44 protein-coding genes and 1 pseudogene (1 of these 45 running past the window's edge) are annotated in these 49,056 nt (G+C 45.0%); 29 read left to right on the forward strand and 16 right to left on the reverse strand.

Annotated features, from left to right (window positions below; genetic code table 11):
- The 9 genes and pseudogenes from ACP2WE_RS18485 to ACP2WE_RS18525 all read left to right on the forward strand — a co-directional run.
- A pseudogene (locus ACP2WE_RS18485) lies at window positions 1-444 on the forward strand (ISAzo13 family transposase) (it extends 452 nt beyond the left edge of the window).
- Window positions 389-703 (forward strand): hypothetical protein, encoded by a 315-nt coding sequence (locus tag ACP2WE_RS18490; RefSeq protein WP_425217020.1) that lies wholly within the window; start codon window positions 389-391, stop codon window positions 701-703. The pseudogene ACP2WE_RS18485 and the gene ACP2WE_RS18490 overlap by 56 nt, the downstream one beginning before the upstream one ends.
- A 215-nt stretch (window positions 704-918) precedes the next feature.
- The gene (locus ACP2WE_RS18495; RefSeq protein WP_425217021.1) at window positions 919-1,893 is read left to right on the forward strand and encodes a pentapeptide repeat-containing protein; all 975 of its coding nucleotides are present in this window, start codon (window positions 919-921) and stop codon (window positions 1,891-1,893) included.
- A gap of 232 nt (window positions 1,894-2,125) precedes the next feature.
- The gene (locus ACP2WE_RS18500; protein ID WP_425217022.1) at window positions 2,126-2,713 is read left to right on the forward strand and encodes a hypothetical protein; all 588 of its coding nucleotides are present in this window, start codon (window positions 2,126-2,128) and stop codon (window positions 2,711-2,713) included.
- The gene (locus ACP2WE_RS18505) at window positions 2,710-2,802 is read left to right on the forward strand and encodes a hypothetical protein (RefSeq protein WP_425217023.1); all 93 of its coding nucleotides are present in this window, start codon (window positions 2,710-2,712) and stop codon (window positions 2,800-2,802) included. Before ACP2WE_RS18500 ends, ACP2WE_RS18505 begins: the two co-directional genes overlap by 4 nt.
- Before the next feature lie 51 nt (window positions 2,803-2,853).
- The gene (locus ACP2WE_RS18510) at window positions 2,854-3,180 is read left to right on the forward strand and encodes a low molecular weight protein tyrosine phosphatase family protein (RefSeq protein WP_425217024.1); all 327 of its coding nucleotides are present in this window, start codon (window positions 2,854-2,856) and stop codon (window positions 3,178-3,180) included.
- Window positions 3,181-3,591: 411 nt separating this feature from the next.
- Entirely contained in the window at window positions 3,592-4,407 is an 816-nt protein-coding gene (locus tag ACP2WE_RS18515) for a class I SAM-dependent methyltransferase (RefSeq protein ID WP_425217025.1), read from the forward strand.
- 43 nt (window positions 4,408-4,450) lie between these two features.
- Window positions 4,451-5,161, forward strand: a complete 711-nt coding sequence (locus tag ACP2WE_RS18520; RefSeq protein WP_425217026.1) for a serine/threonine protein kinase — start codon at window positions 4,451-4,453, stop codon at window positions 5,159-5,161.
- Window positions 5,100-9,566, forward strand: coding sequence for a diguanylate cyclase domain-containing protein (locus ACP2WE_RS18525; protein WP_425217027.1), 4,467 nt, complete (start codon window positions 5,100-5,102; stop codon window positions 9,564-9,566). The genes ACP2WE_RS18520 and ACP2WE_RS18525 overlap by 62 nt, the downstream gene beginning before the upstream one ends.
- 18 nt (window positions 9,567-9,584) lie before the next feature.
- Here ACP2WE_RS18525 and ACP2WE_RS18530 read toward each other — a convergent pair whose 3' ends face one another.
- On the reverse strand, window positions 9,585-9,962 hold the full coding sequence (locus tag ACP2WE_RS18530) for an STAS domain-containing protein (protein WP_425217028.1): 378 nt from the start codon (window positions 9,960-9,962) through the stop codon (window positions 9,585-9,587).
- 103 nt (window positions 9,963-10,065) lie between these two features.
- Complete coding sequence (locus ACP2WE_RS18535; protein ID WP_425217029.1) at window positions 10,066-12,474, reverse strand: ATP-binding SpoIIE family protein phosphatase; 2,409 nt, start codon at window positions 12,472-12,474, stop codon at window positions 10,066-10,068.
- A gap of 175 nt (window positions 12,475-12,649) precedes the next feature.
- Between ACP2WE_RS18535 and ACP2WE_RS18540 the strand changes: the two genes are divergently transcribed.
- Window positions 12,650-13,318, forward strand: a complete 669-nt coding sequence (locus ACP2WE_RS18540; RefSeq protein ID WP_425217030.1) for a hypothetical protein — start codon at window positions 12,650-12,652, stop codon at window positions 13,316-13,318.
- Between the two features lie 133 nt (window positions 13,319-13,451).
- On the opposite strand, the gene patR is transcribed toward ACP2WE_RS18540, so the two are convergent.
- Complete coding sequence (gene patR / locus ACP2WE_RS18545) at window positions 13,452-14,594, reverse strand: heterocyst master regulator PatR (protein ID WP_425217031.1); 1,143 nt, start codon at window positions 14,592-14,594, stop codon at window positions 13,452-13,454.
- Between the two features lie 457 nt (window positions 14,595-15,051).
- On the opposite strand from patR, the gene gnd reads away from it, so the two are divergent.
- The 3 genes from gnd to ACP2WE_RS18560 all read left to right on the forward strand — a co-directional run bounded on the left by gnd (window position 15,052) and on the right by ACP2WE_RS18560 (window position 18,882).
- Window positions 15,052-16,467 (forward strand): NADP-dependent phosphogluconate dehydrogenase, encoded by a 1,416-nt coding sequence (gene gnd, locus ACP2WE_RS18550; RefSeq protein ID WP_425217032.1) that lies wholly within the window; start codon window positions 15,052-15,054, stop codon window positions 16,465-16,467.
- A gap of 212 nt (window positions 16,468-16,679) precedes the next feature.
- Window positions 16,680-17,666, forward strand: coding sequence for an energy-coupling factor transporter transmembrane component T family protein (locus tag ACP2WE_RS18555; protein WP_425217033.1), 987 nt, complete (start codon window positions 16,680-16,682; stop codon window positions 17,664-17,666).
- A 46-nt stretch (window positions 17,667-17,712) separates the two neighbouring features.
- Window positions 17,713-18,882, forward strand: coding sequence for a CO2 hydration protein (locus ACP2WE_RS18560; RefSeq protein ID WP_425217034.1), 1,170 nt, complete (start codon window positions 17,713-17,715; stop codon window positions 18,880-18,882).
- 96 nt (window positions 18,883-18,978) lie between these two features.
- Here ACP2WE_RS18560 and ACP2WE_RS18565 read toward each other — a convergent pair whose 3' ends face one another.
- Window positions 18,979-20,253, reverse strand: coding sequence for a peptidoglycan-binding domain-containing protein (locus ACP2WE_RS18565; protein WP_425217035.1), 1,275 nt, complete (start codon window positions 20,251-20,253; stop codon window positions 18,979-18,981).
- 243 nt (window positions 20,254-20,496) lie between these two features.
- Here ACP2WE_RS18565 and ACP2WE_RS18570 point away from each other — a divergent pair, with 243 nt between their 5' ends.
- Complete coding sequence (locus tag ACP2WE_RS18570; protein WP_425217036.1) at window positions 20,497-20,814, forward strand: hypothetical protein; 318 nt, start codon at window positions 20,497-20,499, stop codon at window positions 20,812-20,814.
- A 16-nt stretch (window positions 20,815-20,830) separates the two neighbouring features.
- Here ACP2WE_RS18570 and ACP2WE_RS18575 read toward each other — a convergent pair whose 3' ends face one another.
- From ACP2WE_RS18575 to ACP2WE_RS18595, 5 genes are all read right to left on the reverse strand, one after another.
- Window positions 20,831-21,106 carry a MoaD/ThiS family protein gene (locus ACP2WE_RS18575; RefSeq protein WP_330481898.1) on the reverse strand — a complete coding sequence of 92 codons (276 nt, stop codon included), beginning with the start codon at window positions 21,104-21,106 and terminating at the stop codon, window positions 20,831-20,833.
- 201 nt (window positions 21,107-21,307) lie between these two features.
- Complete coding sequence (locus ACP2WE_RS18580) at window positions 21,308-21,739, reverse strand: type II toxin-antitoxin system VapC family toxin (protein ID WP_425217037.1); 432 nt, start codon at window positions 21,737-21,739, stop codon at window positions 21,308-21,310.
- A complete protein-coding gene (locus ACP2WE_RS18585) occupies window positions 21,739-22,002 on the reverse strand; it encodes a hypothetical protein (protein WP_425217038.1) in 264 nt (87 codons plus the stop codon). The genes ACP2WE_RS18580 and ACP2WE_RS18585 overlap by 1 nt, the downstream gene beginning before the upstream one ends.
- 157 nt (window positions 22,003-22,159) lie before the next feature.
- Complete coding sequence (locus ACP2WE_RS18590; protein ID WP_425217039.1) at window positions 22,160-22,414, reverse strand: Txe/YoeB family addiction module toxin; 255 nt, start codon at window positions 22,412-22,414, stop codon at window positions 22,160-22,162.
- On the reverse strand, window positions 22,411-22,662 hold the full coding sequence (locus ACP2WE_RS18595) for a type II toxin-antitoxin system Phd/YefM family antitoxin (protein ID WP_425217040.1): 252 nt from the start codon (window positions 22,660-22,662) through the stop codon (window positions 22,411-22,413). Before ACP2WE_RS18595 ends, ACP2WE_RS18590 begins: the two co-directional genes overlap by 4 nt.
- A gap of 173 nt (window positions 22,663-22,835) precedes the next feature.
- Between ACP2WE_RS18595 and dcd the strand changes: the two genes are divergently transcribed.
- From dcd to ACP2WE_RS18615, 4 genes are all read left to right on the forward strand, one after another.
- Entirely contained in the window at window positions 22,836-23,429 is a 594-nt protein-coding gene (gene dcd, locus ACP2WE_RS18600; RefSeq protein ID WP_425217041.1) for a dCTP deaminase, read from the forward strand.
- A gap of 176 nt (window positions 23,430-23,605) precedes the next feature.
- Entirely contained in the window at window positions 23,606-25,084 is a 1,479-nt protein-coding gene (gene crtD / locus ACP2WE_RS18605; protein WP_425217042.1) for a C-3',4' desaturase CrtD, read from the forward strand.
- A 2-nt stretch (window positions 25,085-25,086) separates the two neighbouring features.
- Window positions 25,087-25,572: a crossover junction endodeoxyribonuclease RuvC gene (gene ruvC, locus ACP2WE_RS18610; protein ID WP_425217043.1), complete on the forward strand. Its 486-nt coding sequence runs from the start codon at window positions 25,087-25,089 to the stop codon at window positions 25,570-25,572.
- A gap of 26 nt (window positions 25,573-25,598) precedes the next feature.
- Window positions 25,599-26,630, forward strand: a complete 1,032-nt coding sequence (locus ACP2WE_RS18615) for a glycosyltransferase (protein WP_425217044.1) — start codon at window positions 25,599-25,601, stop codon at window positions 26,628-26,630.
- A gap of 398 nt (window positions 26,631-27,028) precedes the next feature.
- Here ACP2WE_RS18615 and ACP2WE_RS18620 read toward each other — a convergent pair whose 3' ends face one another.
- Both ACP2WE_RS18620 and gyrA read right to left on the reverse strand, forming a co-directional pair.
- The gene (locus ACP2WE_RS18620) at window positions 27,029-27,604 is read right to left on the reverse strand and encodes an NUDIX hydrolase (RefSeq protein ID WP_425217045.1); all 576 of its coding nucleotides are present in this window, start codon (window positions 27,602-27,604) and stop codon (window positions 27,029-27,031) included.
- Window positions 27,597-30,356, reverse strand: coding sequence for a DNA gyrase subunit A (gene gyrA, locus ACP2WE_RS18625; protein WP_425217046.1), 2,760 nt, complete (start codon window positions 30,354-30,356; stop codon window positions 27,597-27,599). Before gyrA ends, ACP2WE_RS18620 begins: the two co-directional genes overlap by 8 nt.
- A gap of 167 nt (window positions 30,357-30,523) precedes the next feature.
- Here gyrA and ACP2WE_RS18630 point away from each other — a divergent pair, with 167 nt between their 5' ends.
- From ACP2WE_RS18630 to ACP2WE_RS18655, 6 genes are all read left to right on the forward strand, one after another.
- On the forward strand, window positions 30,524-31,669 hold the full coding sequence (locus ACP2WE_RS18630) for a response regulator (RefSeq protein WP_425217047.1): 1,146 nt from the start codon (window positions 30,524-30,526) through the stop codon (window positions 31,667-31,669).
- Between the two features lie 34 nt (window positions 31,670-31,703).
- Entirely contained in the window at window positions 31,704-32,072 is a 369-nt protein-coding gene (locus tag ACP2WE_RS18635) for a response regulator transcription factor (protein ID WP_425217048.1), read from the forward strand.
- A gap of 150 nt (window positions 32,073-32,222) precedes the next feature.
- Window positions 32,223-32,591 (forward strand): response regulator transcription factor, encoded by a 369-nt coding sequence (locus ACP2WE_RS18640; protein WP_330481932.1) that lies wholly within the window; start codon window positions 32,223-32,225, stop codon window positions 32,589-32,591.
- Between the two features lie 117 nt (window positions 32,592-32,708).
- Window positions 32,709-33,236, forward strand: a complete 528-nt coding sequence (locus ACP2WE_RS18645) for a chemotaxis protein CheW (protein WP_425217049.1) — start codon at window positions 32,709-32,711, stop codon at window positions 33,234-33,236.
- 43 nt (window positions 33,237-33,279) lie between these two features.
- Complete coding sequence (locus tag ACP2WE_RS18650) at window positions 33,280-35,694, forward strand: methyl-accepting chemotaxis protein (protein WP_425217050.1); 2,415 nt, start codon at window positions 33,280-33,282, stop codon at window positions 35,692-35,694.
- Between the two features lie 99 nt (window positions 35,695-35,793).
- Window positions 35,794-42,387, forward strand: a complete 6,594-nt coding sequence (locus ACP2WE_RS18655; RefSeq protein WP_425217051.1) for a hybrid sensor histidine kinase/response regulator — start codon at window positions 35,794-35,796, stop codon at window positions 42,385-42,387.
- 10 nt (window positions 42,388-42,397) lie between these two features.
- On the opposite strand, the gene ACP2WE_RS18660 is transcribed toward ACP2WE_RS18655, so the two are convergent.
- On the reverse strand, window positions 42,398-42,733 hold the full coding sequence (locus ACP2WE_RS18660) for a hypothetical protein (protein ID WP_425217052.1): 336 nt from the start codon (window positions 42,731-42,733) through the stop codon (window positions 42,398-42,400).
- Between the two features lie 132 nt (window positions 42,734-42,865).
- Between ACP2WE_RS18660 and hbs the strand changes: the two genes are divergently transcribed.
- Together hbs and ACP2WE_RS18670 are read left to right on the forward strand one after the other, a co-directional pair.
- Complete coding sequence (hbs, locus tag ACP2WE_RS18665; protein ID WP_330481937.1) at window positions 42,866-43,204, forward strand: non-specific DNA-binding protein Hbs; 339 nt, start codon at window positions 42,866-42,868, stop codon at window positions 43,202-43,204.
- 431 nt (window positions 43,205-43,635) lie between these two features.
- Window positions 43,636-43,857 carry a DUF167 domain-containing protein gene (locus ACP2WE_RS18670; RefSeq protein WP_425217053.1) on the forward strand — a complete coding sequence of 74 codons (222 nt, stop codon included), beginning with the start codon at window positions 43,636-43,638 and terminating at the stop codon, window positions 43,855-43,857.
- Between the two features lie 26 nt (window positions 43,858-43,883).
- On the opposite strand, the gene rlmD is transcribed toward ACP2WE_RS18670, so the two are convergent.
- On the reverse strand, window positions 43,884-45,302 hold the full coding sequence (gene rlmD / locus ACP2WE_RS18675) for a 23S rRNA (uracil(1939)-C(5))-methyltransferase RlmD (protein WP_425217054.1): 1,419 nt from the start codon (window positions 45,300-45,302) through the stop codon (window positions 43,884-43,886).
- Between the two features lie 477 nt (window positions 45,303-45,779).
- Here rlmD and rbp point away from each other — a divergent pair, with 477 nt between their 5' ends.
- Together rbp and rpsU are read left to right on the forward strand one after the other, a co-directional pair.
- Window positions 45,780-46,109, forward strand: coding sequence for an RNA-binding regulator (gene rbp, locus ACP2WE_RS18680; protein ID WP_425217055.1), 330 nt, complete (start codon window positions 45,780-45,782; stop codon window positions 46,107-46,109).
- Window positions 46,110-46,250: 141 nt separating this feature from the next.
- A complete protein-coding gene (rpsU, locus tag ACP2WE_RS18685; protein ID WP_330481941.1) occupies window positions 46,251-46,439 on the forward strand; it encodes a 30S ribosomal protein S21 in 189 nt (62 codons plus the stop codon).
- A gap of 192 nt (window positions 46,440-46,631) precedes the next feature.
- On the opposite strand, the gene ACP2WE_RS18690 is transcribed toward rpsU, so the two are convergent.
- Both ACP2WE_RS18690 and ACP2WE_RS18695 read right to left on the reverse strand, forming a co-directional pair.
- Entirely contained in the window at window positions 46,632-47,123 is a 492-nt protein-coding gene (locus tag ACP2WE_RS18690) for a YajQ family cyclic di-GMP-binding protein (RefSeq protein ID WP_425217056.1), read from the reverse strand.
- A 135-nt stretch (window positions 47,124-47,258) separates the two neighbouring features.
- A complete protein-coding gene (locus ACP2WE_RS18695; RefSeq protein WP_425217057.1) occupies window positions 47,259-47,768 on the reverse strand; it encodes a GNAT family N-acetyltransferase in 510 nt (169 codons plus the stop codon).
- Between the two features lie 200 nt (window positions 47,769-47,968).
- On the opposite strand from ACP2WE_RS18695, the gene ACP2WE_RS18700 reads away from it, so the two are divergent.
- A complete protein-coding gene (locus tag ACP2WE_RS18700; protein ID WP_425217058.1) occupies window positions 47,969-48,784 on the forward strand; it encodes a mechanosensitive ion channel family protein in 816 nt (271 codons plus the stop codon).
- A gap of 85 nt (window positions 48,785-48,869) precedes the next feature.
- On the opposite strand, the gene ACP2WE_RS18705 is transcribed toward ACP2WE_RS18700, so the two are convergent.
- Window positions 48,870-49,056, reverse strand: a 187-nt coding sequence (locus ACP2WE_RS18705; protein ID WP_425217059.1) for a hypothetical protein, incomplete at its 5' end; no start/stop codon positions are given.

The following is a 49,056-nucleotide window of genomic DNA, read 5'->3' on the forward strand; positions in this document are numbered from 1 at the left end:
TACTGGTGGAATACCTACGGCAAAGTTCGTTACCCACTAGCTCACTCAATTTTGCTGTTATGTGATGGCGGAGGTAGCAATAGTTCCCGTCATTACATCTTCAAGCAGGATTTGCAGGTGTTAGTCAATGAACTGGGAATCGAGATTCGTATTGCTCACTATCCCCCTTACACCTCCAAGTACAATCCCATTGGGCATCGCTTATTTCCTCATATTTCTCGGGTTTGTCAGGGTGTGATTTTTGATAGTGTCCAAACTGTGCAAGAACTAATGGCAACTGCAACTACTCGTAAAGGGCTCAGGGTCTTTACGACTATCCTTGACAAAACCTATGAAACAGGTCGAAAGGTTGCTGATAACTTCAAATCCAATATGAAAATTGTCTTCGATGATTTTTTACCACAATGGAATTATACCGCTAAGCCAGAATTACAGGTTATTTAATCCACGTTCCTTAGGAGCAGCCCAAGGCTTTACCCTCACCGCCCGACCCAACCAACTCCCCATCATTAACTCCGACACACCACCCACAAAAGCCACCCCCGACATTCCCTCCATCTACGACCTACGCGCCACCGACCCCGCTGGCGGCATATTGAAATGCAATCTCGACCCAACCTCCCAAGCCCTAGGCATCACCATCGACGATCTAGGCAGAGTGAGGATGACCCCGTTGTCGATCGCATTCCTGAACTGGTTATGAAATTCTGAGGATTGCGATCGCGGTTGTTCGCGCCAAAGCAAGATACTTTGTTCAAAAGCAGTCAGGGAATGGTTTCTGGTGCTAGATTCTAGGAATTGAGTTTTGTGATAGCTCTCTCAAATTCTTGACACATCTTGCTTTGCTTAAGCATATCACCTATGATCTAAGGGGGGAACACAAGCATGACCTAGTATGGGGTGTAGTAGTACTGACTGATGAGGATCCAAGAAAACCTAAAAAAGCACGAACAATGGTTAGAAACAGATGGGAAAGAGGGGAAACGGTTTGTCGCTATTACAAGTGAAGACGAACTCAGAGGTGCCAATCTTGAAGAAGTGAACCTCTACCGTGCTGACCTTAGTAAAGCTAACCTGAAAGGAACCAACCTACAAGGAGCGAATCTTGAGGGATCTAATCTTTGGCAAGCCAATCTCATCGGAGCCAACCTCAGTAAAGCTAATCTCAATGGAGCCATTCTGCTCGGAACCAACCTTGAAACAAGCATATTCGTTGAAGCAACCTTGCAAGGAAGCAACCTGATTAAAAGCAAGCTCAGTGAAGCAAAACTCAATAGAGCTGATTTTAGCGAAGCAAAACTCAATAGAGCTGACCTTAGTAAAGCTGACCTCAGTAAAGCAAATCTTAGTAAAGCTGACCTCAGTAAAGCAAATCTTAATGAGGCTATTCTCAATCACGCCAAACTCGATGATGCCATCCTTGAAGGGGCGAATCTTCATCGTGCCAGACTCAACGATGCTAAATTGCAAGGTGCTAATCTGACGGGCGCTAACCTCAAAGGAGCAATTCTCAATCGAGCCAAGCTATTTGGAGCCAATCTTAGTTTTGCGAATCTCGAGGAAGCTATCCTCAGCTTTGCGAATCTCGAGGAAGCTATCCTGAATGAAGCCAATCTCAATGGAGCCAATCTCAGTTTTGCTAGCCTCAATCGAGCTAATCTTTTTGATGCTGACTTTCATGGAGCGAATTTCTTTGATGCTCACCTCAATAGAACCAACTTAGAAGGGGCGATCTTGATTGGAGCCAACCTAGAAGGATCTGACCTAACTGGAGCCAACCTCAGCTTCGCTAGTCTCAATGATGCCAAACTCAACAATGCTGACCTCAGAGGAGCAATCCTATGTCTTACTACCATGCCAGATGGACGAGTCGATAATTCTGGTTGCAGTTAATTTAGCTTAGATTCATGTTTAAGATTGATACCATTTTCAAAGAGTAATGCGCCGCATTGTTATTAAAAGACTGCGCGGAGCGCGGAAATTAAACCTCGATCTGTTGCAAATTTAGGTGGAATTGGTATGATTTGTTGGAATTCAAAAGCTAGAATGACAAATACACGCAGTCTAAAGACTATAGTCTTATACACATCCTGTAAAGGTTTCCAGTCAGCAAAGAGTACTTCTTATGTCACCCACCTTACAAATACCCAGCGAACTCCGTCGGAAAATCGATAAAGAGCTTGAATATGGAGAATCTATAAGGTGGGTCGAGCAACCTATACCTCAGTTCTTTACAGCACAAGCGATCGCAGGTGTTTTATTCGGTATTCCTTGGACGAGTTTTGCCATATTTTGGATGTGTGGTGCATTAGGATTCAAGCTTCCTAATCTTAACAATGGTATACAACCTCAGCATCTGTTTGCGCTTTTTGGTATTCCTTTCGTTCTCATCGGATTTGGGATGTTATCTAGTCCGTTTTGGGTATGGCAAGGCGCACGAAAAACAGTTTACTTGATTACAGACAAACGAGCTATCTTGTTTCAAGGGGGGCAACATACTACAATCAGAAGCTTTCTGCCCAGTCAACTCAATGAGATATATCGGAAAGAGCGAGCAGATGGCTCGGGCGATGTGGTGATTTCGATTCGCAGATGGAAAGATAGTGATGGCGATCCAAGGAGCGAGGAAATAGGGTTTATGGGAGTTCGTAATCCACAGGAGGTTGAGAAGATATTGAAGCAGTTAGCTCAAACAGAACAAAGCAAGCAGTGAAGAGCTTTCAGAGGCTGTACGCTTTTCAAGTAGATGGTTTCCCTAACCGAGCAACACGGAACATTTTAAGTCTAACAATCCCGAAATAGTATGAATTCCCAAAAACATTTTCGTGTCTATAATTTGATTTAACTTGATATATGAAGCTGTTGTTTATTTGCAGTCGGGACCGATTGCGTAGCCCTACGGCTGAGGCAGTATTCGCTGAATACGAGGGATTAGAGGTGGATTCCGCAGGACTAGATCGAGAGGCAGAAACCCCCTTAAACGGCGAGGCAATTCAGTGGGCAGATATTATTTTTGTGATGGAGAAGGCTCATCGCAGAAAGCTCTCAAAGAATTTCCAGCGATCGCTCAAACATAAACGCGTGGTTTGTTTAGATATTCCCGATGAATACGAATATATGGAACCATCCCTAGTGGATTTACTCAAGAAAAAGGTTTTACCTCTTCTGGGAACTTTTTAATGGAAGATATTTTGAAGAATTTGCGCTTGTGGGATCTGGTTTAGTAAGGCTAATTCTCAATTAAGCCGAATGATATAAATCCACTAAAACTTATAGTAGGCAGGGGGGGGATGTATTGTTTTCTGCGCGAACATTCAAAAAAATGCCTATGTTATTGAAAATGCTAAAATCTGAGCCTCCGCTTTGCTAAAATTGATTTATTAGAATTCAAAAACTAGCATAGAAAGCAAATTCAGTCGTTCATAATATAGCAAGTTAGGCATGATTTATACGCAATTTTCCTCTGTCTAGAATTGTAGGGGCAATGAATTACCCCTACATCCAAATCAAATAGGATTGCTATAGGTAATCTGAGCGAACAAGTTCTGAGATCTGAACAAACTATTTAAGAGTGGGAGTAGTTGTAATTTAATGATGAGCAAGGAAGAGGCAATAGCGAAGACTGAGTTAGTATTTAATGCTGCATCTGATTACTTCGATGCTCCAGCTTTATCGTTCTGGAATCGTTTCGGTCAACAAACCATCGATCGCTTGTCGCTTCGTTCGGGCGATCGGGTTTTGGATGTTTGTTGTGGGACGGGTGCTTCGGCGATTCCAGCGGCAGTATGCGTAGGTTCCACTGGTCAGGTTTTGGCGATAGATATTGCCGAATCTCTACTCGAACGAGGGCGTAGAAAATCACAGCAACAGGGGCTTGAGAATATTGAATTTCGCCATGGCGATTTTGAAAATCTAGGTTTGCCTAGCGAAAGCTTTGATGCGATTGTTTGTGTTTTCGGGATTTTCTTTGTTCCCGATATGGTGGCAGCAGTGCGAGAACTTTGGCGAATGGTAAGACCTGGTGGTAAACTTGCCATTACTTCTTGGGGTGAAAAGGTATTTGAACCTGCGAATCAAGCTTTTTGGAGGGAGATTGAGACCGAACGCCCAGATCTGTATAAGCAATTTACACCTTGGGATCGAATTAGCGATCCTACTTCACTGAAATCCTTACTTGAAGAGAGTGGTGCAACAAAGGTAGAGGTTGTCGCCGAAATGGGTAAGCATGAACTGACCGATCCAGAAGATTGGTGGACAATGGTTTTGGGTGGAGGGCTCAGGGGTACGATCGATCGACTCGATCCAGCCGTAAGAGAAAGCGTTCGACGGGCAAACCTGCAATTCCTGCGGACGAATACAGTTCATGCCCTAGATGTCCATGTCTTGTATGCGATCGCGCAGAAATAAAGTCCCAGATCTGTACTACGGATATCAGTAAATATCACTCACCATGCCAACGCTTTCAGGGTATAAGAACTTCATTCAACTACACGATGGAGATAACTCAAGAGTCTATCGTGCGCTGCGAGCAGAAAATGAGCAGCAGGTGATTCTAAAAGTACTGAAAGCAGATTATCCCACACCTGACCAACTGAGGCGATATCGACAGGAATATAAACTTACTCATCAACTCAAGCTATCCCATGTTGTGAAAGCCTCTGGATTGGAAGAATGGGAACGAACCTTAGTCATGATTCTTGAAGACTTTGGCGGAATTTCACTTAACCAGTGGCTCAATCGTTATCCAGAAGGACTTGCTGTCCGAGATTTTTTGACCCTCAGTATAAAAATTGTGGAAGGATTAGGGCAACTTCACAGCCAAGCGATCGTGCATAAAGATATCAATCCCGCGAATATTGTCTTTAATCCTCAAACTGGAGATCTGAAGCTGATTGACTTAGGTATCTCTACCCAGATCGGTCGAGAGAATCCCATACTGCAAGCTCCAAATTCTCTAGAAGGAACCTTACCTTACATTTCTCCAGAGCAAACGGGTCGCATGAACCGATCGCTGGACTATCGCAGTGATTTTTACTCCCTCGGTGTTACATTCTACGAACTCTTAGTCGGCAAATTACCCTTTACAAGTCAAGATTCCGATGGAGTTGGTGCATTGTCACATCGCCAAACAAGCAGCCTCACTTCGAGAGATCGCAGGTGAGACAATTCCTCTCATGCTTTCAGAGATTGTCAGCAAGTTGATGGCAAAGAATGCGGAAGATCGCTATCAGAGTGCATGGGGACTTAAAACAGATTTAGAGGAATGTCAGGCGCAATTGAATAGAGTGGGAGCGATTTCTACTTTTGCATTAGGTCGCAACGATAATTTCGATCGCTTTCAAATCCCTCAAAAGCTGTACGGACGAGAACGGGAAATTGCAAGATTGCTGGAAGCCTTTGAGCGAGTTAGCAGTCCAGATAACAGTCAGGATAATCATCGCATCTCTCGGAGCGAATTCATCCTCGTTACGGGCTATTCTGGCATTGGTAAATCTGCCTTAGTCCAAGAACTTTATAAACCCATTACTACCAAACGCGGACATTTTATTTCTGGTAAGTTCGACCAGTATCAGCGCAATATTCCTTACTCGGCTGTGGTGAGTGCCTTTACTGACTTGGTCAAGCAACTGTTGGGAGAACCAGAAGCAATTCTGAGACAATGGCGCGATCGCTTATTAACAGCCTTAGGCACAAACGGGCAAGTCGTGATTGATGTGATTCCTGATGTGGCGTTAATTATTGGCGCTCAGCCGTCTGTGCTCGATTTGGGTGCAAGCGAATCTCAAAATCGCTTTAATCTAGTGTTACAACAGTTTATTCAAGCATTTTGCAGTTCAGAGCATCCCTTAGTCCTCTTTCTCGACGACCTCCAGTGGGCAGATTTGGCGACATTACAACTGCTTGAGCAGTTAATCACTGAGAATTCTCAAACGGAATATCTGCTCCTGATTGGGGCATATCGAGATCGTGAGGTATCGGGCGGTCATCCTTTGGCGATCGCGCTCGACCGACTTCAGGGTTTGGGATCCCACATCGAGCGGATCGTTTTACCCCCTTTGACCCTAGGGCAGATCGAACAACTGATTGCTGAGACCTTAAAGAGTGAAGCAGAAACAGTCACAGGGCTGGCGGAGTTGGTGGTACACAAGACGGGTGGTAATCCGTTTTTCGTCAATGAATTTCTCAAAAACCTTTACAGTGAGAGCCTACTGACCTTCGATCGCACTTCTGATGCGCTTGGAGCTTGGCAGTGGGATCTAGCACAAATCGAGGGAATGAGATTTACCGACAACGTCGTGGAGTTAATGACCGCACAGTTACGGAAGCTGCCACAATCCTTACAGACATTATTATCTCTAGCTGCCTGCTTGGGATCGGAGTTCAACCTAGACACCCTTTCGTTTGTGGAAGATCGTTCTCCTGCGGAAATCTTCGCCGATCTAAAGATAGCCATAGAGAAGGGATTTGTCATGGCGCGATCGCCGCTCGATCGGAACCTGTTGATCCAAGACTATCAATTTGCCCACGATCGCATCCAACAGTCAGCCTACACTTTGATTCCCGAAAGCGAACAGGCATCAATGCATCTCAAAATTGGCAGAATTTTGTTAGATAGGATGCCAACAGCCTATAGAGCGGAAAAGCTGTTTGATATAGTCGATCATCTCAATCGTGGGAATGAACTAATCGAGAAAGGGGAAGAAAGAGAACGACTAGCCCAATTAAATCTACAAGTTGGGAAGAAAGCAATTAAAGCAATGGCACACAAAGCTGCAATCTCATACCTAGAACAGGGGATATTTTTGCTGGGTAAGAATGGCTGGAGTCGCGATTACGAGACCGTGTTGATGCTACATGCAGAGGCGGTAAAAGCAGCGTTTCTCAGTGCTGACCTAGAGAGAATGGAGTGCTTGACCGCAGTTGTACAGAAAAATGTAAAAACTCCACTGGACTGGGTAAAAGTCAGTGCCCTCAAAATTGAAGCTTATGGGTTTCAGGGTAGACCTTTAGAAGCTTTGGCAACAGGTCTGGAGATGCTTTCCCAACTTGGTATCACTTTCCCCCAAGAGCCCAATCAGTTAGATTTTGCTCGCGCGTTGGAAAAGACCCAAAAGCTCCTCGCAGGTAGACAGCCCAGCGATCTAGCCGATCTGCCCAAGATGAGCGATCCCACATCTTTAGCGGCATTATCCCTCTTAGTGAAATTGAGTACTGTAGCGTTTATCAGCGCACCGCATTTTCACGGATTGCTGGTGCTAAAGCAATTGGAACTATCGATCGCTTATGGGAATGCTCCAGCATCTACGGTAGGTTATGCTACCTATGGAGCCTTTGTTTGTAGGATCTTTAGGGATTTTGAAACTGCTTACCAATATGGTCAACTAGCTTTCCAAATTTTGTCGCAAATGGGAAACAGAGAGTTTGAAGCGACCATATTGATGATCGTTCATTCTTTTGTCAGTCATTGGAAAATTCATTTAAGAGAGACCTTGGAACCCTTGCAGCAAGCTCATATAGTCGGCTTGCAAACAGGGGAATTCACCTATGTTGGGTATGCCCTGTTTGACTATTGTTCCCATGCGTATCTAGTAGGCAAAGAGCTATCCGAGCTTAGCTCGGAGATGCAGCGATACAGTTCTGTATTGGAACGAATCGGGCAACGGTCGGCTTTATCCTATCTTAGAGCTTACCAGCAAGCAGTCTTGAATTTAATCGGACAAGCGGAGTTTCCCTGCCAACTTGTGGGGACAGTCATGGATGAGACAGAAGCCTGCACGACATTGCAAACGCAGAACGATCTAGCAGGATTTTGGCATCTTTACACGAGTAAGCTTCCTCTATGCTATCTGTTCGAGGAATTTGAGCTGGCTTTAGAAACGAGCGAAGCTGCAAAGCATTTTGTGGCTAGCGGCAGGAATGGGGTTGCAATTCCTATTCAGTGTTTCTATGATTCTCTCTGTCGTTTAGCGTTGTGCCCCCGATTGACTTCTCATCTAGATTTGTCGCCTAGTTCTGAACAGATAGAACGCGACACCTTCCTGCAACAGGTTGCAGAAAACCAAGGAATGATGAAAGTTTGGAGTCAGTTTGCACCGATGAATTATTTGCACAAATTTCATTTGGTGGAAGCCGAACGGTATCGCGTTTTGGGCGAGAAATTAGAAGCTCTGGAATTCTACGATCGCGCGATCGCGGGTGCTAGAGAACATGGCTATCTTCAAGAAGAAGCGCTGGCAAACGAACGGGCTGCGAAGTTTTACCTCGATTGGGGTAAAGAAAAAATTGCGCGGATTTATCTGCAAGAAGCCCATTACTGCTACCTGCGATGGGGGGCAACTGCGAAAGTCCGTCAACTTGAAGCAAACTATCCCCAGCTTTTCAAAGCTGAGGCATCTGCTTCGCCGCGCCCTCTCCGCACTTCCTTGGGTACTTCGGGAAATACGAATAAGGATGCGCTCGACCTCTCGACGGTGATGAAATCGTCGCAAGCGATCGCCAGTGAAATCATGCTGGAAAACCTGTTGCAAACCTTGATGCAAGTTTTGCTAGAAAATGCAGGCGCACAAACGGGCTGCTTGCTTTTGCATACACCATCAGGATCGGGAGATTTTGGTGCATTCGCGATCGCGGCGCGTAGCAGTACCGATGTTGATAGCCTTCCAAGCCCTCAGTCTATCCATGACGCGATGCCAAAATCAGTGCTCAATTATGTAGCACGCACGCGCGAACCTGTTCTGCTTGCCGATGCCGTCAAGTCGGGAAACTTCACTCAAGATGTCTATATTCAAGCCGTCCAGCCTCTATCCATTCTTTGCTATCCCTTGCTCAATCGAGGCAATCTGGTAGGAATTGTTTATCTAGAAAACAACATTTCCACGGGAGCCTTTACTGCCGATCGCGTCGAACTCTTACAGTTGCTCTCTGGTCAAGCCGCGATCGCGATCGTCAATGCTCAACTCTATGCAAAGGTGAGAGACAGCGAAAGCATTCTCGAACAACAGGTTGCCGATCGCACCGCTGCACTTCAACGGGCCAATCAGGAGTTATCGCGCCTAGCCAACTTAGACGGACTGACCCAAATTGCGAACCGCCGCCGCTTTGACGAATATCTGGCGATCGAATGGCAAAGACACCTGCGCGAACAGCAACCGCTAGCGCTGATCCTGATTGATATTGACTATTTCAAGCGCTACAACGATTGCTATGGGCATCAAGGCGGAGATGACTGCTTGATCCGCGTTGCCCAAGCTATGTCAAAAGCGATCCACCGCTCTACGGATTTGATTGCCCGTTACGGTGGTGAGGAATTTGCCGTAATTTTGCCAAACACAAATACAGAAAATTCCCTTTTGGTGGCAGAGTCTTTACGAAGGGCGATCGCTGCCCTTGCCATTCCCCACCAAAACTCTGATGTTAGCGATTATGTCACCTTGAGTCTAGGTATCGCTAGCTGCATTCCTACATTAGATAAAAGCCCAGAAAGTTTGATCGCCAAGGCAGATGAGGCTTTGTATGCAGCCAAGCATGAGGGACGCGATCGCGCGATCGCGCATCATTTCCTTTGACTTCCTACAGAGATCGCCTCACTCATGTTCTTCTGTACCCCTGCGTTGCATGTTTGCCAAATAGGCATCGAGTTCCTCAATGTCCTGAAAAACCTCAGCGATCGGCACAGCCTTGACAATATCAAAAACCTTTTTAACTTGGGGACTGAGGTTGACAAAAAAAGCCTTGCCGTCTCTCGATTTCATCATCTTTCGCAGTTTGGCAAAAATTCTTAGCCCCGCGCTGGAAACAAAGCTAAGTGCCTGTAGATCGAGGATCAGGGTTGCGATCTCTGGACTGAGATGATTGTCGATGAATTCCTCTAGCTCTGGTGCTGTAATCGCATCGAGTTTACCATCGAGGACAAGGTATGAGGTGGTTGGTTCAGAGAGTTTTGTTGAGATTTTTAGGGTCATCGTTTTTCTTGGCTATTGGTTGAATACTGGTTAAATTGTTTAGTATTGTAAGTTTTTAATGGCTAAGCCTCAGTCCTGAAGCGATTGTAGACCACCACTAAGTTCATTTAGCGACAGTTAGGAAAATCGTCAGAATATTTTTGCGATCGCGATGCTCGTAGTCAACGCGATCGGCTAATTCGCGTACCAGATAAAAACCTAAACCGCCTGACTCGCGATCGCCATCCTCCATAGACAAGTCGGGGTCGGGGATTTCGGTGAGTGGGTTAAAGGGCTTGCCCCAATCCTCAAAGGTCATCTTTAAACGGGTGGGGCTAATCTTAACTTGCAGATCGATACGTTGGTGACTTTGGTTGTCATAGCCATATTGAATGATATTGACTAACACTTCCTCGACGATCAGTTGAGCGTCTTCAATCGATTCCACTGCCAACCCATGGGTCTGCAAGATTTCTCCTAAGCGTTGTTTGACCTTCTCTAATTCAGTTAACTCGCTATTAATCGTAATGATCAATTCCACAACTTCTACCTTCTGGGGAAAGGGACTAGAGGGCTGATATTGCAAGGCTAGTAAAGTTAAATCGTCTGATTGCGGCGCATCTCCCACAAACTGTCGATGGAAATGCTGAATGGTGCGGATCGCTCGGGCAGGGTTTGAGGGAGGATAGGATGCGATCGCATCGAGCAGTCTAGCTTCGGAAAATAGATCCCCATCTAGATTCATCGCTTCGGTAATCCCATCGGTATAGAGAACGATCAGATCGTTGTGCTGAAGCAAATACTCATATTCGGGAAAGATCGCATCTGCTTCAATTCCAAGGGGTGGGCCTGTTTCCACATCCAAAAATCGAACTTCCCCATCGCGTACCAGCAAGGGTGGATCGTGACCAGCACTGGCATAGTGTAAGGTTCCAGTATGCAGGTCTAGCAAGCCACAAAATAGCGTCACAAACAAGCATTCTTCATTATTGACACAGAGTTCGCGATTGACCGCACTTAAGGCTTTGACGGGCGTGCTCGTTTGCTTCACCATCGTTCGCATCAAGGTAACCGTTCTTGCCATCAAGAGGGCTGCTGGGATGCCTTTGTCAGCAACATCTCCAATGATGATGCACAGGCGATCGTCTTCCATTTGAAAAAAATCATAGAGATCGCCACCTACTAAACGGGCTTGTTCCAGTAAAGTCGAGAGCTGATACCGTCGGGTAGGACTATCAGCAACTGCAATTTTGGGCAACATAGAGTATTGAATTTGCCCTGCAATGGAAAGTTCGCTCTCCATTTTTTGCTTGGCAACCGTTGTTTCCTGTAACTTCTGAATATAGGTTCTCAGCGCATCGCGCATATGACGGAAAGAGCTTCCCAGTCGCCCGACTTCATCATGCTGAGAAATGATCGGCAATTTGGTGTCGAGGTTGCCCTGTGCAATGTCCTCTGTACTTACGATCAGGGCGCGGAGGGGGCGGGTAGTTCTGCGGGACACCAGTGCGATCGCCACGCACATAAACACCATATCTTTCGCCATTGATGCCACGATCAATAGGATAGCCTTGAGATGAACCTGCCAAAGTTCTGAGGCTGAGAAGGCGATACCGAATGTCCAATCTGTTACAGGTAAAGTAATAAACACGAGGATTCCTTGGGAATCCTTAAAAACTTTAGGAACAGTGGCTATATCCCAAGTAGATTGACTGAGTATGCTTGTATGCGCGGGAGAAACCCAAGGCAAGTTTTGAATGGATGCTATTTGAATGGATGCTGAAGGTCTCACCAACCATTGACTAGTTGGCAGATGGATAGCAAATGTTTTCCCCATCTTAACCCAAGCAACTTGGTCAATGATTGGGATCGAAATGGGGGAATAACTGCTTGCATATTTCTTGAGCCAGTCTAGGGTAATTTCGATCGCCAACATCCCTTGTACGCTTGGTTCTCGATCTAGCCTGTGAAGAAGAGGAACGCAATAGGCTGCGCTCAAGGATTCATTTAAGGAGCCAGTCAGCGAGTTTTGTGGATAGGGTTGCGTCCAAAAAGGCTGTGTTACGCCTGAAGTGCTTTGACAGTGGGCGATCAGATTGGTGATGTCGCGATCGCCAAACGCCCGATCTGCTCCATTACGATCGGAGCTTTGTCCAAATTGTTCGATGTCCGTACTGTTTGGCGTACGAATTGCCACAGCACTGACGATAGATTGCTGTACGATTGAGGTTAACAGAGGTGCGATCGCAGGCTCTTTGGGAAAATAATTCACTTGCCGTTCGGCATGAACTATCATCTGTGCGTTTAGTTCTATCGATCGCAAAACCCCTGAAACTTCGGCTGCAACTGTGTCAACTTGAGATTGGGCTACATTGGCGATCCATTTCTCGCCAAGCTCTTCGGCAACTTGGCGCATCCGCCAAAATGAGAGGCTGTAAATGAGAATCGCAGCAATCACACAGGCAAAAACTAGCCGATGGGTAATACTTCTAAATCGGAAGTGCTGCAATAGCTTCACTGATGACCTCACCATTCAATCATGATTATCGTAAGCCAAATCGATCGGATCGGCTCAAGCGATCGCCAAGATTAAAGAAATACCAATTCTTTGCTTTACTTGAATCCCGATCGCCCAATTCCGATGGAGATCCAAATTGGGTAAGTCTGCGTAATCCTAACTATCATTTCGATTCAAGATCGCGAGGTTTATGATGGCACTGCCGAATATTAGGGTGAGTGGATTGCTGCTGATGGTCGCAGGCATCTTATTTGGAAGCTTTATGTTCTTCCACCCCATCAACAATCCCCAAGGGGCACTTGAGGCAATTTGGGTTCCCGTCCATTCGATCTGGTTTATCGCCTATTTATTGATTATTATTAGCTTCTTGCCGATCTACAATGCGATCGCTTCGTTGGGTTCTCTCGCAATTCTAGGTTATTGGCTGTCTTTTTTAGGTACGGTGCTCTCTTTACCCATTGCCACATGGGATGCTTTTGCCATTCCCTATTTGGCGAAGCACGCACCCGATTTTATCCTTGAGATCGAAGAGAATTCTATGGAAACCTCTATCCTTGTGTATCGAGCGATCGTGTTTCTCACCATATTTCTGTTTTCGCTGGGTTTTATGCTCTATGGTGCTGCGATCGCGAAATCCTCCCAATTGCTCAAGTTTGCTGGCATCTGCCTTGCCTTAGGCGCACCAATATTTTGGATAGGCGCACTATTCGTCAGTAAAGGTTCGATGGGAAATATCGTTACAGAAATAGGTGCATTGCTATTTGGACTTGGGCTTACAGTTCTCGGTCAGTCTTTATTTGTGAATTCGAGTCAGTTCATCACCAAAGATGCATCAAGGATACAACCAATCGAGACTTGAAGTTTGTGAATGGAAATTATCATGACAAATAAGCACGGAATTGAGATTATCCCCTCACCTTCAGCCTAGCCATAGTTAGACAATTCAAGAGTAGGGGCAATTCGTGAATTGCCCCTACTCTTATCCCAACGACTTAGCTTGGATCGCTGTTGATCGGTGGCTGGGCGCGTTTGATAATCGGACGCGGACGATCTTCAGATCCACCTTGGCGAACAGGGGGTTTATAGGGTGCTGCTTGTGGATTCACAATTGTGACTTTGCCTGATTGGTCGATCACTTTTCTGGGCTTCGTGGAAAAAGTGCCTTTGTTTGGCGGTCTCCCACCAGGTTTGCGGAAAGGTTTTTTCATCGGAACTTGAGCGATAAACTGACCGTCGAGAATATTCAGGGCATTATTTTGCCGCTGCACGTTAATATCCCAAAACTGCCCCACAGCATTAGCAGGTAAAAGTCCAGTCAGTCTGAGCTTAAACTTGTTAAATGACTTGCCAGCATTTTTCTTTTTCTTATCAGGCTTTTGCTCGATCCGACACACTTTGATCAAAATCGAGTTATGTTCTACAGATTGCGCGATTACTTCACCCCGCACGGAGAAATAACCATCTTCAACCCCAGGATCGATGGGCTGATCGGATTTACCCATTTCGACAGGAGCCCAGACCCCCGCAATCTGAATATGCAAATCCCCCGTTTTATCATTGGTGCGTGGATAGACAACCCAAAGATATTCTTTCTCCATGTCAAGACGTTTTTTGACAATCGAGATAATTTTGCCTAGCAAAACCGCATCAATCACCGTGCCATCCGATGCGAACAGTTGCCCTTTGCTAAAGTTATCTTCTTGAGAAACATAGCGACCGCGAATGACGCCAATCGCACGATACTGCATGGCTTCCGTTGCAGGAGGAATGGGCTGTAACCTTTCTTTGTCTTCCTCATCAGTCAGATCGCCCGCATCAATTGTAGCGACTGCCTCTATTTGCCGATCGCTTTTTGGCGATTTAGATGCTGACAACACAGCCTTGGCAATCAACCGACTTTGACGCTCTTCCAAATTACCCTGCCCAGAACTGTTATCGATCGCGGCATCATTAGGCTGCTCGGGTTCGCTACTTTTAGGTTTAAGCGGGTCGACCGGCTCGATGGGTGAAGGGCTGATCACTTTTATGACTTCTAACTTTTGCGACTCTCTGGCTGGAGGTTGAGGCGGATGCGATCGATTGAGAGGACGGTTAGCTAAATTATCAGGTTTATTAGGTTTATTAATCTTGCTCATGATAACCTCCAAATCACCCCAAGCCTAGGTGATGTCTAGACCAAACAGGTATAAAACAACTTAAACTTAAATGAGTTACGTTAGAAAAGTCCGCTACAGAAGCCTTTCCCCCCTAAAACGCACCATAATTTTGGCCGATTTGCCAAGATTTCAGGAACGACGTTACACATTTAGATAAATATACACCCTTATCAAGCCGTGAGATAGAACCTGCTGAGAGAAAGTGTCAAAACTGTACGATCTGCGACAAATAGACAGTCAAGGTATTAAGGATTAACAAAGGATTGCTAGGGGTTAAGCTTAGAGCGATTAGGATAAATTTGTCCTGAAGCTGGATTACTGTTTTAATGACAATCTTAAAATTTGTACTTAATAGTTAAGAAGTGATTAAGAAAAAGGCATTAAAACAGGGCAAATCAGGATGACAGAGCGAAAACCTATTCACTGAGATTATTTTATGACATCTGATAAACAAAGCTTCGGTCTAATTGGTCTAGCTGTCATGGGTGAGAACCTTGCATTAAATATTGAGCGTAATGGGTTCTCAATTGCTGTTTACAATCGCAGTCGTGACAAAACTGATAAGTTTATGGAAACGCGGGCTGCGGGCAAAAATGTCAAACCCACCTATACAATTCCAGAACTCGTTGCCTCCCTAGAGCGTCCCCGCCGCGTCATGATTATGGTAAAAGCGGGCGCACCTGTCGATGGTGTGATTAATGAGCTTAAACCATTGCTCGAACCAGGGGACATCATTATTGATGGAGGCAACTCCCTATATACGGATACCGATCGCCGCACGGTCGAACTAGAGCACGCAAATCTCCAGTTTATTGGCATGGGCGTGAGTGGTGGCGAAGAAGGCGCTTTGAACGGACCTAGTCTGATGCCTGGCGGACAAAAAACTGCCTATGCTGAAATTGAAAGCATTGTCACCAAAATTGCGGCGCAGGTTGATGGTCCCTGTGTTACCTACATTGGACCTGGCAGTGCGGGGCATTACGTCAAAATGGTACATAACGGCATTGAGTATGGCGATATGCAGTTGATTGCCGAAGCCTATGACCTGCTCAAAACTGGTTTGGGCATGGAAGCCGCCGAACTCCACGAAACCTTTAATGCTTGGCGATCGACCGAACTAGACTCATTTTTGATCGACATTACCGCCGATATTTTTGCCAAGATCGATGACGAGACGGGCGATCCGTTAGTAGACAAAATTATGGATGCGGCTGGACAAAAAGGCACAGGTAAGTGGACTGTCCAAAGTGCTTTCGATCTAGGTGTCCCCATTCCTACGATGATCGCGGCTGTGACGGCAAGGGTAATGTCTTCTTACAAAAAAGAGCGGGTTGCAGCTTCGCTGGTACTAACGACATCGAGCCAAGCGAAATATGAGGGCGATCGCGCCGAGTTTACCAATGCGGTGCGAGATGCGCTGTACTGCTCCAAAATTTGCTCTTACGCTCAGGGGATGGCACTGTTGGCGGCTGCCTCTAAGGAGTTTAAGTATGAGTTAAACCTCGGTGAAATTGCGCGAATTTGGAAAGGTGGCTGTATTATTCGTGCTGTCTTTTTAGACAAGATCAAAAATGCCTTTGTGCGCAATCACGAGCTACCAAACCTGCTCGTCGATCCGGACTTTAAGCAAACGATCTTAAGCAAAGAGGCGGCATGGCGCAAAGTCGTTCAGGCAGCAGCACAGTTGGGGATCGCCATTCCTGCCTTTAGTGCTTCTCTAGACTATTTTGATAGCTATCGCCGCGATCGCTTGCCCCAAAACCTCACCCAAGCCCAACGCGATTACTTTGGCGCTCACACCTACGAGCGAATCGACAAGCCAGGTTCTTTCCATACGGAATGGACAAAATAAGTCAAAATTAAGTGATTATTCCTTGCCCCTCTTCTAGGCATTTAGGAGAGGGGCTTTTGTGGCAGGTAGCTAGGTTATCCCAAAAATCCCCCGTTGGGGAAGTGTCCCTGTGCCTGCCCTGTGGGATCTAAAGCAACCATAGAGGGATTGCCCATATAGGAAATCTTCCTATTTGCGACAAATTTAATTGAAATTGGTATAAGGTTTATTACGTGGACATCCTGCGATCGCTTCCTATAGGGCTTTATCTAGAGCAGCCAATTACTTGGCTGCACAGACTCGATCCGAGAATTAAGCTATTTGCGCTGTTAACCTTTTTGCTCTCCCCGATCCAAGCCAACCAAACGTGGCGGATCTCGATGGTGGGTATCTTAATTGCGCTTACCATCTCTACACGAGTGCCTTGGCGCGTTTGGAAACAGCAGATGGGGTTATTGCTGTTGCTGGCTTCTATGACCTTACTGATTGCCACCTTTTCGCCTGATGGTTTAAATGTCAACCCCCAGCCTCGCCGCCCCTCTATCGATAGCATTGCGGCGGCACGCATTCCTTTGGGAATCGCGACGACCCCAAGCAAACCGATCCTGCCCCAAATATTCCAAACACTTGCACCTGAAGTGCAACCAGTCCCAGCTCCAGCACTACCCCAGCCAAATCCTTATAAATATGTCCTGTGGAAAGCAGGGGGGCTGCAAGTGACGCGGCGATCGCTCGATCTCGGCATCCGCGTCAGTACGTTAATTTTCACCTTTCTTTATGCGCCCACCCTATTTTTATTAGTCACCTCTCCCGAAGAAATTACCGCAGGCATCACGGCTCTGACCTTACCGCTTCGCCGCCTTCGTATACCCATCGTCGAAATTACGCTGACCTTGACCTTAGCCTTACGATTTGTACCCCTGGTACTAGAGGAAGTTCAAAATTTGGCAAGGGCAATGCGAACGAGGGCGATTAACTGGAAACGATTGGGGCTTAAGCGCTCAATTCAAATTTGGATCTTATTGTCAGAAAGGCTGATTGACAATTTGTTTATCCGAGCCGATCAGACGGCGAATGCTATGCAAATTCGAGGTTTTACGACACCTAATACCCATCAAGTCCGCTGGAATCCGCTTAAACTTGTATTTCGAGACATCCTAACAGCCCTGATCTTGCTGCTGGCTTGGGGGATAAGGATCTGGTTAGCGGGGGAAGGTTAGATAAGTTGTCTGAGTTTTTGGTTCAAGAGCTTGATAAAATGAGCGAATGAGCACTACTAGAAACCCCCTTAACCCAAGCTTGACCGAAATTTTAGATCGCCTCCAAACAGGTGGGGCACTCCTACCTGAGTCTAAAGAAAATCTCATGGAGGTGGTCGGCATTCTCAAAAGCTACGGTCATGTGCTGGATGCTTATTGGCGGAACTTGACCTATATCTCCGAAAGTCAGTTTTTAGTACTTTTTCCCTTCTTTAAGTACTTTAACGGTGAGGTTTCGGCAAAAAAACTACTTCAGCATTTGTGGCACGATCGCATCAATCTTGAGTTTTCAGAATATTGCATGAGAGCGATGCTCTGGCATGGTGGCGGTGGGCTCGACAAATATTTGGACTCCGAAGAATTTAGCCAGAAAGTAGAAGTGGCGATCGCTGCCAAACTCAAGGGGAATTTCTTGATGCAAGGTTTACATCGACTATTTCCCAATTTCTTGCCCGAACAGATGCGGCAAATGGCGTATTATCATGCGCTTGGCTTTTTTTGGTCGTTTATGTCGCCGATGTTTTTAGATCTCAGCGATCGCTACGATCGTGGCGAAATTCAAACCATTGCGGATGTGGTGAATCATGTAATTGCTGGTTTGGTAGGGGCAGCCCCAAAACCATTTACCTATACTGTCAAGATTAAAGGACAAGATTATGAGATCGTGCCAGCTTCCGCAGGACTAAATTTTCTCAACGATACGGCGATTCCCTATGTAGAAGCTGTCTTTTTTCGCTCTTTTCCTTTTCGTGGAACGATCTCGTATAACGCGCAAGATAATTTTAGGGATAATGCTTTGGTGCAAAAAATCCCCTATGAAATTTCGCAGTTTAACTACGGTGTTTTATATGCCGATCCCTTGCCAGTTGGTGGAGCTGGAATTCCACCCACATTGTTGATGCAGGATATGCGTCATTTCTTGCCTAAATATCTGCATGATTTCTATAAGTTAGGTGTTCGCGGCGAAATCGATCTGCGCGTAAAAATTTGCGTATCCTTTCAAAAGTCGATGTTTTGCGTAACGACTGCCGCAATTAAAGCCCTAGCTCCCTTCCCGATCGATACCCAAGACCCCGAACAGCAAGCAGCCAATCGCAAATATTTACAGGGATGGCTCAAGCGTCTGGCAGCATCTCGCGTTCTCACCGTCCAAGACATTACCGTGCTGAACGTTTAGCTCGTGAAAATTCTGGGCATCAAAATAGCTTTTGCTATTTTGATGCTTACAGCCCTAGATCTCACGGGATAGGGTAATTTGCTTGCTGGAAATCTTTTAAGCCCTTAAAGCCGCAAGGGTTTTTGCACCCGCAATGCCATCTTCAGGTAAATCGAAAAATCTCTGGGCATATTTTACCGCCTCAATGGTTGATGGACCGTAAATGCCATCAATTGAACCATCGTAAAAGTGTCCAGCGGTTAAAAGTTTTTGCAGTTCAATCACATCAGCCGTGCTCATGCTACTTGGATTGCTGCTGCTGGTCGAACCACCGCTCGTCGCAGGAGGCTTAACATCTCCACTGTTAGCAGCAACAGGTGTAGTATCGCCGCTACTTGTGGGAGTCGTAGGTTTAACATCTCCATTTGCTTTTGTATCGCCGCTACTTGTGGGAGTCGTAGGTTTAACATCTCCACTGTTGGTGGCAACAGGTTGGGAAGCCCCATCACGTTCTAGTGCCGATCGCGTTTTCACCCCAGCAATACCATCTACCTCCAAGCCATAAAATCTCTGTGCAGCCAGAATCGCTGCGTTGGTTGCAGGCCCTTTAATGCCATCGATCGCACCGCGATAGAAACCTCGGGTCGATAGTAAAGTCTGCAAATCTACAACGGACGAACTACTGACATTCGTGACAGGAGGTGTGGTAGAAGCAGGAGGTGTAGAGGGATTAGAGTCCCCTGACAAATTATAGGGATCGGCTTGGAGTGAGGCGATCGTTTGAGAACCCGCGACACCATCCACCTCTAAACCGTAAAATGTTTGCGCTTGTAGAATTGCGGCTTCGGTTGCGGGACCTTTAATGCCGTCGATCGCCCCGTGATAAAATCCTCGGCTTGAAAGCAGGGTCTGCAAATCGACGGTAGTTGAACTACTAACAGGCGTCACAGGCGTAGAGTCGGGCACAGAAGGATTTGAGCTGCCCCCAACGTCATAGGTATCATTTTGAAGTGCGGCAAGGGTCTGAGAACCTACGACACCATCCACCTCTAGCCCGTAATAGGTTTGTGCTTTGGCGATCGCGGCTTCTGTTGCCGATCCCTTAATTCCATCGATCGCCCCAGGATCGAAGCCTCGTCTTGCCAATAGACTTTGCACAAAAGATATATCAGAGGAGGAACCACCTGAAGCTAAGGCTGCCCGAACGGGAACTGTACTAAGGCTAACCGCTAACGTACTTGCTGCGAGTCCCGTGCATAGGATTGTTTTTGCAACACCTGCTGACTCAACCGTTGCATTCAAAGCCGCACAATTTAAGTCAGGATCGATGTCAATTCCTTGCTCTACTTGCTCTTGTACGAGCGCACCATGGAGATAAGCGACAAATTCCATACTGATACATCCACTCAGGTAAGGCGATGGTTATATGAATATTTTAGGGGAATTTACATGACAAAACATTAAAGTGACAGAAAAAGTCATCGATCGCTACTTTTTAGTCAGAAAATTTCGTCATACTAGGTCAGTTCTTTCTGAGATTCTCTGCACCAACCTTTAGCACGAATTTAAAGTGAATTTAGATTCTACGCTTACAATGAATTTCGGTACTCGATTACACAGAAAATTGGCTTAATTATGAATGCAGCCTTACTCATCGGAGCACTTGTTGTTTCCGTTTTGCTGATTTGGGGATTACTGAGCATCATCAAAACCACGTTTAAAACTGCCTTGCTCGTTGCGCTTGTGGTGTTTGGGCTTCAGATTGTTACAGGGATAGGTCCATTACAAGTGTTTCAACAAGTAGGAAATTTTGCTAGCAGCGCACTCAGTGGAATTTCAGATTGGTTGCGAAACTGGGGTGGCAACTACAAACCACCCTCAGATTTCAATAAGGGTAAGCAGACGCTTGAGTGGATACTACAACAAGCGCTTGCTTCACTATCGTCAGATTAAGCAATTAACTATCGACTCAACCGCCAGCGATGGCTGGAATAATGCTGACTTCATCGCCATCGCTGAGTGCGGTATTCGCGCCATCAAGAAAACGAATGTCTTCGCTATTTACGTAAAAGTTAACAAAGCGGCGGAGATTACCTTGCTCGTCGCAAATACGAGCTTTGATGCCAGGACAGTTAGCCTCTAAGGAGTCCAGCATTTCTTGAACATTTGCCCCTTGACACTCTACAGTGGCTTGATTGTTGGTGAGTTGTTGCAGAGGTGTGGGAATAAGAACTTTAACAGCCATATCGTTTAATAAATTCCGAACAATTAAAACAGGCTTACCGATTATAAACTACTAGCCCACAAGTTCGGGATTATTGCCGTTTTCTTTAAGTGGCGAAAAAACTTGATAAATCACTTGGTAACTGCCACTTGTTTCTGTGGGAATATCGCTGTTTTTTGCTCAAACTTTAAAATAATGAAGCCGAAACAAGAGATTTGACCGTCAATCAAATGGTAAAAATATGCGCTCAAAGGGTTGTTTGCGATATCGCCGATAAATGTCAAAATCACTGTCTAATGTAGCGATCGCAGAAATATTTAACCTTTCAGAAATTGAAATTAGCGATAGGTCGGCAAAGTCGGCTGGCAAGTCTGCATATTGCTCGTTAAGTTCTCTCATGCGGCTAAAATCTTCGGATATTAGTGGAATGCATCGATAAAGCTTTTGGGCTAAGTCATTGAGAAATTCATTTTGGGTGCGATAGTCTCTGCTCAACAGATACATTACTTCCGTTACGCAAGCTGAGGTGGTAATTAGTTCGCTTGAGCATTCTTCAAAAAATTTACAAACGGCGGTGTGATAGTTATCTCTAGCGCTGTAATATGCAAACAGAATACTGCTATCGGTAAGAATTACGGGCGGATATTCTTGCATTAATTAGATTTTTGATGATGGCTTTGAATGTGTTCTAAGATGGCTTTTTTGCGATTTTCGCGTAACGATGCATCAGGAGCTGCATCTTGTAGCAGGTTCGCAGGATGTCCGCCTCTTCTTTGGGCTAGGGTTTGGCGGGGTTTTAGGGTTTGCCAATGTTGATAGATGAGTCTTTTTAGAAGTTCTTCGGAGGTGCTATTCTCTTGAGCGATAATTTCTGCTAAATAGCCTTCTGTTTCTCGATCTAGATTGATGGATATCATCTTTTTGATTAATGGGTTTTGTTAATTATAAAATACGAATTGGGAATTATAAATTTTCAACCCGCTCAACAATGGCACGTTGAATATAAGGTAAGTCATGGAAAAGAAAACAAGCCTATGAAATCACAGCCACAAATGAGAATCCACTTTCAATCATTCAATAATGATAACGAAGTTGAGCAATCAGCAAGGAATCGGCTTCAACTTTGTAAATGATGCGATGCTCATCATTAATCCGTCTTGACCAATAACCCGAAAAGCTATGTTTCAAGGCTTCTGGCTTACCAATTCCCTCATAGGGCGTTCGCTGAATTTCTTTGATGAGCGTATTGATTCGTGTGAGAATTTTTCGATCGGTGCGCTGCCAATATAGATAATCTTCCCATGCATCATCGGCAAAGATTACACTCATTCGATTAGTTCCCGTTCCCTGCCACCGCCAGATTCTAACTCAGCGATCGCTTTAATCAATCGTTGAGCATTCTTTGGACTCCGTAATAGATAAGCAGTTTCAACAAGCGATTCATAATCTTCTAGCGAAATAATCACCACGGAATTTTGATTTTGGCGAGTCACAATTACAGGTGCATGATCGTCACACACGCTTTCCATTGTTTTCGCTAGATTAGTGCGAGCATGGGTATATGTAATTGCTTTCATAATCAATGGCAAAATGCTTAATACGTACATTACATTGTACATATAGTCGCGAAAAGTCGGTTAGCTTTTCAAGCGATCGCTCAGTAACCCGTACATCCCTAAGGCGATCGCTTTCGAGATAGGATAGTCCTACCGTAAGGTTGATTGGCTAGATATTTTGAATAAAACGCTCAATGATTAAAAACGATTCTTGGATTATCGAAATGGCGGCAAAAGGCTTGATTACGCCGTTTGAACCCAGCTTAATTCGTCAGATACAGGTAGATGACCAGTCCCGTCGCGTGATTAGCTATGGTTTGTCTTCCTATGGCTACGATATTCGACTGTCCGCGAATGATTTTCAGGTATTTCGCCATATCCCAGGCACGGTGGTCGATCCCAAGAATTTTAACCCTGAGAATTTGGAGCGATCGCAGCTACATTCTGACGACAGCGGCAGCTACTTTATTTTACCCGCGCATTCCTACGGCTTGGGCGTTGCCCTAGAGCGAATTGAAGTTCCAGATAATGTCTCAGTAATCTGCATAGGTAAAAGTACTTACGCCAGAATTGGCTTGATTGCCAATCTCACCCCTGCGGAGGCTGGCTGGCGGGGACATTTAACCTTAGAATTTTCTAACTCATCGAGTGCTGACTGCCGCATTTATGCGAATGAAGGCGTCGTGCAATTGTTGTTCTTTGAAGGCGAACCCTGTGCGGTCAGTTATGAAACGCGCCGAGGTAAATATCAAGATCAACAGGAAATGGTTACACTGGCTAAAGTGTAAGCAGGTTTTTATAAGATAAATTTTCGACCATTCATCATGCTACCTGTGAACTTACCCATCGAACTTCCCCCTTTTAATTCCCCCTTACCAAGGGGGAAGACAAGAAATCTTGTTCTCTCCCCTTACCAAGGGGAGAGCTAGAGTGGGGTAAATTTTAAATCAATCATGCCTTAACTATGGCAAAGCAAAAGCGTGTAATTGTGATTGGGGCTGGTATTGGGGGGCTCACCGCAGGGGCGTTATTGGCGCACCGAGGGTATGAAGTTCAAATTTTTGACCAAGCGATCGCACCAGGAGGCTGTGCTTCCACGTTTAAACGACGCGGCTTTACCTTTGATGTGGGGGCGACGCAAGTTGCAGGCTTGGAAGTAGGGGGGATTCACCATCGCATTTTTACAGAATTAGGCATCGAAATTCCCGCCGCGACCTACTGCGATCCTGCCTGTGCCGTATATCTGCCTAACGAAAGCGAACCGATTAATATCTGGCGCGATCCGCAACAATGGAAAGAAGAACGGCAACGACAGTTTCCCCATAGCGAACCCTTTTGGCAGTTTCTCACCGATCTGTTTCAGCCCAGTTGGCGGTTTCAGTCTCGCGAACCAGTTTTGCCACCCCGTAGTTTGTGGGATCTCTGGCAATTAATCAAAGCTGTTCGCCTCGATACGCTGCCCACGATGCCCTATACCTTCTCCACAGTCGGTGATGCTCTGAGAGGCTTTGGTTTGGCAAGCGATCGCCGCCTGCAGACATTTCTAGATTTGCAGCTAAAACTCTATTCGCAAGTCAATGCCGAAGAAACGGCGTTGCTCTATGCCGCCACCTCTATGGCGGTGTCGCAATCCCCTTTAGGCTTGTTCCATTTAAAAGGGAGTATGCAGGTTCTCTCCGATCGCTTGGTCGAGGCGTTAGAACGGAAGGGGGGCAAGTTATTCATGCAGCACTCTGTGGAAGCGATCGAGCCCAAACAGCCACCCCAAGTAAAAGTGAAGAATCAACGCACTGGCGAAACTTGGTGGGAACCTGCCGATTGTGTGGTGGCAAATGTCACCGTACAGAATTTGTTGAAACTTTTGGGAAGTCAAACTCCGACTAGATATCGAACGAGAGTGGAAAACCTAAAACCTGCGTCGGGTGCCTTTGTGGTCTATTTAGGTGTCGATCGCGCTGCCATTCCCGATTGCTGTCCGCCCCATCTACAGTTTCTCGATGACTATGAGAGTTCGCGCTCTCTATTTGTTTCCGTAAGTCAAGAGGGAGACGGACGCGCACCCGCAGGCAAAGCTACAATTATTGCCTCGGAGTTTACCGATGCCAAGGCTTGGTGGGAATGCGAAGATTATGAAGCACTGAAACAGCAGTTTACCGATCGCGCGATCGCGCAGCTAGGCAAATACTTCAACCTTGAGGGCACAATTCTCTATATGGAAGCAGGTACACCCCGTACCTTTGCCCGTTATACGGCGAGAGAGCAAGGCTTTGTGGGTGGGATTGGTATGCGCGTTTCCACCTTTGGCCCTTTTGGGTTTGCCAATCGCACGCCGATTCAGCATGTCTGGCTGGTGGGAGATAGCACCCACCCCGGAGAAGGAACCGCAGGCGTGAGTTATTCCGCTCTGACGGTGGTGCGACAAATTCAGCAGGCAGATCGATAACTATGCGAATTATGGGCATCGATCCAGGCATTGCCACTTTGGGATTTGGCATTCTTGAAGTGGAAAAAGATACTGTACCGAAGTTATTGGAATTTGGTGTAATTCAGACGCCCAAAAATACGCCGATGGGCGATCGCCTCAAAACCATCTATGACGATATGCACACCCTACTGACGGAATGGCAACCCCAAATCGTAGGAATGGAAAAGCTCTTCTTTTATCGCATGGGGAATTTGATTAGCGTAGCCCAAGCCAGAGGTGTGGTTCTGCTCACCCTTTCCCAGCATGGCATTCAACCCGAGGAGTTTTCGCCGCCCCAGATCAAGCAAGCTCTGACGGGCTATGGCAGAGCCGATAAAGCCGAAGTCCAAGAAGCGGTGGCTCGGGAACTCAATCTTGACAAAATTCCTAAACCCGATGATGCTGCTGATGCGATCGCGATCGCTTTCACCTGCTATCTGTTTAATACGCTAGGCACTATATTGTAAGAAATTGAAAGCACAGGATTTTTGAGATGCGTATTCTTATAACCGCCGATCCTGAATTACCCGTACCGCCAAAACTCTACGGTGGAATTGAGCGAATTGTTGATGTATTGGTAACTGGTCTGCAAAATCGCAACCATGAAGTCGCTCTTGTCGCTCATCTTGACTCTACATCCCCTGCAAACAAATTGTTCGCTTGGAAAGGACAGAAATCGCAAAATAGGTTTGATACCTTCCAAAACACAGTTGCGTTATGGTCGGCAGTTCAAAACTTTCAACCTGATGTCGTACATAGCTTTTCACGCATCTTTTACCTGTTGCCAATCTTGCGCTCGCCTTTACCTAAAATCATGTCCTATCAGCGCAAACCTAGCGATCGCACTGTCAAGTTAGCAGCCAAAATAGCAGGTCGATCTCTTGTTTTTACAGGTTGCAGCGATAGTATTTGCAGAGTGGGGCGCAATGCTGGCGGAACTTGGCAAACGATTTATAATTGCGTCGATCTTGCGAAATATACATTTCAACCCACGGTCGCAACCGATGCACCGTTGGTGTTTCTAAGCCGCATCGAGCAAATTAAAGGAGCGCACACAGCGATCGCGATCGCACACAAGACTGGGCGCAGACTCATAATTGCTGGAAACTACGCTACTTCTGGGAAAGAAGGGAAATATTGGCAATCAGAAATCCTTCCACATTTGGGGAAAGGCAAGATTGAATATATAGGGACTGTAAATGACGAACAAAAAAATGCTTTACTCGGACGAGCATTAGCCCTACTGGTTCCCATAGAATGGAACGAACCTTTTGGGATTGTGTTTGCTGAGGCTCTAGCCTGTGGTACGCCCGTGATATCTTGCCCCAAAGGTGCATTGCCAGAGATAGTTCGACACGAGGTTGATGGCTTTTTGATTGATGGCGTAGAGGAAGGTTGTCATGCAGTACATAATATCTCTGAGATTCAACGCTCCAATTGTCATCATCGCGTAAAGCAACTTTTTTCTGCTGATGTAATTATCGAGCAATACGAACAGCTATATCAAAGAATGATGAAATTATGACTCCACTATCTTCAAAAGGTTTGAGCTGTCCTGTTTGCGAGACGAATATTTCTGAGCCGCTACTTTATAGCCGATCGCTTCGATTGGTTTTGGGGTGTAGATATGGCTGTTTATTACGAACCAAACTTTGAAAATCCAGAAGAGTTAAAAGCAGTTGTTCCCGATGGCTTTTTAGCATCAGGTGTTCCCAGACATCGTGGTGAAGGCGGGACTTGGAATTAGTGGTGATCGCAACGATCTGAGTGGTTGGGAACGTGATTGGCTGTATTGGTACGATTCCCCAAGAGGGATGCGTACCGCCGCAAAGGTGTGAGATATCCCACTGCTCAGGAACGGGCTGCTATTGCTGAGGCGATTGCGAAACAAGTAAGTTTTGCTCAACGAAGAGCGGAGGCGATCTATATTTTTAGATGTTTCAAGGCTAGATAAAAAGCGGTGATAGATTTTGCGTCTAGGCTGGTTGACTCAGAGCCAGAGTGGATTAGATCTTCTAGTTCGTCGCGATCGTACTGGACTACTTCTATCTCTTCATCATCATCTTGAGCAGGAGGATTTTCTAACTTCTCTAAATCTTGAGCGAGATAGGCATGAATCACCTCATCGGAATATCCTGGACAAATAAAGAACGTGCCTAGTTTTTGCCAGCGATGTGCGCGATAACCCGTCTCTTCCTCTAGTTCTCGATGAATTGTGATGTCGGGGGCTTCGTTGACTTCTAGCGTCCCTGCGGGAAATTCTAGCAAGTAACGTTGAATGGCAAAGCGATATTGTCTGACTAGGATAAACTTGCCGTCAGCGGTCACAGGAACGGCTAAGCCCGCACCAGGGTGTTTAATGTAGGCATATTCCCCTGTGACGCCATTGGGCAATAAGATTTTGTCAACACGATAGCTAAATTTTTTGCCATTGTGTTGCAAACGATTGTCGAGTAGTTGACTGGGGACAATCGTTTCTTTGGCAATATCTTTAGGCATCTGTATCAGCCTCTTCGGTATCATCGATATCAGCCGTACCATTCACTTCTGAAGTCTCTTCTAGATTAACTTCAGAATTTGCTTCAGAACTAACTTCAAGATTCGCCTCAGGATTCGCTTCAGAATCGATTTCCAGATTTAGATCGATAGCTTCAGCATCTTCTTCCTTAGCTGGAGGAACGAGGGTGACACCCACGATCGCATCCTCTGAATCTAATCTTTGCAAACGAACGCCTCGTGCCGTACGAGATTGACAAGCGATCGCATTCGTCACCTGACGCACGACAATGCCGCGACCTGTGGCGACGATCATTTCATCATCGGGATTGACCAAACGCAAGGCAGCAAGTTGATCTGCGCCTGTTTTAAATTTGGTTACCCTGATGCCCTTTCCTGCTCGCTTTTGAATGCGGAACTGATTGACAGGAACGCGCTTACCATAGCCACCGCGTGTCACTACTAGCACCCAAGGTCCTTGAGACTTATCGTCCTCTGGCGTTTCTTCTTCGCTGCCGATCTCAGCAGTAGCGTCCGTGACAACTTCACTCACAATTTCTACGGTTTCTAGATCCTCTTCTTCTACGGCTTCAATTTCGGCTAACCCCGCAGGCAAGATATCCATACTGATAATCTCATCGCCCTGACTCAGCCGCATCGATCGCACGCCGCGCGTATCGCGACCCATGGGTCGCAATTGCTCGTGGTCGGTACGGAAGCGAATCGCCATGCCTAATTTTGAGCCCACGATGATGCTGTTATCGGCTTTAGTGCGTCTAACCCAACGCAGTTGATCGTTTTCTTCTAAGGAAATCGCAATCAAGCCATTGGTGCGAATATTGGCAAAAGCCGAGAGCTTGGTTTTTTTGATGTAACCGCCCTGAGTCAACATCACCAAATATTCATCATCGGCAAATTCACTCACGGAAATTACAGAGGTGATATGTTCGTCCCCAGCAATTTGCAGCATCTGGACAACGGCTGTACCCCTTGCGGTGCGGCTTGATTCGCTAATTTCGTAGGCTTTGAGACTGTAGACCTTACCCCGATCCGTAAAAAACAGCACGCTATCGTGGCTGCGGCAGGCGAGGAAATGTTCCACCGCATCATCTTCTTTCATGGTTGTACCTGATTTGCCTCGGGTGGCACGGCTTTGTGCCGCAAAGGTATCCATCGGCAAACGTTTGATATAGCCCTGCTCGGTTACCAAGACCAAGGTTTCACGGTTGGCAATCAGGTCGGCAGTATTGATGTCTCCTTCCGTGGGCAAAATGCGGGTGCGGCGGGGTGTGGCAAATTCAGCTTTAATCGCTAAAAGTTCCTCGCGGGTAATCGTCAGAATGCGTTCGCGATTTGCCAAAATGTCTCTTAGATCGATGATTTTGGCGAGTAATTCCTCATGTTCCGCTTCAATCTTGTCTGCTTCAAGGGCAGTTAAACGACGCAACTGCATTTGCAAGATCGCATCGCATTGTAATTCTGACAGGCCAAAGTTGGCGATCAAGCCTTCTTTGGCAGCCGCCGAATCATCTGCTGCCCGAATCAGGGCAATCACGGCATCTAGATGAGAGAGGGCTGTAAGCAAACCTTGCAAGAGGTGGTCGCGTTCTTCAGCTTTACGGAGTTCGTACTGCGTCCGTCTCGTAATGACTTCATAGCGGAAATCTAAAAACTCCTGTAAAGCCCAAGAGAGGTTGAGCGTGCGAGGCTCTCCATTCACCAATGCCAGCATGTTGCAGCCAAAATTTGACTGTAAAGGTGTGGTTTTATAGAGATTATTCAGCACAACTCTAGGATAGGCATCTCGTTTTAGCTCAATTACTAAGCGCATTCCGTCGCGATCGCTTTCATCCCGAATATCAGAAATACCATCCAGCTTTTTGTCATTGACCATCTCGGCAATTTTTTCAATCAGAGCTGCCTTATTGGTTTGATAGGGCATCTCGGTGATAATAATTGCCTCCCTGTCTTGGCGACCAGGGGCAGTAATTGTCTCAAACTCTGCAACTGCCCGCATGGTGATCGAGGCACGACCCGTGGTGTAGGTGTCTCGAATCCCATCTGTACCTAAAATCAAAGCACCTGTGGGAAAGTCAGGACCTGGGATATAGCGAATTAGTTCGATATCGGTCAAACTCGGGTCGGCAATTAATGCCACGAGCCCATCCACAAGTTCGCCTAAATTATGGGGTGGAATATTGGTTGCCATACCCACAGCAATGCCCGACGAACCATTGAGCAGTAACTGGGGCACGCGGGCGGGTAAAACCAAAGGCTCTTGTTGCGAACCGTCATAGTTGTCGCCAAAGTTGACCGTTTCGCGATCGATGTCTTGCAGTAAACCAACCTGAGAAATTCGGGTCAAACGACACTCGGTATACCGCATCGCGGCGGCGGGATCGTTGTCCACACTGCCAAAGTTGCCATGCCCATCCACTAGGCGATCGCGCATCGAAAAATCTTGCGCCATGCGTACCAAGGCATCGTAGACGGCGGTGTCACCATGGGGGTGATATTTACCAATCACATCCCCAACCACACGCGCACACTTCCGAAAAGGTCGCTCCGCACTTAAACCTAGCTCGTGCATTGCATACAAAATACGCCGATGCACGGGTTTGAGTCCGTCTCTAGCATCGGGAAGAGCGCGACCGACGATCACGCTCATGGCATATTCTAAGTAAGACCTTGACATCTCACCCCGCAGATCAGTGGGGATAATCCGATCGTCATGAGGTTGAGCTGAATTGGTCATAGTGAATTTTTATGGTTTTGCCGTACTGAACTAAATTGACAAGCCACAATTTTTACGGCTGATGTCATGTCAATTATATTCGATCGAGGCGGCTTGGTAGACTTAAGGCAAAGGCATCGTACACTATAGTTACCTAATGCCCAGACATATCAACTCCTACGGTCGCAATGCAAGGTACTCTCAGAGAAATAGATGTCAACAGCATCATTAGGCTGATCGAATATGGTCAGCGATCTGGTGAACTGTTAATTGAGTCGAGTGCAGGTCAATTTTGGTACATTTTTTTCTGTAATGGCGAAATTGTTTATGCCACCGATCCCGATAGCAACCTAACGAGATTGCGAGATTATTTATTTGGTTTGAAACTAGATCGCGCATTTGAGCAAGTTATGACCTCCAAACTCGGCATTAATGTCTTGGAATACGGACAAATCTGGTCTTTGCTAGAGTCAAATATTCTCAGTACCAAACAGGCGATCGCGATCGTTGAAAATATGGTTTCCGAAGTCCTATTTGATGTGCTCAGCCTGCATAAAGGTACTTTTGTATTTGAAATGGGTTCAGCCCTTTCTCCTCAGCTAACATCGATCAAATTCTCCGCGATCGCCAGTGATATCGTGCGGCAAATTCAAACTTGGAAACAATTTCATCCCTACATTCAATCTCCCAACCAGCTTCCGATCCAACTCCAACCCGAAGCCATACCTCACCTCAGTCATTGGATTGACGGCAAAACCTCGATTCGCCAACTTGCGCGTTACTCAGGACAAAGCACGTTTAAAATCGCTGAGGTCATTTATACAGCGATCGGCAATGGTTTAGTCAGTCTAGCAAGCGTTTTACCAACCGTACCCGAAAAAGTCAAGCTAGAATCACCACGCATTATCTGTATTGACGACAGTATGACCATCTGTCGAACCGTAGAATATATTTTGCATAACCATGGGTACCAAGTTGCGGCAGTTTCAAGTCCCACCAAAGCTTTAAGTCTAGTATTTCAGCTCAAGCCCAATCTAATCCTTTGTGATATCACAATGCCAGATATTGATGGTTATGAGCTATGCGCCATGCTCAGAAAATCAAGCATTTTCTCACAAACACCCATTATTATGCTTACAGGAAAAGATGGATTTATTGACCGAGTCAAGGCTCGCATGGTTGGAGCCACTGAATACTTAACCAAGCCCTTTGGCGAAAAAGAACTCCTGACAATCGTAGAAAAACACTTAAATAATCAAGCTAAAAACAGTGAATTTATGGACAATATAGATGCCATGAATTTACAGTATGACCATAAAGATTTAAGCGTTTAAACCTGAGACAAGGAGAAATTAAAAGGAAAATCTGATGAGTAAAGTTTTGGTGGTTGAGGATAGTCCCCCGCAAAGAGAAATGATCACGACACTATTAAAAGATAGTGGACTCAATGTCATTTCAGCAGTTGATGGACAAGAAGCGCTAGAGCAGATCCAAAATTCCTGTCCCGATCTTGTGGTCATGGATATTGTCATGCCACGCATGAATGGCTACGAACTATGCCGTAGGCTAAAAACCGATCCCAAAACCGAGCAAGTCCCTGTAGTGATGTGTTCGACAAAGGGTGAAGAGTTTGACCGATACTGGGGAATGCGCCAAGGAGCAGATGCTTACATCGCCAAGCCGTTTCAACCACAAGAATTAGTTGGTACTGTAAAACAGCTATTAAGAAAAGGATAAAACGTGGTTTCCTATATAAATAGCGATCGCAGGGTTTTAATTCTAAATTAATTTAGGAAAGACCACTATGATAGATATATTTCCACTTGCCGAGGTTTAGTTAGATGTCTTAACTTACCATCTGAGGAAGCATACAAGGGACGTAAATTCATGGTCAAGGTTCTGGTAGTCGAAGATAGCGTTGCTCAGAGAGAAATGATTGCCGATCTTTTAAAAGATAGCGGTCTCAGTGTAACAGGAGCAAGTGATGGCGTTGAAGCACTAGAACAAATTAAGGGTTCCTGCCCCGATCTAGTCGTCATGGATATCGTCATGCCACGTATGAATGGCTATGAACTATGCCGCAGGCTAAAAACCGATCCCAAAACCGAGCAAGTCCCTGTGGTGATGTGTTCGACAAAGGGTGAGGAATTTGACCGATACTGGGGAATGCGGCAAGGGGCAGATGCCTACATTTCTAAACCGTTTCAGCCACAAGAATTGGTTGGTACTGTAAAACAGTTACTAAGAAAGGGTTAAAAATCAAAGTAATTCTTGATTATTTGAAGGCTGTTCGTTACTATCAATACTTTAAGATTTTCAAAAATTTTAAAAGTGTGTAAAGATTGGCATATTGTGAGGTAAAACTTCCTGAATATGGTAGGAAACCCAGACTTCTTTCCTGGAATCAGTCAGGATCAAGCATCTGATTTTGAAGAGGGGCTTGAGGCACCAGAAGGTGAGTTACATTTACGGTTCTTTGTTGCTTCTGGCGTGGAGTTTGCGCTGCCTGCTGTAGGTATAAAAGAAGTCCTAGAGTATCCACCCGATCGAGTTAACCCCATGCCTAATGTTTCTTCATTACTTTTGGGTACGATTAATGTTAGAGGCAGAGTTGTATGGGTTGGCGATCTAGGGCAGTTTTTAGGGGAAGCTGCTCCTGTAAATACCGATCGCGCTGAAGTTTCAATCATTGCGATTGAAGATCAGGGACTCATGCTTGGTTTGGCGGTTGAAAGTATTGGTGTCATGGCATGGCTCGATCCCGATCAACTTAAAGTTTCTAGAACAAACCCTGATAGTATGGCTCCGTTTGTTAAAGGTGAATGGTTATTAGAAGATGGTTCTGCTTTAAAGCTTTTAGATCAGGTTAATATTTTACGCTCAGCGCGTTGGGCATCTTAGGTTAGGTTGCATGGGCAGATGATATAGATTTAGGAGAAGGCAAATGGCATCTAGTACACAATATCAAAAGGACTACGAAAAAGCATCTTTAGCATATATGCAGGGTGACTACAGCAAAGCTGCAGATCTGACCGCGCAACTTGTTAAAGACTGTCCTAGTGAGCCTATGTATCGCCTCTTGCATGGTCATGTCAACCTAGCACTGGAAAAATATAAAACTTCTATCAATGAGTATCAAGCAGTTTTAGGGTTAACGAACGATGTCTCGATTATAGAATATGCAAACGGAGGGATAACTGCTGCTACAGAGCGACTTAGTTCTGGTGATGATGAGTATGATGAAGCCAATGGTAACCCTTTTACAGGTGGCTATGGCTCTGATGATACATACGAAGATTTGACGGGCATTAGTGATGGGTTTTCATTCGATGATGACTCATATCTATCTAAAGGTAAAAGTGCCTCAACAAGTCAGCTTACTAGCGCTAACTCTTCATTTGACTCCAATAGTTTCCAAAAGGGTACTGTTGAAGACTTTGATTTTGAAGACTCATCGCTTGGGACAGCATTTAATGGGTCAAGCGGATTTAACTACACAGATGAAACTCAAATGGTGAGTAAAACTAGCAATGGTACGAGAGGAGGATCGTCGAGTCCGCAAACATCAACCACATCATTCGATCTTAATGAACATACAGATGTCGTATTTATGGACGAGTTTGACGACTTTGACGATCTCAGTGATATTTCAGGTTTCGCTAACTCTTTTGATGACGCTGATGCGACGCAAATGGTTTCTGGTAGTGATATTGGCGACTTTACCACACAAGATTTCTCGTCATCTCGCTTTACCTCAGCTGCGACTGCCACCACAAGGGTTGCACCTTCAGCAGGCTTAGGTAGCCAACGCAACGATAACGATGCCGAGTTATTCGGTCTCAGTTCTGTAGGCACAATTGGTATGCCCAGAATGTCTAATGATGTCACTGCGGCTGAAGCTACTGAACATGGCATATTTTCCTTTTTTGATAATCTGCCTCTAAAGACAAAAAGTGTGGCTTTGGCTGTTTCATCGGGTCTAATTGCTGCAATTACCGCAGGTATGGTTACTACTTGGGCAGTTAATTCGGTAAATTCCGAGCAACGTGAAGTTCGCGTTCAAATTAGAAATACAGGATGGGTCATGGCAGGTGCGGCAGCCTTAGCAAGTGGTACAGTGGCATGGCTTTTGGGGTCGCAAATTACTAAACTGGTCAAGCGATCCACAGATAATATGCAATCTCAATTTGAGGCTGTAATTCGTGGTGATATGAACCCTAGAGCTACGGTTTATACCGAGGATGAGTTTGGTAAACTCGCTGCAAGCTTTAATCAGATGATCCAGACTATTTTAGCAAGCACAACTGAAACACAGCGCAAGGCTGAAGAAAACGAGCAAGCCAAGGAAGATTTACAGCGTCAGGTGATTCGATTGCTAGATGATGTAGAGGGAGCTGCAAGAGGTGACCTGACGGTTCAGGCAGAGGTAACCGCAGACGTACTAGGCGCAGTTGCTGACTCGTTTAACCTCACCATTCAAAATCTACGTGAAATTGTACAACAGGTAAAAATAGCTGCCCGACAGGTGAGCGAAGGTTCAAAGGAAAATGAAAGTTTTGCGCGTAGCTTATCAGCAGATGCTCTACGCCAAGCTGAAGAGTTGGGTGTCACATTAAACTCAGTACAGATGATGACTGAGTCAATTCAACGGGTGGCAGAAAGTGCGAGAGAAGCAGAACAGGTGGCAAAACTTGCCTCTCAAACTGCACTGAAAGGCGGTGAAGCTGTAGAACGCACCGTGGCAGGCATTCTGGACATTCGTGAGACGGTAGCTGAAACCACACGGAAAGTAAAACGATTGGGCGAATCTTCCCAAGAAATTTCTAAGATTGTCGGTTTGATTGCTCAGATTGCGTCTAGAACGAACTTATTGGCACTAAATGCCAGTATTGAAGCAGCAAGGGCAGGAGATGCGGGTAGAGGTTTCGCAATTGTGGCTGATGAAGTCCGCCAACTTGCAGATAGAGCCGCAAAAGCATCAAAAGAAATCGAACAGATTGTATTACAAATTCAAAGTGAGACTGGTAACGTACAACAAGCGATGGACTTAGGTACGCAACAGGTTATTGACGGTACGAAACGGGCTGAGCAAGCCAGACAGTCTTTGAGCGATATTATTCAGGTGTCTCAACGCATTGATACGCTGGTTCGCTCAATTACGGAAGATACTGTAAAACAAACTGAAACTTCTCGAACTGTAGCTCAGGTTATGCAATCTGTAGAGCTAACCGCTCAAGAAACTTCACAAGAGTCCCAGAGAGTGTCTGCGTCTTTGCAGAATCTTGTAGGTGTTGCGCGGAGTCTTCAAGAATCTGTAGAGCGTTTCCGTGTTGATGCCGATAAACCGGGAGGTAGGTAGGCTCTAAGTACAATACCTGCTTTAGACTTGACTTGTTTCACTATAATCAAGTTGCTTCCCTACCTAAACGTGCTTCCTAAGATTTGAGAGGATTCTGTCATGACCCCTGAACAGCAACAGCAGCGCATAATGGGCTACTTCATTGAAGAAGCCAAGGATCACCTTCAAACCATTGAACATGGTGTCTTAAATCTTCAAGAAATTCTTGCAGATCCAGAATCAATCAATGAGTTATTTCGCGCTGCTCACTCCATTAAGGGTGGGTCGGCAATGCTAGGGGTGGGTAGCATTCAACACATTGCTCATCGTCTAGAAGACTATTTTAAGATTCTTAAAGAAGACTCAAGTATTGATGTTGATGAAAGACTCAAAAGCCTTCTTTTGGCTGGTTTCGATCGCTTACAAGATCTGTTAGAACATCTTGAGAGCAACTTTCGCATCTCTGATGAACTTTCTGCTTCTACCATCTCAGAACTCGAGCCTGTTTTTAACCAGTTAGAAGCTCATCTGAATAAACTAGCAGCCAAACAACCCGTTGAAGTAAGTACAAAGCAAGAAACCGTTGCCGAGCCTGCTACAAACGGTCTGTTTGTCTTGTTTCAAGATAATGTCACGGCTAAACTGCGAGATATGTTGCAGTTGTTTAAGCAAAATGACGAGCCTGCAACAAGGCAGAAATTACAATCTATTTGTGGTGAGCTATATCAACTTGGCGATCGGTTTCAGCTCGTGAGTTGGTGTGCGCTAATTACCAAAGCAAGACAAGCGATCGCGTCAACCCAAAATACTTATCGAACCCTCGCTCCTGTTTTGATCAAAGATATCAATCAGGCGAAAGAACTTGTGCTTGCAAACCGCGAGCTAGAAATCTTGGAGTCTCCACAACTTCAGGCTTTGATTCCCTTCATTCCTCCAATCAGCATAGAAGAAGATGATGAAATCAGTACGATTTTTACAACTGGTTCTTTAGGGGAGCCTGCCTCCATTGATTTAGACGCAATATCTGAGTCAGAAGATTTTGTGGCAATAGATCGAGCGGATGCAGAAGTAGAAGCTTATGATGAGGCAGAACTAGCGGTCAATAACCTTGATTGGTTGAATGAAGATGTCGGGCAAGATCGTCATGTGGATGGGCCAAAGGTAGGTGCGTCAGAGATGAAGAGCCTTGCTACATTATTTGAAAACGAAGATATTGATATAGAGTCTGCATGGGAAGATATCGAGACAAATGAAACGCAAATATCTATTCATGGAGATAGCCAGACACAGAGAGAGCAAGATGAGCTTACTGATTTACTCAATAGCAGCACAGATGAGAACCAAGCAATCTCTGGCTTAGATTCCACAGCTAATGATTTAGCTGGACTATTTGGTAGTGAGTTTGCTAGTGCGAATCAGGTTTCTCCACAACTAGATGACAGTGATACATTATTCCCAAGTGATATGAATCTAGGGAATACTGATAATTCTGGAAACTTGATAGAACCTTTGTCGGAATCAGAGCTTTTCCCAAACGATCCAGAGCTCTTCCCAAATGATATAGATGGTGAAGATATTAATGAAGCTTCTTTGATGCCTGGGCTTGAAGATTTAGAGGAAATCACTTCAGAAGAATCTATTCTGGAGAGCGAATTATTCCCCAATGATTTCTTGGAAGAAGTTCCAAGTGCTCCTGACAATAATCTTGGGGATAATCTTGGAGATAATTTAGATGAAACAAACTTGTTTGAAGTTTCAGGAAACTTGGATTTATCCTCTGGGTTTATCGATGATAATTTGTTTTTAGAGCCTGAAACTCACTCTTTAGAGGACGATAGGGGAATAGAAACCTCACTTTCGGAAGTCGTCGATTCAAATCAACTCCCATTAACTGAAAATCATGACTGGTCTTCAGAAAACGATCTTCAACTAGAAGAGATCGATCCTTTTGCTTTGGATAATGATTCGGTGTTTGATATCCTAAGTGAGTCTTCCAATCCTGTTGATTTAGCAGAAACAACGAATTCCGTTGAGGCTAGGGAGAGTAACGATCCATTTGCAGTTGTTGATGAATTGGAGGAGATAGATAGCTTTCTAGACATTGAAACTGAATCTATAGAAGAAACTAAGTTTGTAGATAAGGTTGAGCCAATTCAAGCTGATGAACCCGCACTTTTTGAAGCTTTGGGCTTTGATGAAGATGATAGTCTAGAACTCACAAGCCTAGATAGATTACCTGAAGATGCGTTTGCAAGTGAAGAGCTTGAGTCTGAAGAAGTATCTTCGGAAACTCATGATGTAGGTGTATTCGATGAGGTAAAAGTAGACGATTTAGAAAGTCTTTTACCCTCTGAGATTGATGGAGTAACCAATACATTTGAAATTGGCGACCTTGATGACGCGATCGCATCAGAAGAATCTAATGCTTCTGTAGAGCAGGGGCATTTGGAGAGTCAGATTGCAGAAGATCTAGGCTTGACAGACTTTTTGGTCGAAGATGAGAACTCAGAAGCATATGGGTTCACTGAGTCAGATGACTTAGAATCTCCCGATCTCCAGCCTGAATCGGAATTTGTCATTGAATCCGATCGGCAAGAAGAAATAGATGACTTCTTTGCTGTAAACCCTGAGGGATCTGGTCAGTCACCATTAGAACTAGGCGATCGATTCTGGGCAAGTGACGTACAAGCAGAAACAATTGAAACAGAGTCTTTAGAAACAGATTTTAGTTTTGGAGAGGATCTTGGCGCGATCGCGCTAGATACACTGACTGAGACCCTAGGAAGTACTGATACCGAAGCTGTTGAATTTCCAGAAATCCTTGATAGCCATTCCGATCTAAGCACTACAGAGGATAGTCTTGGTCTTGATAGCCTTATCGATCGTGAATTTATTGACGATCCTATCGATTCCTTAGTGGGGGAGACGCCAGAAGTTAGCTCAGATAGTGCAGATAGTGTTGAAGGAGCTTTCTCAGATTTGGCAGATGGCTTAGACTTGGATGCGCTTGACGAACTTTCTGATTCTAAAGATCCCTCAGTTGCCACCGAAGCTAATTTAGACGATCCAAGTAGTTTGGGTGAGGCACTCTCAAATTTTACCGAGGATCTAGACTTGGATTCATTTCAAGAAGCTGAAGTTGACGAAACATTTGATTTCATGGGCGATCGCGCTTTAAGCGCAAATCAGTCTACAGCATTTGACAATGATTCTAGTGTTGACGATCTATCTGGTTTTGAAAGTATTTTTGAGGAGGCTGATACGTTTGATGGTGATGACATTCCTGTTAGCACTGCGGAGCGTTTTAATCTAGAGGAGTTTGTCGGTGAAACGCTTGAGGTACGGGAAGAATCAGATGCTTTTACCTCAAGCTTAACCCAGGAATCAACGCATGAGGGGACCGATGATTTTGGCTTAGGTGATTTCTTCGATCGGGCTGTCGAGCAAAGTTTAGACGTAGAGATCGATCTGGGTGATGAAGTCAGATCGATTGCAGACACTAGCGATCGAGAAATTGATGCTATTACGATTGAGGAAAGTGAGTTTAGTCTAGGAGGAGATCTTTCGGAACCTCAAATAGAGCAAGAATCTAGACAATCTTTTGACTGGGACGATGACGCTCAGATACTTGATGACGATAGTGCTCAAGCGTCAGAAGATAATAATGACAATACTTTTGCAATGTTGATCTCAACTTCATCTGGTGGAGAAGAAGAAACTGCCATGAAAGACTTCTTTTCAATGCCTGATGCTCGTGAATCAACCGATGATTTAGGACAAGAATTCGGTGAATTTGCGATCGCTGATGCTGAGAATCAAGATCTAGTTGACTTCTTTGGGGCAACGGCACTAGATGCAGAATCATCTGAGCTAGACTTTGAGGAGAAAACTGAAGCTCAGGCGGAACCTCAGTTAGTAGATGCTCCTTTGCCTTCACAGGATATTCTAGATGAGGAGGGAGGACTAACCTTAGAATTTGACGAACTAATTGATACTAGTGGCGTTGTAGATACCTTTATTGATGAAAGTGTAAATTTAGATGATAGTTTGAGTGGATTTGACAGCTTACTAGAAGAGCAATCTGGTGATACTGTGATTCCACAAACCTTAGATCTGGAGATGTCTCAAAATCCAAACGAAACTCCAAATCTAAACATGAGCGATGAAGACCTATCGTTTTTAGATTTTGCCGATATCAGCGAATCAGAGAATCAAGCGTTCGCGATAAATCAGCCAACCGAAGAATCTAGTGCAACAATCGATAGCCTTGTTGACTTCTTTGAAATTGACGATGAGTCCGATCTTCCTCAGCAAGAAAAAACTGACTGGACGAGCGAGCAAGATGGCAATGCTGACGATCTCCAGACCTTTGATAGTTTCGATCTGTCTGATAATTTTTTAGAAGAACTAGAAGAGTCTTCTACCGCAACTTCTTCTATGTCTGATACAGATCGCCAAGTTAATGAGATGGATGCTTCGGCAAGTGAAGAGGGGGATATGTTTGAAGACTTAGAGGCAATGCTAGGTGAGTCGGTGGAGCTAAATACTCCATCGAGTCCAGTTACTTCCCAAACCAACGGTTCGAGCAGCGATGGCTTTGACGAACTAGAGGCTCTATTAGGTTCACCTCCTGCTTCAGTTCCCGCCCCTACAAATGCTTTGCCAGTGCAAAGCTCAGATGACTTTGGCGATCTAGAAAAAATGTTGCAGGACACCTATGGCAAGGATGTCGGTCCTTTAGACATGAGACCCAAACGCCAAGAGCAAAGACCTCGAAAGCCCAAACTGACTGAGACGACAATGCGGGTTGATGTTAGGCACCTTGATAGTTTAAATAACCTTGTGGGTGAGCTTGTTGTCAACCGTAACTTGCTTGAACAAGACCAAGAGCGTTTGCAGCAATTTATCAATAACCTATTGCATCAAGTGCAGCAACTCAGTGAAGTTTCTCAAAGAATGCGCGATCAGTACGATCGCTCATTGCTAGAAAATTCTCTAATGGCGGGGCGATCGCGTTCTCATAGCTTTGATGATATCTCGCGGGATCTTGGCGATGATTCAGACGGTACGGCAAGTGAAGGGTTTGAAGGGATTGAGTTTGACCGATATAACACCTTCCACATTCTCTCACAAGAAATTATTGAGTTAATCGTGCGCGTGCGAGAATCAGCATCGGATATCCAATTTGTGGTGACTGAAACCGAGCAAGTTACCCGCCAGTTAGGTACGATTACCACCCAGATTCAAGACGATCTTAAGCAGTCGCGCATGGTACCTTTTGCCCAGATTGCCGATCGCTTGCCTAGAGGCGTCAGAGAACGTTCGATTAAATCTGGGAAACAGGCTGAGCTGGAAGTTTACGGTCGTGAAACCCTGATTGACAAAGCCATTCTCGAGCAACTTTCCGACCCACTTACCCACCTTGTGAATAATGCGATCGATCATGGATTAGAAGATCCTGGGACGCGGCAAGCAGGCAGCAAAGCAGCGATGGGTAAGATCACGGTGAGGGCTTATCATCAGGGCAACCAAACCGTAATTTCAATTGGTGATGATGGCGCTGGCATCAACCCTGAGGGGGTAAAGCAAAGTGCTGTCAAGAAGGGTGTCAGAACTCAATCTGAAGTTGCCAACCTAACCGATAACGAAGTCTATGACTTGTTGTTTGAGGCAGGCTTTAGTACGGCAGCTCAAGCCGATGAGTTTAAAGGTAGAGGTGTTGGTTTAGATGTGGTAAAGAGCAGTCTAGACGACATTCGTGGCTCGATGTATATTGAATCAGCGATTGGTAAAGGGACAACCTTTACGATCCGCTTGCCGTTGACCTTGAGTATTTCTAAGGCAATGTTCTGCATTAGCGATCGCGCTCGTATTGCCTTCCCTGTTGATGGCTTTGAAGACATGATTGAAGTGCCACAGAGTCAGATTCAGCTAAACAGCAAGGGTCAGCCTTGTTTGCCTTGGCGCGATACGATCTTACCTTTCCAACATCTCTCTAACCTTTTGGCGTACAACCGCCACATCAGCCGTAGCAACATTTACGGTAAGCAAGACAATGACGAGGTCTGCATCATTATTCTGCGCAATGAAGGCAATTATCTCGCTCTCCAGGTCGATCAGTTCCTTGGTGAGTATGAAATTGTAATTAAGCAGCTAGAAGGTCCAATTCCAAAGCCTGTAGGGATTGCGGGGGCTACAGTGTTGGGAGACGGTAGGGTGATGGCGATCGCCAACGTTTTGGAACTCTTTGATATAGCCAGCGGTAGATTGCGTCCTTCAGTTTCCAGTACGCCTGTTCTACCACCCGATGATAAAGAGTTTGTTGCCGACCCAACGGTGCTGATTGTGGATGACTCGATCACAGTTCGCGAATTGCTTTCTCTCACCTTTGCTAAGGTTGGTTATCGGGTTGAGCAAGCCAGAGATGGTCAAGATGCTTGGGATAAGCTACGTGCGGGCTTACCCTGTGACTTGATCTTCTGTGATATTGAAATGCCTCGTATGGACGGTTTAGATTTGCTGTCACGCCTACAAAAAGAACCTGAGCTGAGTAAAATTCCCGTAGCCATGCTGACCTCTAGAGGTGCAGATCGCCACCGCCAGACGGCTATTCAGCTAGGGGCAAAAGGATATTTCACCAAGCCTTATCTAGAAGAAGAACTGCTCAGTGCTTCTCAAAGGATGCTAAAGGGTGAGGTATTAGTCTCACTCTAGGCTTTGAGCCTTAGATCTGAGGTATTACCGACCAAAAAGAACGACCAAGTTGAAAGCCAAGCTTGACTGCTAATAAATTACCGCTATTGAGCTTGGTCAAGGTCTTAGTACAGGTTTCAGTATCTTTACAGTAAATCCGAGCAATTGCTTTGCTCCCATTGGGCAAAATTGTTACTAAAAGTAAAAGTGTGCCGCTAGACCAAGCGATAGCCCGAGTCTGAGTTTCAGCACTAGCTTTGATAAAGTGGAATCGCAACCGACAAGCTTGCAGATATGAGCCAAAGTCTTTCTGTGCAAGCCTTTGTGGTATTACTGCTCTAAGCGTTTTTGGGTGAGTAAGCATCATTTATTCTCTAAATCGCTAGATTTTATCGCTCAAACTAGCATAGCTTTTTAATTGAAACCTGTGATTTACTTGACTCCTAGCCAAATTCCTGTAATATAACTGCCATTCAACTAAACGAGGAATCAAGAGTTTATGAACAAGGGTGAGTTAGTTGATGCGATCGCTGCCAAAGCGTCTGTGAGCAAGAAAGATGCAGATGCTGTGTTGACCGCATTACTAGATACGATTGTGGAAACAGTTTCTGAGGGTGACAAAGTTACCCTAGTTGGTTTCGGGTCTTTTGAAAAACGCCAACGTAAAGCACGTGAAGGTCGGAATCCTAAGACTGGCGAACCAATCGAGATTCCAGCGACAACTGTACCTGCTTTTTCGGCAGGGAAAAAGTTCAAAGATACCGTTCATCCTCCAGCAGAAGATAAAAAGGAACCAGAATCCAAATCTAAAGCGAAAGGCAAAGGCAAAGGTAAATAGACACCTGAAATGCACATTGGGAATCGTTGCTGGCTAACTAGCGCACCTAGTTTTGTGAGTAGCGGTTTTTTTCTGGGCGTTTTTTTAGTGCAAATGTAACTATCCTTTAACCGAACCGTATTGGGGGCATTGCCCCTAATTTTATTTCTGTCCATAGCGATTACGGGCTTCTAGCGCTTGCAGGAAAGATGCCTGCGCTACAAATGAATTACAACTCAAATAGGATTGCTATAGCGATCCTATTTGATACATGAGAGATTCTTTCCTCTGCATTGAGTGTAGGGGCAATTCATGAATTGTCCCTACACTAGAAGAACCTCAAACCTCAAGCACGACGAATTTGAATTTGATCGCTCAAACTGGAGCTTTGATGGCAAATTTGCATGTCATCATGGATATAGGAGTGGGTATATCCATAGATGCCGCATAAGATGAAAAAGCAAGTTAAGGTCAAACCCAACTCAAAGCAGCAACGCATCACCGAAGAAGTTGATGGCACGCTCACGATTCATTTAAAGTCCCCGCCTGTGGATGGCAAAGCCAATGCCGAGTTAATCGAGCTACTGGCAAAAAAATATGGCATCCCCAAAGCAAATATTTCGATTAGAGCTGGGCTGTCTTCTAAGACGAAGCTAGTGGAAATTGAGATCTAGCATCGGATCGCTAGAAAAGCTCGAATTCACGCTTTTAACTCTAGCAAAACCACATTTTCGACGTGAGGGGTTTGGGGAAACATATCAACGGGTTGGACTCTGGTCACATCGTATTTCTCGCACAATAGGGCTAGATCCTTGGCTTGAGAGTCAGGATTGCAGCTCACATAGACAATTCTCGGTGCGGCGATTTCGAGCAGTTTTTGCACCACATCCTTGTGCATTCCCACTCTGGGAGGATCGGTAATCACAACCTGCGGCAAGCCATGGGCTTGAATAAAGGCATCATTCAGCAAATCTTTGATATCCCCTGCAAAGAAATCGACATTATCAAGCTGATTTACTTCAGCATTCTCTTTGGCATCTTCGATCGCTTGGGGGATAGATTCAATCCCAACCACCTTTTTTGCCTGCCTAGCCACAAATTGGGCGATCGTACCGATGCCTGTGTATAAATCGTAAACAACGTCTTGGCGCGATATCTGAGCGAAGCTGCGTGCTACCTTATAAAGCTCACAGGCTTGGATTGCATTAACCTGAAAAAAAGACTTTGGTCTAATTCTAAATTTCAAATCTTCAATTTCTTCAATTAAATAATCGCGTCCGTGGTAAAGAATTACATCTTGGTCAAAAAATGAATCATTACTCTTTTTGTTAATTACATACATTAAAGAAGTGAGATTGGGAAAGCCATCAATCACACGATCGAGCAATCTTTTGATGTTTTCAGTGTCCTCTTCAAAAAACTGAAAGATCGCCATCACTTCCTGTGTGGAAGTCGTGCGAATCATCAGATTTCGCAGTAACCCAGATTGGTAACGCAAATTATAAAAAGGTAAGCCACGATCTTTGGCAAACTTTTTAACCGCTAACCGAATTTGATTGGAGGGTTGCTCTTGCAAATGACAGTGGTTAATGTCAAGAACTTTCTCCCACATTCCTTGAATATGAAAACCGAGGGCATCGCGATCGCGATCTTCAATTTCTAGTTCTAATTCTTCTTTGGGGATCCAACGATTCGCAGAAAAAGAATACTCTAATTTATTTCTATAAAGATATTGCTTAGCCGAACCAACGATCGGCGATATTTCTGGTAATTTAATTTCACTGGATAATTCATTAAAAAAACTTTTTGCTACAGAATTTTGTTTGTAGATGAGTTGCTGGGCATAGTCTAAATGTTGCCATTTACAGCCCCCACAAGTGCCAAAATGCTCGCATACGGGCTCAACGCGATCGCTAGAAAGTTCGTGAAAGCAGATTGCCTTGCCCTCTAAATAGGAACGTCTTTTTTTAAAGACTTGCACGTCACAAATATCGCCAGGTACAGCATTTTCTATAAATAATTTTTTGCCGTTTTCTAACTTGGCGATCGCCCTCCCTTTTGAGCCAAGATCGATTACTTTTACTTTCTCTAAAATAATTTGATTCTTTTTTCTGGTCATTTCACGCACGCTAAATTTAAATGAAAAGCTCAACCCTGACAAATCATGCCATAATAGTATGCTGTTCTAAGTAAAGAACCTACGGAAACCCTTACTGATCGATTGTGTCTGGAAATATAAAATGTATTGGATCGATTGAATCCAAACAGGAAATAAATACCTCTAGACCAATGTTCTGTTAAATAAATCATCGAAATTAATTCGAGTAACTCAGTAGATTTTTCTGTAGATTTTTATTTTAGAGAACCAATTTGTGGATGAGATCTAATCAATTTCTGTTACATCTCTCGGAAATACAGCAAATTGGCGACAAAACCAGTATAAATAACTTATCAACCGCTGAGAATCTTTGTCAGCCTCATAGCCATGTGCTAATATGTGGCAGAAAAGATTTATTCGGTTGATTGATTTGTTGGCTTCATCTCTTTACAGACTGTCTCCGAATCTTCTCTTTACACTTTGATTCTGGAGATTTTTATGTCTATTTATGTCGGTAACCTATCCTACGAGGTCACACAGGAGGATCTGAGTAATATTTTTTCAGACTATGGCACGGTCAAGCGGGTACAACTGCCAACCGATCGCGAAACAGGACGGATGAGAGGTTTTGGTTTTGTAGAGATGGCATCTGAAGCAGAAGAAGCCGCAGCGATCGCTGCCCTAGATGGTGCTGAATGGATGGGTCGTGACTTAAAAGTTAATAAAGCAAAGCCCCGTGAAGAGCGCAGCCCCTCTAGCGGTGGTGCCAGACGCTCCAATAGCCGCTTTGGTGGCGGCGGCGGTGGCGGTGGTGGCGGTCGCTACTAAGTCATTAACTTTAGACAAAAGCCAAACTTTAAGCCCTGAGTGCAGGCGATCTGCTTGCACTCTTTTTGAAGTTTTTGCATTTGTGGTGACATATTGTCGATAATCTATAGATGAACTGGTTAATTTTTTGAGGATGATGGGATGACCCAAGTGATCGTTGGCGAGAATGAAGGAATTGAGTCTGCGTTACGTCGTTTTAAACGACGGGTATTAAAGGCAGGTATTTTTCTTGATATGAAAAAGCATCGCCATTTTGAAACGGCTGTAGAAAAAAGAAAGCGTAAAGCAATGGAAAAGAGACGTCGTCGTCGTAACAGCTATCGTAAGTAATCTTGCTATTACGCTTTACGTAGGTCTTAATTTAATACATATTGCTTTACAGCGCGATCGCTGCGAATACAGGGTCAGTGTAGCTAGGACTTCAATCAGCTTACCGAACCCTGCTCGCGGCATAGTACAGGTTAATCAAGCGAATCGGTGCTTAAAACAAAAACGAGGGGCTAATTTAGTTTAGGCTCAAATTTATCGATAGTTGTTAAATTGCAGAGGCACGGGTAGATCCTGTGACTTAACCAATTGAATCACTTCCTGTAACTCATCCTTAGACTTGGCAGACACTCTTAAAGAGTCACCTTGGATGCTTGCTTGAACTTTACTAAAGCTGTCTCGAATAATCTTCGAGATTTTTTTGGCGATTTCTTGTTCGATACCTTTTCTCAGTTTGATCGTTTGCGTGACGCGGTTGCCACTAGCGGACTCTACTTTGCCATAGTCAAAGATTTTTAGGGATAGGTTGCGTTTAATCGCCTTTGACTGCAACACATCGGTTACAGAGGCAAGGGTAAATTCACTGTCTGTTTTGACTGTAATCGTATCTTTTTCAAAAATTAATTCGGTGTCTGTATTTTTTAGATCGTAGCGACTGACAATTTCACGTCTGGTTTGATCGAGGGCATTGATCAGTTCTTGCTCCTCAAAGTCGCTAACAATATCAAACGAGTAATTTGAAGCCATTGCTTCACTCCTAAAAAGATGGGTTTATAGAGTTTATACCCACATCTCGCTTTAGGTTCAACTAGAGGCTTAGCAAAAAGTAATTCTCCCGTCTACCTGATTGAATAGTTTGTGGTGAGGCAGATAACATAAAGTTTACGCGCATTCCCCGAACTCAGACCGATACTTGATGGTTCCACTACAACCCTCCAAAGCTCCGCTGGCTAACTCCAATACCATAAACGCCTCATCGGGTACTGTGTACTCACACCTGAGCCCTTTCTCTTTAGCTGGAATGAATCCGAACCTTGGATAGTACTCTGGGTGACCTAGCACGACAACTGCTTTGCAACCCAAGCGATCGCACTCTTTTAAACTATGCTTAATCAGCAATGACCCGATTCCTTGTCGTTGATGGTTCGGTAAAACCGCCACAGGCGCTAACCCAAGTATGAATAAATTCTCCCCAGATTTCCCTTCAACGGAGACTGGGCTGAAGAAAATATGTCCAACGATTTGCTCGGACTGTAAGGCAACGAAAGACAATGTAGAAGCAATACCTCGCAAGCGATCGACTAAATTTGCCTCGCTTTCTCGTCCAAATGCTGCCATATTGACTTTGCGAATTGCACCCACATCTTCTGGTTTTTCGGCTCGAACTTCCATAACGTAAGCTTACTGACTGCAAAGACTTCTATGTAAATGCAATGCGAAGACTATTCTCATTTACAGTTTTCCTCTCCAATTTGAAAAACGCGATCGCACCCCATTTCGAGATTTTTCCGCTCTTGCCTATAAAATATTCGAGTGAGATTTTTCTAAGTCTCACCTTAAACACTAACGAGGTGGAGTGAATCCCTACATCTATGGATCCAACAACAATTCAAAATGTACTTACGACGAACTTAAACCTATTGGCTGGTGCTGCTTTTAAAGTAGTTGCCGCAATCATTTTATGGTTTATTGGCCGCAAATTAATCGAGCTTTCTATCAATATAGCCTCACATGCGCTCAAAAAACAACGTATCGATCCCACGCTGATCGGCTACCTAAATTCCAGCCTTTCCGTGCTTTTGAACATCATTTTGGTGGTGGCAATTCTTGGCTATTTTGGTGTTGAAACCACCTCGTTTGCTGCACTTTTAGCGGCGGCTGGTATAGCGATCGGGGCAGCATGGAGTGGGCTGTTGGCAAATTTTGCGGCAGGTGCATTCCTAATTATTTTGCGCCCCTTTCAAGTGGGTGACTTTATTTCCGCAGCAGGCATTACAGGTACTGTAGTTGAAATTGGCTTGTTTGTGACGATCGTCAATACTCCTGACAACGTGCGCACAATCATTGGTAATAACAAGCTCTTTTCTGAGAATATCCAAAACTTTTCTGCCAATGACTATCGTCGTGTCGATCTCACAGTTCAACTCGATCATACAGTCAACCCTAATGAAGCTGTCCGAGTTCTCAGAGAAAGAATTGCGAATATTCCTAACATTATGAGCACTCCTGCGCCCGTAATCGAAATTTCCCATTTTACGCCCATGGGACCTGAATTGGTGGTACGTCCTTTTTGTAATAACACGCACTATTGGCAGGTCTACTTTGATACCAATCGGGTAATTCGTGAAAGCTTTAGCGATTCTGGTTTCGCAGTTCCACAGCAACACTTCCAAGTTCGTCAATCTTAAGTGATGTAGTTACGCAGATCGTCTTCCCTCTTCCCTAGACTCTTTTTCTCGGGGAGAGGGGCATAATAGAACTCAGAGAAGAACTTTATCCTAATCCCTGATTTTCATCTTTATCGATCGCCAACGTGGGGATGATTTTTCGCAAACATGAAACTAAACCACTATGCACTGGAAGTGCATAGGTTTGCCTGGGACTGAAAGTCCCCTTATTCCAGCATACAGTTGTCATTATCCATATTTGATGGATTGCGATGATGTTCCAAGTACTCTGA

Source organism: Tumidithrix helvetica PCC 7403 (genome assembly GCF_965232925.1).
GTDB classification, from domain to species: domain Bacteria; phylum Cyanobacteriota; class Cyanobacteriia; order Pseudanabaenales; family Pseudanabaenaceae; genus Tumidithrix; species Tumidithrix helvetica.

What these genes read in the sequence shown, in the direction of transcription:
- ACP2WE_RS18490 (WP_425217020.1), top strand. Translation starts at nt 389, where the DNA reads ATGATTTTTTACCACAATGGAATTATACCGCTAAGCCAGAATTACAGG.
- ACP2WE_RS18495 (WP_425217021.1), top strand. Translation starts at nt 919, where the DNA reads ATGAGGATCCAAGAAAACCTAAAAAAGCACGAACAATGGTTAGAAACA.
- ACP2WE_RS18500 (WP_425217022.1), top strand. Translation starts at nt 2,126, where the DNA reads ATGTCACCCACCTTACAAATACCCAGCGAACTCCGTCGGAAAATCGAT.
- ACP2WE_RS18510 (WP_425217024.1), top strand. Translation starts at nt 2,854, where the DNA reads ATGAAGCTGTTGTTTATTTGCAGTCGGGACCGATTGCGTAGCCCTACG.
- ACP2WE_RS18515 (WP_425217025.1), top strand. Translation starts at nt 3,592, where the DNA reads ATGATGAGCAAGGAAGAGGCAATAGCGAAGACTGAGTTAGTATTTAAT.
- ACP2WE_RS18520 (WP_425217026.1), top strand. Translation starts at nt 4,451, where the DNA reads ATGCCAACGCTTTCAGGGTATAAGAACTTCATTCAACTACACGATGGA.
- ACP2WE_RS18525 (WP_425217027.1), top strand. Translation starts at nt 5,100, where the DNA reads ATGGAGTTGGTGCATTGTCACATCGCCAAACAAGCAGCCTCACTTCGA.
- ACP2WE_RS18530 (WP_425217028.1), bottom strand. Translation starts at nt 9,962, where the DNA reads ATGACCCTAAAAATCTCAACAAAACTCTCTGAACCAACCACCTCATAC.
- ACP2WE_RS18535 (WP_425217029.1), bottom strand. Translation starts at nt 12,474, where the DNA reads ATGGTGAGGTCATCAGTGAAGCTATTGCAGCACTTCCGATTTAGAAGT.
- ACP2WE_RS18540 (WP_425217030.1), top strand. Translation starts at nt 12,650, where the DNA reads ATGATGGCACTGCCGAATATTAGGGTGAGTGGATTGCTGCTGATGGTC.
- patR (WP_425217031.1), bottom strand. Translation starts at nt 14,594, where the DNA reads ATGAGCAAGATTAATAAACCTAATAAACCTGATAATTTAGCTAACCGT.
- gnd (WP_425217032.1), top strand. Translation starts at nt 15,052, where the DNA reads ATGACATCTGATAAACAAAGCTTCGGTCTAATTGGTCTAGCTGTCATG.
- ACP2WE_RS18560 (WP_425217034.1), top strand. Translation starts at nt 17,713, where the DNA reads ATGAGCACTACTAGAAACCCCCTTAACCCAAGCTTGACCGAAATTTTA.
- ACP2WE_RS18565 (WP_425217035.1), bottom strand. Translation starts at nt 20,253, where the DNA reads ATGGAATTTGTCGCTTATCTCCATGGTGCGCTCGTACAAGAGCAAGTA.
- ACP2WE_RS18570 (WP_425217036.1), top strand. Translation starts at nt 20,497, where the DNA reads ATGAATGCAGCCTTACTCATCGGAGCACTTGTTGTTTCCGTTTTGCTG.
- ACP2WE_RS18575 (WP_330481898.1), bottom strand. Translation starts at nt 21,106, where the DNA reads ATGGCTGTTAAAGTTCTTATTCCCACACCTCTGCAACAACTCACCAAC.
- ACP2WE_RS18580 (WP_425217037.1), bottom strand. Translation starts at nt 21,739, where the DNA reads ATGCAAGAATATCCGCCCGTAATTCTTACCGATAGCAGTATTCTGTTT.
- ACP2WE_RS18585 (WP_425217038.1), bottom strand. Translation starts at nt 22,002, where the DNA reads ATGATATCCATCAATCTAGATCGAGAAACAGAAGGCTATTTAGCAGAA.
- ACP2WE_RS18590 (WP_425217039.1), bottom strand. Translation starts at nt 22,414, where the DNA reads ATGAGTGTAATCTTTGCCGATGATGCATGGGAAGATTATCTATATTGG.
- ACP2WE_RS18595 (WP_425217040.1), bottom strand. Translation starts at nt 22,662, where the DNA reads ATGAAAGCAATTACATATACCCATGCTCGCACTAATCTAGCGAAAACA.
- dcd (WP_425217041.1), top strand. Translation starts at nt 22,836, where the DNA reads ATGATTAAAAACGATTCTTGGATTATCGAAATGGCGGCAAAAGGCTTG.
- crtD (WP_425217042.1), top strand. Translation starts at nt 23,606, where the DNA reads ATGGCAAAGCAAAAGCGTGTAATTGTGATTGGGGCTGGTATTGGGGGG.
- ruvC (WP_425217043.1), top strand. Translation starts at nt 25,087, where the DNA reads ATGCGAATTATGGGCATCGATCCAGGCATTGCCACTTTGGGATTTGGC.
- ACP2WE_RS18615 (WP_425217044.1), top strand. Translation starts at nt 25,599, where the DNA reads ATGCGTATTCTTATAACCGCCGATCCTGAATTACCCGTACCGCCAAAA.
- ACP2WE_RS18620 (WP_425217045.1), bottom strand. Translation starts at nt 27,604, where the DNA reads ATGCCTAAAGATATTGCCAAAGAAACGATTGTCCCCAGTCAACTACTC.
- gyrA (WP_425217046.1), bottom strand. Translation starts at nt 30,356, where the DNA reads ATGACCAATTCAGCTCAACCTCATGACGATCGGATTATCCCCACTGAT.
- ACP2WE_RS18630 (WP_425217047.1), top strand. Translation starts at nt 30,524, where the DNA reads ATGCAAGGTACTCTCAGAGAAATAGATGTCAACAGCATCATTAGGCTG.
- ACP2WE_RS18635 (WP_425217048.1), top strand. Translation starts at nt 31,704, where the DNA reads ATGAGTAAAGTTTTGGTGGTTGAGGATAGTCCCCCGCAAAGAGAAATG.
- ACP2WE_RS18640 (WP_330481932.1), top strand. Translation starts at nt 32,223, where the DNA reads ATGGTCAAGGTTCTGGTAGTCGAAGATAGCGTTGCTCAGAGAGAAATG.
- ACP2WE_RS18645 (WP_425217049.1), top strand. Translation starts at nt 32,709, where the DNA reads ATGGTAGGAAACCCAGACTTCTTTCCTGGAATCAGTCAGGATCAAGCA.
- ACP2WE_RS18650 (WP_425217050.1), top strand. Translation starts at nt 33,280, where the DNA reads ATGGCATCTAGTACACAATATCAAAAGGACTACGAAAAAGCATCTTTA.
- ACP2WE_RS18655 (WP_425217051.1), top strand. Translation starts at nt 35,794, where the DNA reads ATGACCCCTGAACAGCAACAGCAGCGCATAATGGGCTACTTCATTGAA.
- ACP2WE_RS18660 (WP_425217052.1), bottom strand. Translation starts at nt 42,733, where the DNA reads ATGATGCTTACTCACCCAAAAACGCTTAGAGCAGTAATACCACAAAGG.
- hbs (WP_330481937.1), top strand. Translation starts at nt 42,866, where the DNA reads ATGAACAAGGGTGAGTTAGTTGATGCGATCGCTGCCAAAGCGTCTGTG.
- ACP2WE_RS18670 (WP_425217053.1), top strand. Translation starts at nt 43,636, where the DNA reads ATGAAAAAGCAAGTTAAGGTCAAACCCAACTCAAAGCAGCAACGCATC.
- rlmD (WP_425217054.1), bottom strand. Translation starts at nt 45,302, where the DNA reads ATGACCAGAAAAAAGAATCAAATTATTTTAGAGAAAGTAAAAGTAATC.
- rbp (WP_425217055.1), top strand. Translation starts at nt 45,780, where the DNA reads ATGTCTATTTATGTCGGTAACCTATCCTACGAGGTCACACAGGAGGAT.
- rpsU (WP_330481941.1), top strand. Translation starts at nt 46,251, where the DNA reads ATGACCCAAGTGATCGTTGGCGAGAATGAAGGAATTGAGTCTGCGTTA.
- ACP2WE_RS18690 (WP_425217056.1), bottom strand. Translation starts at nt 47,123, where the DNA reads ATGGCTTCAAATTACTCGTTTGATATTGTTAGCGACTTTGAGGAGCAA.
- ACP2WE_RS18695 (WP_425217057.1), bottom strand. Translation starts at nt 47,768, where the DNA reads ATGGAAGTTCGAGCCGAAAAACCAGAAGATGTGGGTGCAATTCGCAAA.
- ACP2WE_RS18700 (WP_425217058.1), top strand. Translation starts at nt 47,969, where the DNA reads ATGGATCCAACAACAATTCAAAATGTACTTACGACGAACTTAAACCTA.